Source organism: Aureimonas glaciei (genome assembly GCF_014643375.1).
Classification (GTDB): Bacteria; Pseudomonadota; Alphaproteobacteria; order Rhizobiales; family Rhizobiaceae; genus Plantimonas; species Plantimonas glaciei.
This window is the reverse complement of sequence record NZ_BMJJ01000003.1, coordinates 505139-549104: the sequence shown is the minus strand read 5'-3', so window position 1 is coordinate 549104 and position 43966 is coordinate 505139. Positions and strand designations below refer to the sequence as shown.

45 protein-coding genes (1 of these 45 only partly in view) are annotated in these 43966 nt (G+C 65.8%); 26 read left to right on the top strand and 19 right to left on the bottom strand.

The genetic code is table 11. The features are described 5' to 3' along the window. Positions 1–490: 490 nt before the first annotated feature. The 6 genes from IEX88_RS09345 to IEX88_RS09320 all read right to left on the bottom strand — a co-directional run bounded on the left by IEX88_RS09345 (position 491) and on the right by IEX88_RS09320 (position 5141). Positions 491–661 (bottom strand): hypothetical protein, encoded by a 171-nt coding sequence (locus IEX88_RS09345; protein WP_188850299.1) that lies wholly within the window; start codon positions 659–661, stop codon positions 491–493. Positions 662–672: 11 nt separating this feature from the next. Continuing rightward, entirely contained in the window at positions 673–1095 is a 423-nt protein-coding gene (locus IEX88_RS09340; protein WP_188850298.1) for a hypothetical protein, read from the bottom strand. Between the two features lie 193 nt (positions 1096–1288). Beyond that, positions 1289–1525 (bottom strand): DUF6894 family protein, encoded by a 237-nt coding sequence (locus IEX88_RS09335; protein ID WP_188850297.1) that lies wholly within the window; start codon positions 1523–1525, stop codon positions 1289–1291. Between the two features lie 146 nt (positions 1526–1671). After that, positions 1672–3339, bottom strand: a complete 1668-nt coding sequence (locus IEX88_RS09330; protein WP_188850296.1) for an ATP-binding protein — start codon at positions 3337–3339, stop codon at positions 1672–1674. 1 nt (position 3340) lies between these two features. After that, the gene (locus IEX88_RS09325; RefSeq protein WP_188850295.1) at positions 3341–4840 is read right to left on the bottom strand and encodes an ATPase domain-containing protein; all 1500 of its coding nucleotides are present in this window, start codon (positions 4838–4840) and stop codon (positions 3341–3343) included. 91 nt (positions 4841–4931) lie between these two features. Next, positions 4932–5141 carry a hypothetical protein gene (locus IEX88_RS09320; protein ID WP_188850294.1) on the bottom strand — a complete coding sequence of 70 codons (210 nt, stop codon included), beginning with the start codon at positions 5139–5141 and terminating at the stop codon, positions 4932–4934. A 366-nt stretch (positions 5142–5507) separates the two neighbouring features. On the opposite strand from IEX88_RS09320, the gene IEX88_RS09315 reads away from it, so the two are divergent. The 4 genes from IEX88_RS09315 to IEX88_RS09300 all read left to right on the top strand — a co-directional run bounded on the left by IEX88_RS09315 (position 5508) and on the right by IEX88_RS09300 (position 8383). Next, positions 5508–6005 carry a DUF2243 domain-containing protein gene (locus IEX88_RS09315; RefSeq protein WP_188850293.1) on the top strand — a complete coding sequence of 166 codons (498 nt, stop codon included), beginning with the start codon at positions 5508–5510 and terminating at the stop codon, positions 6003–6005. A 116-nt stretch (positions 6006–6121) separates the two neighbouring features. After that, positions 6122–6472 carry a DUF427 domain-containing protein gene (locus IEX88_RS09310; RefSeq protein WP_188850292.1) on the top strand — a complete coding sequence of 117 codons (351 nt, stop codon included), beginning with the start codon at positions 6122–6124 and terminating at the stop codon, positions 6470–6472. Positions 6473–6574: 102 nt separating this feature from the next. Next, the gene (locus IEX88_RS09305; RefSeq protein WP_188850291.1) at positions 6575–7474 is read left to right on the top strand and encodes an MBL fold metallo-hydrolase; all 900 of its coding nucleotides are present in this window, start codon (positions 6575–6577) and stop codon (positions 7472–7474) included. 9 nt (positions 7475–7483) lie between these two features. Next, positions 7484–8383: an alpha/beta fold hydrolase gene (locus IEX88_RS09300; protein ID WP_188850290.1), complete on the top strand. Its 900-nt coding sequence runs from the start codon at positions 7484–7486 to the stop codon at positions 8381–8383. Positions 8384–8485: 102 nt separating this feature from the next. Here IEX88_RS09300 and IEX88_RS09295 read toward each other — a convergent pair whose 3' ends face one another. From IEX88_RS09295 to IEX88_RS09285, 3 genes are all read right to left on the bottom strand, one after another. Continuing rightward, entirely contained in the window at positions 8486–9421 is a 936-nt protein-coding gene (locus IEX88_RS09295; protein WP_188850289.1) for an alpha/beta fold hydrolase, read from the bottom strand. 142 nt (positions 9422–9563) lie between these two features. Beyond that, on the bottom strand, positions 9564–11810 hold the full coding sequence (locus IEX88_RS09290; RefSeq protein WP_188850288.1) for a xanthine dehydrogenase family protein molybdopterin-binding subunit: 2247 nt from the start codon (positions 11808–11810) through the stop codon (positions 9564–9566). A 10-nt stretch (positions 11811–11820) separates the two neighbouring features. Next, positions 11821–12273, bottom strand: coding sequence for a (2Fe-2S)-binding protein (locus tag IEX88_RS09285; protein ID WP_188850287.1), 453 nt, complete (start codon positions 12271–12273; stop codon positions 11821–11823). Between the two features lie 544 nt (positions 12274–12817). Here IEX88_RS09285 and IEX88_RS09280 point away from each other — a divergent pair. Further along, positions 12818–13348 (top strand): hypothetical protein, encoded by a 531-nt coding sequence (locus IEX88_RS09280; RefSeq protein WP_188850286.1) that lies wholly within the window; start codon positions 12818–12820, stop codon positions 13346–13348. Beyond that, entirely contained in the window at positions 13348–13845 is a 498-nt protein-coding gene (locus IEX88_RS09275) for a DUF421 domain-containing protein (protein ID WP_188850285.1), read from the top strand. The genes IEX88_RS09280 and IEX88_RS09275 overlap by 1 nt, the downstream gene beginning before the upstream one ends. A gap of 310 nt (positions 13846–14155) precedes the next feature. On the opposite strand, the gene IEX88_RS09270 is transcribed toward IEX88_RS09275, so the two are convergent. Beyond that, complete coding sequence (locus IEX88_RS09270) at positions 14156–14704, bottom strand: cyclase dehydrase (RefSeq protein ID WP_188850284.1); 549 nt, start codon at positions 14702–14704, stop codon at positions 14156–14158. 11 nt (positions 14705–14715) lie between these two features. After that, positions 14716–15891 carry a zinc-dependent alcohol dehydrogenase gene (locus tag IEX88_RS09265; RefSeq protein WP_188850283.1) on the bottom strand — a complete coding sequence of 392 codons (1176 nt, stop codon included), beginning with the start codon at positions 15889–15891 and terminating at the stop codon, positions 14716–14718. Positions 15892–16081: 190 nt separating this feature from the next. On the opposite strand from IEX88_RS09265, the gene IEX88_RS09260 reads away from it, so the two are divergent. From IEX88_RS09260 to IEX88_RS09235, 6 genes are all read left to right on the top strand, one after another. Beyond that, on the top strand, positions 16082–16774 hold the full coding sequence (locus IEX88_RS09260) for a DUF4142 domain-containing protein (protein WP_188850282.1): 693 nt from the start codon (positions 16082–16084) through the stop codon (positions 16772–16774). Positions 16775–16978: 204 nt separating this feature from the next. Beyond that, the gene (locus IEX88_RS09255; RefSeq protein WP_188850281.1) at positions 16979–17368 is read left to right on the top strand and encodes a SpoIIAA family protein; all 390 of its coding nucleotides are present in this window, start codon (positions 16979–16981) and stop codon (positions 17366–17368) included. Between the two features lie 281 nt (positions 17369–17649). Beyond that, positions 17650–18723 carry a hypothetical protein gene (locus IEX88_RS09250; RefSeq protein WP_188850280.1) on the top strand — a complete coding sequence of 358 codons (1074 nt, stop codon included), beginning with the start codon at positions 17650–17652 and terminating at the stop codon, positions 18721–18723. A 41-nt stretch (positions 18724–18764) separates the two neighbouring features. Beyond that, entirely contained in the window at positions 18765–19343 is a 579-nt protein-coding gene (locus IEX88_RS09245; protein WP_188850279.1) for a hypothetical protein, read from the top strand. A gap of 12 nt (positions 19344–19355) precedes the next feature. Beyond that, positions 19356–19751, top strand: coding sequence for a phage holin family protein (locus IEX88_RS09240; RefSeq protein WP_188850278.1), 396 nt, complete (start codon positions 19356–19358; stop codon positions 19749–19751). After that, entirely contained in the window at positions 19748–20665 is a 918-nt protein-coding gene (locus IEX88_RS09235; RefSeq protein WP_188850277.1) for a hypothetical protein, read from the top strand. The genes IEX88_RS09240 and IEX88_RS09235 overlap by 4 nt, the downstream gene beginning before the upstream one ends. Before the next feature lie 364 nt (positions 20666–21029). Here IEX88_RS09235 and IEX88_RS09230 read toward each other — a convergent pair whose 3' ends face one another. Genes IEX88_RS09230 through IEX88_RS09220 form a run of 3 tightly spaced genes read right to left on the bottom strand, consistent with a single transcriptional unit; the run spans position 21030 to position 22478 of the window. Continuing rightward, the gene (locus IEX88_RS09230; RefSeq protein ID WP_188850276.1) at positions 21030–21977 is read right to left on the bottom strand and encodes an NAD(P)/FAD-dependent oxidoreductase; all 948 of its coding nucleotides are present in this window, start codon (positions 21975–21977) and stop codon (positions 21030–21032) included. 14 nt (positions 21978–21991) lie between these two features. After that, positions 21992–22249 (bottom strand): hypothetical protein, encoded by a 258-nt coding sequence (locus IEX88_RS09225; RefSeq protein WP_188850275.1) that lies wholly within the window; start codon positions 22247–22249, stop codon positions 21992–21994. Between the two features lie 13 nt (positions 22250–22262). Next, on the bottom strand, positions 22263–22478 hold the full coding sequence (locus IEX88_RS09220; protein WP_188850274.1) for a hypothetical protein: 216 nt from the start codon (positions 22476–22478) through the stop codon (positions 22263–22265). A gap of 137 nt (positions 22479–22615) precedes the next feature. Here IEX88_RS09220 and IEX88_RS09215 point away from each other — a divergent pair, with 137 nt between their 5' ends. Next, a complete protein-coding gene (locus IEX88_RS09215) occupies positions 22616–23101 on the top strand; it encodes a YciE/YciF ferroxidase family protein (protein ID WP_188850273.1) in 486 nt (161 codons plus the stop codon). A gap of 109 nt (positions 23102–23210) precedes the next feature. Here the strand turns inward: IEX88_RS09215 and IEX88_RS09210 are convergent, their stop codons facing one another. Further along, the gene (locus tag IEX88_RS09210; RefSeq protein ID WP_188850272.1) at positions 23211–23573 is read right to left on the bottom strand and encodes a DUF6894 family protein; all 363 of its coding nucleotides are present in this window, start codon (positions 23571–23573) and stop codon (positions 23211–23213) included. Positions 23574–24747: 1174 nt separating this feature from the next. Here IEX88_RS09210 and IEX88_RS09205 point away from each other — a divergent pair. The 7 genes from IEX88_RS09205 to IEX88_RS09175 all read left to right on the top strand — a co-directional run bounded on the left by IEX88_RS09205 (position 24748) and on the right by IEX88_RS09175 (position 33642). Further along, complete coding sequence (locus IEX88_RS09205; RefSeq protein ID WP_188850271.1) at positions 24748–25614, top strand: AraC family transcriptional regulator; 867 nt, start codon at positions 24748–24750, stop codon at positions 25612–25614. A gap of 83 nt (positions 25615–25697) precedes the next feature. Next, positions 25698–28664, top strand: a complete 2967-nt coding sequence (locus IEX88_RS09200; RefSeq protein ID WP_188850270.1) for a xanthine dehydrogenase family protein molybdopterin-binding subunit — start codon at positions 25698–25700, stop codon at positions 28662–28664. Continuing rightward, positions 28661–29491: an FAD binding domain-containing protein gene (locus tag IEX88_RS09195; RefSeq protein ID WP_188850269.1), complete on the top strand. Its 831-nt coding sequence runs from the start codon at positions 28661–28663 to the stop codon at positions 29489–29491. The genes IEX88_RS09200 and IEX88_RS09195 overlap by 4 nt, the downstream gene beginning before the upstream one ends. Continuing rightward, on the top strand, positions 29479–29988 hold the full coding sequence (locus tag IEX88_RS09190; protein ID WP_188850268.1) for a (2Fe-2S)-binding protein: 510 nt from the start codon (positions 29479–29481) through the stop codon (positions 29986–29988). The genes IEX88_RS09195 and IEX88_RS09190 overlap by 13 nt, the downstream gene beginning before the upstream one ends. After that, positions 29981–31504, top strand: coding sequence for an AMP-binding protein (locus IEX88_RS09185; RefSeq protein ID WP_188850267.1), 1524 nt, complete (start codon positions 29981–29983; stop codon positions 31502–31504). The genes IEX88_RS09190 and IEX88_RS09185 overlap by 8 nt, the downstream gene beginning before the upstream one ends. A gap of 48 nt (positions 31505–31552) precedes the next feature. After that, complete coding sequence (locus IEX88_RS09180; RefSeq protein ID WP_188850266.1) at positions 31553–32359, top strand: enoyl-CoA hydratase/isomerase family protein; 807 nt, start codon at positions 31553–31555, stop codon at positions 32357–32359. A 23-nt stretch (positions 32360–32382) separates the two neighbouring features. Then, positions 32383–33642, top strand: a complete 1260-nt coding sequence (locus tag IEX88_RS09175; RefSeq protein WP_188850265.1) for a benzoate/H(+) symporter BenE family transporter — start codon at positions 32383–32385, stop codon at positions 33640–33642. Between the two features lie 266 nt (positions 33643–33908). Here IEX88_RS09175 and IEX88_RS09170 read toward each other — a convergent pair whose 3' ends face one another. Genes IEX88_RS09170 through IEX88_RS27045 form a run of 4 tightly spaced genes read right to left on the bottom strand, consistent with a single transcriptional unit; the run spans position 33909 to position 36709 of the window. Beyond that, positions 33909–34910, bottom strand: a complete 1002-nt coding sequence (locus IEX88_RS09170; protein ID WP_188850264.1) for a metal ABC transporter substrate-binding protein — start codon at positions 34908–34910, stop codon at positions 33909–33911. 22 nt (positions 34911–34932) lie between these two features. Beyond that, on the bottom strand, positions 34933–35817 hold the full coding sequence (locus tag IEX88_RS09165; protein ID WP_188850263.1) for a metal ABC transporter permease: 885 nt from the start codon (positions 35815–35817) through the stop codon (positions 34933–34935). Next, positions 35814–36590, bottom strand: a complete 777-nt coding sequence (gene aztA / locus IEX88_RS09160; protein WP_188850262.1) for a zinc ABC transporter ATP-binding protein AztA — start codon at positions 36588–36590, stop codon at positions 35814–35816. Before aztA ends, IEX88_RS09165 begins: the two co-directional genes overlap by 4 nt. Continuing rightward, the gene (locus tag IEX88_RS27045; RefSeq protein WP_274604583.1) at positions 36587–36709 is read right to left on the bottom strand and encodes a hypothetical protein; all 123 of its coding nucleotides are present in this window, start codon (positions 36707–36709) and stop codon (positions 36587–36589) included. The genes aztA and IEX88_RS27045 overlap by 4 nt, the downstream gene beginning before the upstream one ends. 225 nt (positions 36710–36934) lie before the next feature. On the opposite strand from IEX88_RS27045, the gene IEX88_RS09155 reads away from it, so the two are divergent. From IEX88_RS09155 to IEX88_RS09130, 6 genes are all read left to right on the top strand, one after another. Further along, positions 36935–38137 carry a GTP-binding protein gene (locus tag IEX88_RS09155; RefSeq protein ID WP_188850261.1) on the top strand — a complete coding sequence of 401 codons (1203 nt, stop codon included), beginning with the start codon at positions 36935–36937 and terminating at the stop codon, positions 38135–38137. A gap of 1236 nt (positions 38138–39373) precedes the next feature. After that, positions 39374–40000 (top strand): metal-binding protein ZinT, encoded by a 627-nt coding sequence (locus IEX88_RS27190; protein ID WP_373289565.1) that lies wholly within the window; start codon positions 39374–39376, stop codon positions 39998–40000. A gap of 219 nt (positions 40001–40219) precedes the next feature. After that, positions 40220–40687 (top strand): Rrf2 family transcriptional regulator, encoded by a 468-nt coding sequence (locus IEX88_RS09145; protein ID WP_188850259.1) that lies wholly within the window; start codon positions 40220–40222, stop codon positions 40685–40687. Continuing rightward, positions 40677–41573: an NAD(P)/FAD-dependent oxidoreductase gene (locus IEX88_RS09140; protein WP_188850258.1), complete on the top strand. Its 897-nt coding sequence runs from the start codon at positions 40677–40679 to the stop codon at positions 41571–41573. Before IEX88_RS09145 ends, IEX88_RS09140 begins: the two co-directional genes overlap by 11 nt. A gap of 407 nt (positions 41574–41980) precedes the next feature. Beyond that, positions 41981–43636, top strand: coding sequence for a phosphoethanolamine transferase (locus tag IEX88_RS09135; protein WP_188850257.1), 1656 nt, complete (start codon positions 41981–41983; stop codon positions 43634–43636). Then, a protein-coding gene (locus tag IEX88_RS09130; RefSeq protein ID WP_188850256.1) for a diacylglycerol kinase crosses the window boundary here: on the top strand, positions 43633–43966 show its 5' portion. Its footprint extends 62 nt past the window's final position; 334 of the gene's 396 nt are visible here — the first part of the coding sequence; its start codon is at positions 43633–43635; its stop codon lies off the right edge, out of view. Before IEX88_RS09135 ends, IEX88_RS09130 begins: the two co-directional genes overlap by 4 nt.

Here is a 43966-nt window from a genome sequence, read left to right as displayed (position 1 = left end):
CTGGCGCCATCTCGGCAACCTCGTCACCACCATCGGCCCAGACGAATGCAGCAACTATTTCGCAAGCGCCGGCTATGCTTCCAGCAAAACCTGAAACGCTCTAGCCTCAGGGCGCTGAAATGAGCCCATCGTGGCACGCCAGGTGTGCCGCAGTTTGTAGAGGGCAGATGCCTTCCTGCCGAACCAGTCCTGCGCGCAGCCCGGCGCGCAGGAATTCAATTAGAAACACAGCGGGGTCAAGGGATTGACGAGGACCTCGACGGCGTCCCCGACGCCCCATGGCACCGCGCCTGCATCCAAACTTGGCGGCGTTTCTGGACCGCTTCTGTTCGCGACCGGACGTTCTCGGCCCCCTCTTGAAGCACCAGAAGGACCGCGAAGTGGAGCGGCGCGGCGGGAGTCCCTCTGGCACAAGGGAGACCGGGCGCATGCGAGGTGGACCCTCCTGCGCGGACAGGTGCGGATCCAAGGAGAGGCCAGAAAGGGCGACTCACGGCCCGCCGGCAACAGACCCGATAACCACCATCACGAGATCATCCAGATCGACCGGACCGTTGATTGTCACCAGATCGTCTGTCGTCTGTACCGTGAGCGCCCCGTTGCTGATCTCCGCCTGGCGCTTCAACTCGTCGATGATGGCTTCTCGGATGATGTTCGACATGCTCTCCGCATTCACCGCGAGGCTCCTTCAGCTTCATCGTCGGGATACTGCAGGCCACCGGCGGATGTCTCATCGACCTCGTCGTCAGACGTCTCGCTTGATGGGTCGGCCGCAACCTGTCCGGACGACTGATCGTACTGCGTCACCGACTGCTCGACCGAGTTCATACTCTTGTCGACGCGAGCCCCGTGTCTGTCTTCGCCCTCGTTTGTCGGGCCGAGCCCATCGTCGTCGGTATCGTGCGCCCCGAAGCGCGACATATCGACCAGATCGTTGTCCAAACCGCTGAATTCGGCCGAGACGATCTTGTCGTCGCGGGTCTCGTGGCCGGTGCTGTTCGCGTGCTTGTCCGGCAGAGCGTTCGTCTGGATCTGGTGCTGCCGTAGCTTTTCACCGCCGAAGCGGCCCATCCCGTCGTCAGTTTCTTCCGCCATTTCCGCCTCCTCACATCCATCAAAGGTTAAGGTGCAGCGCCTGGCATCAGTTCCGGCTGGCGTAAGCTCATTGATGTCCACTGCGAGATGAGCCCGGCTTGCCAGTCGGCTCGATGCGACAGTTCCGCCGAGCCCCATAACACCGCCGCGTGCGAACGCGTCTTGCGACCCGGCCCAGGGCTTCTGGAAGTCGTCACGCCGCCCGGAAAGTTTCCTTCAGCGCCACCACACCGACGACGTCTCCTGCCTCGTCGACGATTTCGATCTTCTGCCCATCGACGATCTCACCCAACTTGATCTTCTCGGCCAACATTTCCCGCGCCGACCTGACGGCTTCCGCATGTGCAGCCTCGACATCAGGAAACTCCTGTCCCTCGACGTCCGCGAGGAGCAATTCGCCATCCCGGATATGCAAGTAGAATATCGACAACCCGTCACCTCCCGATCGCAGTTTCCTTCGTCACACTGCAGAAAATGCCAAGCAGATGGGCGACGGCAAGGCGCACCGCCGACGATCAAGTTGGTTTCCTATGAATTCCGGCAACAACCAGCACGTGCCAATGCTTTTTCCGTCGCCTACCGCAGCAGTTTGCCGATTTCGGACGCCAGTTGAGCCTGCGTATACGGCTTCCCCAGCCGCGGCAGCGCGATCTCCGACCCCGCCGGCATTTCGGCATAACCCGTCGCCAGCAGGATAGGCAGTTTCGGTCGAAGCTCCTGGACGGCCAAGGCCAGTTGCGCGCCGTTCATCTTCGGCATCGAGAAGTCCGTGATCATGAGATCGAATTCACCGCCGCCGCTCAAAATCTCCAGCGCCTTTGCGCCCGAGTGGGCCTCCACCACCTCGTGACCGAGATCCTCGAGCATATCGACCGTGCTCATCGAGATGAGGGGATCGTCGTCCACCATCAGGATCCTGGCTTTGCCGACAGGCGAGGAAAGCCCGGGCTCCTCTTCGACGGCCGCGACGGCACTCTCACCAAAGGCGACCGGCAGCCAGAGCTCCGCCCTCGTTCCCTTGCCGACGGTGCTCGTCAGCCGCAGCGATCCGCCAAGCTGTTCGGCCAGGCCCTGGATCATGGAGAGGCCGAGGCCCGTCCCTTTTCCGACGCCCTTCGTCGAATAGAATGGCTCTGTCGCGCGCTCGAGGATTTCCGCGGACATGCCGGCCCCGGTATCGGACACCGAGAGGCGCACATAGGTGCCGGAAGGCAATGACATGCCTTCGAGCGTCCTGGGCACGTCGACCTCGATCGTCAGGCTGCCCCCGTTCGGCATCGCGTCCCGGGCATTTACGGCAAGGTTCAACAGCGCCAATTCCAGCTGATTGCCGTCGACCAAGGCGAGTGGCATGCCTTCTGGCAGGATGACGTACTGCTCGATGGTCGATCCGAGCGACCGGTCCAAGAGATCGGCCATTCCCCGGACAAGGTCCGCCAGGTCGGTCGGGACCAGCGTTAGTTCCTGACGACGGGCAAATGCCAGCAGCCGCTGCGTCAGGGCGGCGCCGCGCTGCGCACCTTTCACCGCGCCCTCCATCAGCCGTGCAGCCTTCGGATCCGACGGAATGATCCGCTGAAGCAGTTCGAGATTCCCCAGGACCGCGGCCAGCAGATTGTTGAAGTCGTGGGCGATCCCGCCGGTGAGCTGGCCGATCATTTCCATCTTTTGCGACTGCCGCAGCAGGATCTCCGCCCGCTCCCGCTGCTCGACCTCGGCTACCATCTTTGCGTGCGCCGCCTGAAGCTCTGCCGTCCGTTCGGCGACACGGACCTCCAGATTTTCGTTCGCCTGCCGAAGGCGCTCATCGCTCTCATGCAAAGCGATGATCCGGGCTCTGGCCTCGAACTGGCGCTCTCGACTGCGGGAGGCCGTCTTGGCGAGACTGATGAAGGTCGCAGGGTGAAAAGGCCGCTCCAGGAAGGTCACGTTCTGGAGGATTCCCGCCAGCTTCGCGGCCACCGGATTTCGCTGAGGGCTTGGCGAACGCCTCGTCAGCACGATGAACGGGAAGTCGGACCAGGGCTCCTGCCTCGCAAGCCGAACATGCAACGCCGCTGGATCGACGCCGCGGAGTGCTTCCTCCGTAACGACAGCGAAGCCGCTGTCCTCGCCGATCCGTGCGATCAGATCATCGCCGGTCTCGCAGACGAGCGGGCGCATGCCGCCATCCCCCAGGAGCCGGGCCGCTATGGCAGCGTCCCGACCGCCGGGCGCCAAGACCAACGCGGTCAACGTCGGCATGTCAGAGCATACCTTCCGGAACGGATCTCGAGCCACCTTCGCCGCTGCCAATGAACTGCGGCACACCCTGCAGCACGCCTTGGAACTCCTTGAGCGGTGGTCCCAGGATGAGCCCCGATGCGCCGATCTTGAACTCCCTGATCGTGTCTTCGTGTCGGCCCGTGCGCTTCTTGATGACGGAGACCGCCCGCCTGACTTTCCCAAGAGCCTCGAAATAGCGAAGCAAGATCACCGTGTCCGCAATGTAGGTCAGGTCGACCGGGCTCTTCATGCTACCGACAAGGCCGTGTTGGGCGACGGTCAGGAAGGTCGTGGCGCCCCGGCGATTCAAGAACTGTATCAACTCGTGAATGTGCAGCGTCAGCGCGCTCTCGGCTGGCATGGAGGATTGGTAGCCATTCAGGCTGTCGATGACGACCGTCTTCGCGCCGGAGCTGTCAACACGGTCACGGACGCGGTGGGCGAACTCGCCAGGTGACATCTCGGCGGCATCGACTTGTTCGATATGAAGCAGCCCGGAGTCTCTCATCGATTCGAGATCCATGCCCAGGGACCTCGTCCGGTCGAACAGCAGACCGAGCTCCTCGTCGAAGATGAACATCGCCGCTTTCTCGCCCCTCTCTATCGCGGCCACGGCGAACTGGAAGCAGAACATCGACTTTCCCGTGCCGGCCGGCCCGAGAACCAGCGTGCTGGATCCCTGCTCCAGGCCACCACCGACCAGAGCATCCAGCTCCGCAATCCCGCTCGTCCTCTGCGTGCGGGCGAACGGAACACGGTGCTCCGACGCAACGAGCCGAGGGAAGACAGAGACGCCGCCGTTCTTGATCACCATGTCATGATAGCCGCCCCTGAACGCCTGACCGCGGTATTTCATGATACGCAGCCGCCGGCGCTCCGAGCCGTATTCCGGCGCCAACTCCTCCAGTTTGATCACACCGTGGGCGATGGAGTGAACGGTCTTGTCCGTGGTGTCCGTCGTCAGATCGTCGAGCAGCAGGACAGTGACGTTTTTCGTCGCGAAGAAATGCTTCAGCGCGAGGATCTGCCGGCGATAGCGAAGCGAGCTCTGCGCCAAGAGGCGGATTTCCGAGAGGCTGTCGAGGACGACCCGGGACGGCTGGACGCGATGAAATGCATCGAAGATGGCTTTCGTCGTCTCCCCGAGCTCGAGGTCGGAGGAGTAGAGAAGGCTCTGCTCTGAATCGGGATCGAGCAAGCTCTCGGGCGGGACCAATTCGCTGACCTCGATCGCGCCGCTGAGCTCCCAGCCATGCGATCGCGCGCCGGTCCGAAGCTCCCTCTCCGTCTCCGAGAGCGTGATGTAGAGGCCCTTCTCGCCGAGCTGTGCGCCCGACATCAGAAAGCTGAGAGCGATCGTCGTCTTGCCGGTGCCAGGGCTGCCCTCCATCAGGAAGACATGACCCGGGGCAAGGCCGCCGCCGAGGACGTCATCCAGACCGGCAACACCCGTCTCGGCTTTGGCAGATACAGTGTTCACGTCGAGCTCCGTAGTAGCTGACTGTAATGTGGCGGTACTACTCGCATCGGTAGCTGTCGGGCAAGTCACTGGCAAGGAAGCGGATTAGGAATCAGGACGGCCCCAGGGCACTTTCTCCCTGCGTCGTGAGGGCCTCGAGCACGGCCTCAGGCGCCATGTCGTTCAAGGTTGGCTCGATCTTCTCATCGACCTCGGCGCCGATGCCCAGATGGTCGCGCAGGGCCGCAAGCATTTTCGTCGGCTTGGCGAGCTCGTGTTCACCAAGAAGGCCGCGGTGGTTCGCTTTGCCTTGGCTTTCCAAGCCACGGCCCTGGCGCCGTTCTCGCAATATTTCGCCCTGTGCGGTTTCTTGGGGTCGGGCCAGGCGCAGCTCGCGAACTTCGGTCGTGCTGGGCTCTTTCCAGACTGCGTCAGGCCTCCTCGCAGGGGGCATGTCGTCGATCGACGGAGTGCGACGCCGTTCCGTGCGAAGTGGAGACTTGTCCGTGGATCCGGTCTCGGCTCGGGCGAGCAAACCCCCGATCTACCCAGGTCTCGGCTAAGAGTTAAGCGGGAACAAAGGGTTGGTCTGCGCGCTTGGTAGAGCATGCAGGGCATGCCCTGGAAGGCGGGATCCGGACACAACCTCTTTACCCGGCCGAACGCCGCGGCACCGAAAGGAGCAACGATGACCCGCCTTGAGATGCCCCCCCTTGGAATGAAGCCATTTCCGGTTTCGGCGGGAATATTCCTCGGCATGGGTCTCGGGGGCTTCTTCGATGGGATCGTTCTGCACCAGGTCCTGCAGTGGCACCATATGGCGACCAGCGCCGGCTATCCCGCCGACAGCCTCGAAAACCTCCGGATCAACACTCTACTGGACGGCCTTTTCCATGCCGGAACCTACGTCCTCGTCGCCATTGGCATCGTCATTCTCTGGCGGGCCGGGCGCCGGGGAACCTCGCAGTGGCGGACACGGCACCTTGTCGGTTCTCTTCTCGCAGGCTTCGGAAGCTTCAATCTCGTCGAGGGCTTGGTCAATCATCACCTGCTGGGGATCCATCACGTCAACGAAACGGTGTCGCGCGATACCTGGATCTACTGGGACATCGGCTTTCTGATCTGGGGAGCACTGATGCTGCTGGCCGGCTGGAGCTTGATCAAGTCCGCCGGCAGGCCGGCGTGACCCTTCTTTCCAGTTGATGGCCACGACCTGCGCCAAGGTCACGAGAGCCTTACGGAACCCCGCGCCCGTTTGAGCTTTCATAAACGCCCGAAAAAATGCTTCAAAAGGAGATAACCATGTCGTTGCCGTCAGATCTAACCTTCAAGACCGAGGCACAGTCCGAACCGGTCATCATCAGGCGACATGACGCGGTAATCGCGGCCACGAAAGCCGCGGTTCTCGTTCATGCTGGCGAGGTGCCCGTCTATTACGTGCCCCGCGCGGACGTTTATGAGGAGCATCTGGTTGAGACTGAAGCAGGACCCGCGCCGATCGGAACAGGGCGGGCGCGTTTCTGGTCCGTGACCGCGTCGGGTGGCGGCGTAGAGAAGGCCGTGTGGATGCTGGAAGATCCCACAGGAGATCTGGAGTCTCTCACCGGCCATTTCGGCTTCGACCCCGACCCGTTCAACATCACCGTCGGCTGAGCCTTCGTCGGCAATCAGCTCGCTCCGAGCCGAACGGCCCAGAGTGATATTTGCAGGTTCGCGCAATTCAGTGGGCCGGCGCCATCGTCTTTTGGAGCCAGAATGAGCAAGCAACTCTCCCTTCCCGAAGAAGCCGTCGCCATCGATCCCGTGCTCGATGCAGCCAGGCACGACCACACACACGAGATTGCGAGGGATCTCGCCTATCGCCGTCTCGGCATCGTCAACGTAATGTTCGTCGGGTCGGCCGGTTGCGGCGACCGCAACTGGGTGCTCGTCGACACCGGCCTGCCGGGAACGCGGGGGCTGATCGAGGAAGCCGCTTCCGAACGTTTCGGCCTCGACGCCCGCCCCTCGGCGATCGTCATGACACACGGCCATTTCGACCACATCGGCGCGCTCGAGGAACTGGCACGGAAGTGGGAAGTGCCCGTCTACGCCCATGCGCTGGAGCGCCCGTATCTCGACGGCACCGCCGCCTACCCGCCGGGCGACCCGTCGGTGGGCGGTGGCATGATGGCGGCGATGGCGCGGTTCTATCCGCGGGGGCCGGTGGACGTGTCGGAGCGGCTCCAGACACTGCCGGAGGACGGCGGCGTTCCAGGCCTGCCGGGATGGCGGTGGATCCACTCGCCGGGTCACAGCGTCGGCCACGTGTCCCTCTGGCGCGAGGAGGATGGCGCCCTCATCGCCGGCGACGCCTTCGTCACCACAGAGCAGGAATCGGCCTATGCTGTCGCCGTCCAGGAACCGGTGATGCATGGTCCGCCCATGTACTACACAGTGGAATGGGACAAAGCGCGCCAGTCCGTCCAGCGCCTCGCCGCGCTGCGGCCGAAAATCGTCGTCACCGGACACGGCCGGGCGATGCAGGGCCCGGAGATGCAAAAGGCGCTCGATCGGCTGGCGGCGGAGTTCGACACCATCGCCGTGCCGGCGAAGGGGCAGTACCTGTCCAGCCCGGCGCGCGCGGAGGATGGAACGGCCTACCGCAAGCCATGAGGTAATTCGATGCTCGAAGACGCCAATGGGCTGATCCCGTCCGGCGATGCGCTTTCCGCGCCGGCGGTCGAGCATCGCTTCGTCGATACGGGCCTCGTGAAACTTCACGTCGCCTGCGTCGGCCCACCTGACGGCCAGCCGATCATCCTCCTGCACGGCTTTCCCGACCATTGGATCGGCTGGAAGCACCAGATCCCGGCGTTGGCAGCGGCCGGCTACCGGCTGATCATTCCGGACCAACGCGGCTACAACACGAGCGACAAGCCGGCGGGCGTGCGCGCCTATGCCCTCGGCCGGCTGGTCGAGGACATCTCTCTCCTCGCCAGGGCTATGGAAATCGAGCGTTTTCACCTGATCGGGCACGACTGGGGTGGCATCGTCGCCTGGGCCCTCGCGGCAGAGCGACCCGCGCAGGTCAAGAAGCTCGTCATCCTGAATGCTCCGCATCCCGATGCCCTTTTCGGCTACGCGCTGCGCTCGCCGACGCAGTTCCTGCGCAGCGCCTATGTCGGCTTCTTCCAGTTTCCCTGGCTTCCCGAGGCGCTGCTGGCCGCCAGAGGATCGAAGGTCCTGGAAAGGGCGGTTGTCGGCATGGCGCGACCGGGCGCTTTTTCCGCCGAGGATCTGGCGCTCTACCGCCAGGCATGGCGGCAGCCCCGTGCCTTGACCTCGATGCTGAACTGGTATCGCGCCCTGCGGTACCGCCCGTCCTATCCCGAAATGATCAAGACGCCGACGCTGGTGCTCTGGGGCAGGAAGGATACGGCGCTGGAGCCGGGGCTGGCGGACGCCTCGGCGCGCCGCTGCACGGATGCGCGCGTGGTGTTTCTTCCCGAGGCCACCCACTGGCTTCACCGCGAAATGCCGGGAGTGGTGAACGCAGAGATCCTCGATTTCCTCGGCGGCTGAACCAAATCGCGCCGAGTTTCGGATCCACGCACAGCGATCCCAACAGCTGTTCAGGCGGTAGCGAGATCGGCATCACCTGTGCCCGCCCGCCTCCGCCTACCGTCACGTTCCAGATCGGGTGAAGGCCACAATGGCTGCGGCCGTCTTCGCGAGCTCCGTATGGTGGAAAAGGTGTCCTGCGCCCTCGATGACGACAAGCTGGCTTCCCGGAAGGCGTTCGTGGAGGCGCCGGGACTGCTGCGCGGGATCGACAATACGGTCGCCCTCCCCTGCCATGATCAGAAGCCGTGCCCTCAGCCCGGCATATCGGCCTTGCAATGCCTGCGCCGCCGGAATCATCAGCGCCGACTCCTCCGCAGAAGCCCCGAGAGCCCGCGGCGCCAGCATCAGCGCCCGCGGCACCTCGTGGAAGCGCGGCGGCGTCGCCGCTGGGCCGAAGAGATCTCGCAGCAATTTTGGCCATACCAGCCGGGCGAGCAGAGGCACGATTGTGTGGCGCATCAGATCGCCGATGATCGGCACGGCGGGGATCGAGGCGAGAGCCACGTCAGGGCGAAACGTCGGGAAGAAATAGCCCGAGAGCGCGCTGACGCTGACCACGCTCGCGGGATGCCGCAGGGCCCATTCCATCGCCACCAGCGTCCCCCAGGAGTGGCCGAGCAGGTGCACCTCGTCCACGCCAAGCTGCCGCACCGCCTGCCGGAAGAGATTGGCCTGCGCCGCCGGCGACCAGGCTCGCCCGCGTGGCCTCTGGCTGAACCCGTAGCCCGGACGGTCGAAGAGGATGACGCGGTGATCCCGGGCCAACCGGTCGACAAGACCGCTGGCCAGGAATTCCTGGATCAGGCTGCCGTTTCCATGCAGCAATACGATCGGTTCGCCCGATCCGAACTCGGTATAATGAAGCCGGACGCCGTCGACCGCGAGGAAGCGACCGATCGGCCCGATCTGCCGCCTCGCTTGTGCTGTTCGGAGGATAACCGCTCCTGCGGTCAAGGCGGTGAGACCGACGCCGAGGGCGACGAGGTTCCTGCGCATGTCGGATCCTCACGATCTCCCGGCCCTGAGCGTCTCCACGGCCATCAACTTCTTATCGTCGCGGACCGACCCGCCTCTAGGCTGGCGGCTTCCCTCGGAAGGAAGCCGCCCGCGCTTTCGTCGCCGCCGGCTCTCGCTCGCGTCAGCTGCCCGAAGTCAGGGCAGGCACGAACGGAAGGCTGCGCAGACGCTTGCCGGTCGCCGCGAAGATGGCGTTGCCGAGGACCGGCGCGGCCGAGACCGTCGCCGTCTCGCCCATCCCACCAGGGTCTTCGGTGCTCGGAACGATATGCACCTCGACCGGAATGCTCTCGTTCATCCGCAGCTGTCCGTAGTCGTCGAACGTCGTTTGCTGCACGCGCCCGGCATCGATCGTGATGCCGTTGTAGAGGGCGGCTGATAGGCCGAACAGCAAGCCGCCCTCGACCTGCGCGGTGACGATGCCGGGATTGACGACATGGCCGCAATCCACCGCTGCGACGGCCCGCTTCAGGACGATGGCGCCGTCCGTGCCCACCGAGATGTCCAGAACGACGGCGATGTAGCTGCCGAACGACATATGCAGGGCGATGCCGCGACCCTCGCCGGGAGCGGCCGTGGTGGTTCCCCATCCGGCCTTGTCCGCCGCGAGCTTCAGCACGCCCGCAGCCCGCGGGTTGTTGCCGAGCAGGGACATGCGGTAGGCGACGGGATCCTGTCCCGCCGCCGTGGCGAGCTCGTCCATGAAACTCTCGACCACGAAGATGTTGTGGGTCGGACCGACGCCCCGCCACCAGCTGACCGGTACCGGCGGGTCCTTGCGGACCCAGTCGACGAGAAGATTGGGAAAGGCGTAGGGCGGCTCTGCCGCGCCTTCGACGGCGTCGGAATCGAGGGTGCCGTCGGGAAGACCGGTTGGAAGATAGCTGCCGAGGACCGAGCCGCCGGTGACGTGGTCGATCCAGGCGACAGGCTTGCCGTCTTCGCCAAGGCCAGCGGCAACGCGGTCGTAATAGGCCGGCCGGTAGAGGTCGTGCTGAAAATCCTCCTCGCGCGACCAGATAACCTTGACCGGATAGGATAGGTTCTTCGCGATCTCAACGGCCTGGCCGACATAGTCCGCCTCGAGGCGACGCCCAAAACCACCGCCGATGACCTGGTTGTGGAGGGTCACCTTGTCGATAGGGAGGTTGAGGATCTTCGCCGCCAGCGCCTGCGCCGCGGTCGGAACCTGCGTGCCGCACCAGATCTCGCACTCGCCCTCGCGAACGTGGACGAGGCAGTTGACGGGCTCCATGGTCGCATGGGCGAGGAAGGGTAGCTGGTACACCGCCTCCACCTTCTTCGCGGCCGAGGCAAAGGCGCCCGCGGGATCGCCCTCGGTTCGCGCCAGAACGGGCTTGCCCGTCTCCGAAGCCTTTTTCAGGTCCTGGAAGATGAGATCGGTCGTCAGTCCTGCGTTCTGGCCCTCGCCCCATTTAATGTCGAGCGCGTCGACGCCCTGCCGGGCAGCCCAGTAGTGGTCGCCGGTGACCGCAACCGCCCTTTCCAGCTTGACGACGTCGCGAACGCCGGGAACCGCCCGGGCGGCCGTCTCGTCCACCGCGCCCAGCGTGCCGCCGAAGATCGGACAGGCGACGACGGTCGCGATCTTCATGCCCTCGACCTTCACGTCGATGCCGAAGACAGCCGTCCCGTCGGTCTTCGAGGGCCCCTCGACGCGCGCGGCCGCGGTGCCGACGAGCGTGAACTTCGACGGATCCTTCAGGACGACATCGGTCGGCAGGGGAAGCTTTGCAGCATCCTCGACGAGCTCGGCATAGGTGGCCGAATGGTTTCCGCCGGCATGGGTCACGACGCCGCGCGCCGCGATGCACCCGGCAGCATCGACGTTCCAACGAGCGGCAGCGGCACCGATCAGAAGGGTGCGGGCCATGGCGCCCGCCTGGCGCAGGGGCGTCCAGGTGGCGCGGATGGAGGTGGAGCCGCCGGTGGTCTGGGACTGGAGCAGCGGCTGCTTGTAGAGCTCCTCGTTCGGCGGGGCCGGCAGGACTTCGACCTGGTCGAGCCCGACCTCCAGCTCCTCGGCGATCAGCATCGCTTCGGCGGTGTGGATGCCCTGCCCCATTTCGATGTTGGGGATCAGCAGCGTGATGCGCCCATCCGGGGCGATCCGCACGAAGCCGCCAGGGGCAAACCCCTGGAAGGCGTCACCGGTATCACCGCCCTCCACCTGGCCCTCGATCGCGCGCAGGCTCGGCTGTTCGCCGCCCTGCGCCCAGACCTTGCGTCCGAGCGGCGAGAGGCCGAAGGCAATCGTCAGGCCTCCGCCCAGCATGGCGCGCCGGGTGACGCTAAGGCCGGCGGACTTCGGGGGCTTGCGGAAGGCAGCAGCGAGAGATGCACCCATGGATTTCTCCTCAAGCCTCGGCGGCGGTTTTGATGGCCTGCCGGATGCGCGGATAGGTCCCGCAGCGACAGATATTGCCGGACATGGCGTCGTCGATCGCGGCGTCGTCCGGGCTCGGATTCGCAGCCAGAAGGGCCGTCGCCGACATGATCTGGCCGCTCTGACAGTAGCCGCACTGGACGACCTGATGCTCGAGCCAGGCTTCCTGAATCTTGCGGCCTGCGTCCGTCCCGCCAACTGCCTCGATCGTCGTGACGTCGGAACCGCCGACGGCCGAGACGGGGGTCACACAGGAGCGGACGGCCTCTCCGTCCACATGCACGGTGCAGGCGCCGCACTGGGCGACACCGCAGCCGAACTTCGTCCCGGTCATCCCGAGGATGTCGCGCAGGACCCAGAGAAGCGGCATGTCGTCCGGCGCGTCGACACTTTGGCGCTGCCCGTTGATGGAAAGCTCTATCATCTCACCCTCGCTGCCAACCTGCTGAAACTGATTGGAATCATTCTGATAAACATGGCGCCCGCGTGAGGAAGACAAGGGGCCAGCGGCTCGCACTCGCGAGGCACCTAAGCAGCTAGCTGTGCTGCAGGCGTCCTTTGCCGAGCGCCTTTGACCCCGCAGGGCCGCGAGCAGCAATGGCGCCAATTGTCTCCGCGAGCCAGCGAACCTCCGGATTTGCTGAGTTGCCCCCGGAGGGACGGCACGTATCCAAGAGACATCGGAGCGCAGCGCAGACGAGCAGATCTCACGACAGCGTCGGTCTCGTCTCGACGGCGGACTGCGGCTGGCTGCGACGACAAAGATAGATCCCGCACGCCGAACTTGCCTCGACGCCGAAGCCCGCCCTTCGCCATTCCACCGGTCGCCAACGCCTGCGGCGGCCCCTCCGGTAAAGCAGTCGGCTAATGACATTTCCATAGCCGCCGGGACGAAATGCGCCCAACCCGTTCGAACGATGGTCGTAAGCCCGGCTTGCTGGAACGGGCCAGAGCACGAGGAGTGCGCGGTGAGCAGCGTCACAAGCTTTCCCGATGGTATCGATCCCGGTCATGTCACCAGCCCTCCGGCTGTGCGCCGCCATGCCAGCCCCCTCTCTCTGCTGCTGCTCGGCGGCCTTCTGGCGGTGGCGATGACCGGCCTCCTCGGCGGCGGCGGCGTTTCGGTTCTGAGGGCCGGCAGCCCTGGAGCCTTGCTCGAGGTCGAGGCGCCCACCATCCTGCGCAACGGCGAGTTCTTCGAGATGACCGTTCGCGTGACGGCCCGCCGCGCCATCGATGATCTCGTCCTCTCCATCGAGCCCGGCCTTCTGGAGAGGCTGACCCAGAATTCGATGCTTCCCGCCGCATCGGACGAGACCTTCGACGGCCAGTCGTTCCGGTTTTCCTACGGGCCGAAACAGGCGGGCGAGACGATGCTGGTGAAGCAGGATTTCCAGATCAATCCCGATCTCGTCGGCGGCGTGCGAGGGCGGATCGCCGTCATGGATGGCGAGACCGAGATGGCGGGCATGCCCGTGGCGATCCAGGTTCGTCCCTGATGGATATCGTCTTTCGTGCCTCGGCGATGTTTGCGGCGCTCTATCTGCTTCTTCGCCTCCTGGGCAAGCGCGAACTCAGCCAGATGACGCCGTTCGAGCTGGTGGTTCTGGTGGTGATGGGCGACCTCGTGCAGCAGGGCGTCACCCACAACGACTTCAGCGTGACCGGAGCCGTGCTCGCCATCGTCACCTTCGCCTTCTGGGCCCTCGTCATGTCCTGGTCGAGCTACCTGTCGCCGCGGGCCGAGCGGCTGCTGGAAGGCGAGCCGCGCGTCATCATCCGCAATGGCGAGCTCATCGAAGCCAATCTGCGCCGTGATCGGATCACCCGCGCGGAAGTGGAGTCGGAAATGCGCCTGGCCGGCATTGGCCGGATGCGCGACGTCGCCTGGGCCATTCTCGAGCCGCAGGGACGGATCAGTTTCATCAAGGCCGAAAACGGAGGTCCTGAGGCGACGCCGCAATCGGCGGCAGAGGGCGGCGGACCGGCAGAGTAGTCCCCGGCGCCGACGACTGCACCCGAGGCTTAGCGGTTCTTGACGCTGTCGCCGAGATTCCTCAGCCACGAGTCTGCCCGGCCGTCCGACGGCGCGCGCCAGTCGCAGCGTGGAGCAAGGACTTCCACCAGCGGATGCCTTCGAACCGTTCGGCATCAACGTCCGCAAAGCGCAAATCGAAGTCTATCGCAAGCGCTTCGGGGGAAGGTCGAAACGCCAACGGCAGAGGGGCTCATCCGGGCTTGGACCAGATGAGCCCCTCCCTGGCCGCGGCGGCTCTACGAGGTCAATTCCGTCAGACGGCAGGGGATCAGATCCATGGACGCATCGCCGCGGGTCCTCGGAACTCTTCGGACGCGCGGAAGTCGCTGGCCGCCCCCCGCATCTCCTCCGGCGATCGCGGCATTCCGCGCCGCTGGCGATAGGAGGCCAACCTCCGGCGCGCGCCTGACCCGGACTTCTGCTTCTGCTCCGAAAGGGCTTGGGCGGTCAGAAGATCCACCGCGGTGATGCCGCCGACCATGGCCAGTGCGCCGACGACGTTGGCCTGCTTCGGATTGTTCTCAGACACGCCCTTGAGGAGGCTAAGGATATCAAGGCCGTCGCCCGCGACCCGCCCCAAAATCCAGGGCTCCTGGTCCTTCGCCGTCAAGATACCGATGCCCGTGACGATCTCGCGGACGCCATAGGCCATCAAGACCGGCTCGCTGCCCTTCATGCCGAGGAACCGGGCGATCGCCCGCGGCGCCAGAACCTCCGCCAGTCCGAGGCCAATGCTGAACCAGCCAAGGCCGTTAGCGACTTTTCGCGTCCGTTCGGGCGCCAGTCCCTCGCGGTCCATGATTTCCTGCACGGTCATGGCTGTGTTCCTCATGGCTTCAAAACCACTTTGATGCACCCGTCCTCCTTGTCGCGGAAGGTCTTGTAGAGTCCGGGACCTTCCTCGAGCGAGGCCGTGTGGGTGATGACGAAGGACGGGTCGATCTGGCCCTCCTCGATCCGCCTGAGCAGATCGTCGGTCCAGCGCTTCACATGCGTCTGACCGGTGCGGATGGTGAGGCCCTTGTTCATGATCATGCCGATCGGAAACTTGTCGATCAGGCCGCCATAGACACCCGGCACCGACAGCGTCCCCGCCGCCTGGCAGAGATAGGCCATCTCGCGAAGCACATGCGGGCGATCACTTTCCAGCATCACGGCCTGCTTCGCCCGGTCGTAGAGCGCGTCGATGGTGCCGGTGGCGTGGGCCTCCATGCCGACGCTGTCGATACACTTCTCCGGACCGCGGCCGGCGGTTAGTTCGTCGAGCCGCTCGATCACGCTCTCCTTCTCGAAGTTGATCGGAATGGCGCCGCCGGCCTCCGCCATGGCCAGGCGTTCGGGAACCCTGTCGATGCAGATGACCTGCCGGGCGCCGAGCAGCACGGCGCTTCGGATTGCCATCTGGCCTACTGGACCCGCGCCCCAGATCGCCACCGTATCGGTTGGCTGGATGTCGCACTGCACGGCAGCCTGCCAGCCGGTCGGAAAAATGTCGCCGAGGAAGAGCACCTGCTCGTCCGTCAGCGAACCCTTCGGGATCTTGATCTGGGTCTTGTCGGCGAAGGGGACCCGGACGTATTCCGCCTGCCCGCCCGGATATCCGCCCGTCAGATGCGTGTAGCCGAAGAGGCCTGCGGTGGTGCGGCCGAAAGCCTTGGATGCCAGGTCGGCATTGCGGTTGGAGCGCTCGCAGACGGAGAAATTGCCGCGCAGGCACTGGATGCACTCGCCGCAGTTGATGGTGAAGGGCACGACGATGCGGTCGCCGACCTTCAGGTCGGCCCGCGCACCGGCACCGACTTCCATGACCTCGCCCATGAACTCGTGGCCCATGATGTCGCCGCTCTTCATGCCGGGCATGAAACCGTCGAGGAGATGCAGGTCCGAGCCGCAGATCGCGCAGGCCGTTACCTTGACGATGGCGTCCCGGCTGTCTTCGATCTTGGGATCGGGGACCTGTTCACAGCGAATGTCATTGGGCTTGTGCCATACCAGTGCTTTCATCGGGTCGCCTCGCATCTGAAAGGATACACACAGCAGGGCCTGAAAGGTCGCTGCGTCCTTCTTCCAAATGACGCTGCAGCATCCCCGTTCCGGCGCCTTTACTTGGCCGCCAAAGCATTGACCCAGGCATTTCTGGCGCGCAGATCAGCCGCCGCTCCGATCGCAGGGTGCTTAGCCAGCACCCATACAAGTGTGGGAACTGCTTGAATCTCCATCAGTTATTCCGCCACAGCCGCAAACGCGGTTCAACCGGGAGAATACGATGAGAAGTTTCCTTATTGCTGCAAGTCTTTCGCTGATGGCCAGTTCTGCCATGGCCCAGACCGCGCCTCAGGAGTTTGTCGACAAGGCTGCGTCAAGCGGCATGTACGAGATCCAGTCGAGCGAGATCGTTCTGACCGACGCCAATGCCGATGCAAACGTTCAGGCCTTCGCGCAGAAGATGATTGAAGACCACACCAAAGCGGCCGGCGACCTGAAGGCGGCGGCGACCAAGTCCGGGCTGAGCGTTCCGGCGGCACCCGATGCCAAGCATGCTGCGATGGTCAGCGATCTCAGCACAGCCAGCGACAAGGTGTCGGTCTACAAGAAGCAGCAGCTCGATGCTCATGAGGAGGCGGTCGCGCTTCATCAGAGCTATGGCTCGGCGGGAACCGATCCCAATCTGAAAGCCTATGCGGACGCGACCACGCCGGTGCTGAAGATGCATCTCGAACACATCAAGATGCTGAACGAGAAGAGCGCGAGCGCCGTGACGGGTGCGGGGACTTCGGTCTCGTCCGGCCAGAGCGGCATGAACGACAACGCCGCCGGCGTCGACTCCAGCGCCTCGGGCGGCCAGGGCACGGGATCTGGAACGTCCACCGCGGCCCCCGCGAACTGAGCCAGACACATCACAGCAAAGGCCGTCCGTAAGGACGGCCTTCGTGTTCCGGAGCCTTGGCGGCGCAATCAAGGCCCAAGGACCCCGAGGGTCGGCTCTGGCGTCGGACACGGCGAGCTTCAGCACCGGACGGTCGTCGGCGCTCACGGCGGCAAAGGAAATCCATAGCGCAGAGCCCCCTTATCCAACGCTCTTGGAGGACACATGAACGCTGCACCTCATGGGACGATCACGCGAGTGCCGAGTCCTCGTGCCGATCTCTTGGCATTCGACATCTTCGGGAAGATCTCGGCCGAAGATCTCGACTGGATGGCAACGGAGGTCGATCGCGCCTTCGAGCACTTTGACGAGATCGACATGCTTCTCGTGATGCGTCGGTTCGATGGTGCCGAAGTCGGCGCCGCGATGGACGCAAAGGTCCTCAAGGTCCAGTTCCGTTCCCTGGCAAAGGTCCGCAAGTATGCCGTGGTAGGCGCGCCAACCTGGGTGAACGCCATGATCAACGCGTTCGATGTCGTGGTTCCCGTCGACGCCCGGACATTCGATCTGGCAGACGAGGCCGCCGCACGCAGATGGATCGACGAAGCCGGCTGAGGCAGGCCAACAAAATGCGCCTCGAAGACGCGTCCTATGTCCGGCAACTCTGACGAACGACAGTTCGTCACAATCGTCGCAACGTCGCTGCTTGCCTACTGCAATAATACAGTGAGCGTTTGGCTCTCCCTGAACCCGGGCCGGCCGGCGCTGATCGAAAGTCAAACATCGACGGATCGCTAGCAACGAACAGATTTCAGTCGGAACAAATCCATTTCTCATCCTCTTCGGCATTGTGAAAGTCGCGTCTTATAAACGCTGGCCGTTTTTTGGAGAAGAAGATGAGTTCAACCGACAGGACCGAAAGCGCCGACCCCAGCTTGGACGCATTGGAGGCTCGCTCAGAGCACCTGCGGTCCGGGCTGGCCGATACCGTCGGGGAGCTTCGAAGCCGTCTCTCCCCCGAGACCATCAAGGCGGATGTGAAGGACAGCATCGTCCAGTCGGGTCAGGACATGCTCGCCAAGCTCGAGCGTTCCGCACGGGAAAACCCGTTGCAGACAGCGGCGATCGGCGCGGGCCTGGCCTATCCGGTGATCGGCATCCTTCGCAGCATCCCCGCCCCTATCCTTTTGATGGGCGCCGGCGTGGCGCTGTCCGGCCGCAACAACATCTTTTCGGGATTGCTCTCGAGCGACAAGGTGGCGGGCGCGGTTACCGCCGGAAGCGACAAGGCGTCGGGTCTTGCCGGAAAGGCATCCGATACCGCGTCTGCCGCTGCGGCCTCGGTCACGTCCCGCGCCCAGTCCGTTACCGACGACGTCACCGATGCGGTCTCCGCCGCCTCGGCCTCGGTGACCGGCACCGTGAGCGACGCGACCCAGGGCATTTCGGATGCCGCCGGAGCGGCTGCGCAACAAGCTCGCATGGCCTACCACGACGCCACCCATGCGGTCGGCGACGCCACCGAGCGGGCTGCCGCCCTGGGTCGCCAGGGACGGGACACGCTGGTCGATACGGTCCAGCGCAACCCCCTCCTGGTCGGCGCCCTGACCGCGCTCGCCGGTGCGGCACTCGCGACCCTGATCCCCCACAGCCGCACCGAGTCCCGCCTCTTGGGAGACTCCAGCGCACGCGTGCGTGAACGTGCCAAGTCGGCCGCGCAGGAAGGTCTCCATGCGGCGATGGACGCAGGCGAGCGCGTCGTGGCCTCCACGGTCGAGGCTGCCCGCGACGAGGGCCTCGAACCCGAAGCCGGCAAGGAGGCCATCCGCGATCTTGGAGAGCGGGCCACTGCCGTCGTCGAGGCCGGCATGAAAGCCATCGTGCCCGATGACGGGCCGAGCGACGAAAGTGAAGGGCCGACCGGCGAAGGCCGGCGAAATCCCGTTCCTCACCGTCCGCTGGGCAACTGACCGGCTCGACCGCTTGCCGACAAATTCAAACAGACCGATCGATGGAGACCACGATGAGCAATACGACCTTTAACCAGAACCAGACCGCCCAGCCGGGTGTCGCCGACCGGGCGAAGTCGGCCGCCGATACCGTCGGTGCCGAAGCAGGGTCGCTCGCGACCGAGGCGAAGTCTGCCGTGAACGATTTGGGCGACCGGGCCAAGCAGGGCGTTCTGGACGCCGCCGAGCATGTTCGCGGGCTCGCCGAGGAGCAGAAGGCTGCGGGAGCGGAACGATTCAAGGGCTATGCGGGGTCCATCAACCGTGCGGCCGACAGCCTCGACGAGGAACTGCCTGTCGTGGCGAACTTCGCCCGCAGGGCTGCGGGCGAGATTGAGCATCTCGCCGACAGCGTCAAGGATCGCGACCTGGGTGACCTCGTCGGCGTCGTTCACGACTATGCCCGCCGCCAGCCCGTCATTTTCCTCGGCGCCACGGCATTGGCCGGATTCGTCGTCGCGCGTTTCCTGTCGACCTCGGCTCAGAAGCGGACCCGCGAAGCGAGCAGCAGTGATTGGAAGAGCGACAGCGAACATGCCGGCGTGCCCCGTCCGCTTCCCGTCCGCACGACGCAGGGCTGAGGGGGAAGTCACATGACCACCCCTCCCGACGACAGAAGTTTTTCGGAACTGATTTCGAACGGCCTCGAGCAGGTCACGGCCCTCTTTCGCAGCGAGATTCAGCTGGCGAAGGCGGAGATGGCCAAGAAGGCGAGCAAGGCTGGGCTGGCCATCGGTCTAATGGTCTGCGGCCTCGCCTTTGCCATCGCCACGCTGGTGATGCTGCTGACCACCATCGCCACCTTCCTCATCCAGGCGGGGCTCGGCGGGGGTGTCGCCTTCCTGCTGGCGACAGTCGTCGGCGGTGCGATTGCGGCTATCCTGGCGTGGACGGGCATCCAGAAGTTGAAGTCCGAGACGATGGTGCCCGAACGCACGGTGCATCAGGTCCAGATGGACGCCCAAGCGGCGAAAGGAAATCAGTCATGAGCCAGACAACCGTACGCCAGTACTCTTCGCATACCGTCGAGGTCGGAGCAGACACAGCCCCGGCCCGCCCGGAAGTGAAACAGGATTTCGGCACAAGCCTCACCAATGCCGTACGTGACAATCCGGCTTCCGCCGCCCTGATCGGCATGGGCGCCGCCTGGCTGTTTTTCGGCGGCAGCAAGATCTCCCTGTTCGGCCATAAGAAGCACGGCGATCGCGTGCATCACGACCGCCAGATTCGGGAAAGGGACGATTACGAGATGCGGTTCGAGGCGCCGCGCTCCGCGGGACGAGGAGTTGATCGCTTCGGGGCCGTCCCAGGTCGGTTCGAAAACGCCGTGGACGACACGACCGGCGCAGTCGGCTCGGGCGCTAGGCAGGCCGCATCCGGCATTGCCGGGGGAGCGTCCGCCGTGGCCGATGCCGCATCGCAGGGTTACGGCGCGGCGGTTTCCTATTCCGACGACGCCGCGTCCTACGTCGGATCCAGGGCCAGCGACGCCAGTCGCGCCGGATCGCGGGCTATTCGGAGCCAAGCCGGCAACGTACAGCAGACGGTGGGCGAGTTTTTCGAGGATCAGCCGCTCGCGCTGGGCGTGCTTGGACTCGTCCTCGGCGCTGGCGTCGCGTCGCTCCTCCCCATGACGGACGTCGAGCGCGAGTATTTGGGCGAGACGAGCGACGAGTTGAAGGCGCAGGCGCGATCGGTAGTCGGCGAAAAGCTCGGCGAAGCAAAAGATCTGGCGTCGACGGCGCTGGACGAGGTCGCCCGCGAAGCCGAGGCGCAGGGACTGACGAAAGCCGATGCCACCCGCGCCGCGGCCGACTTCAAGGATCGGGTCGGCAATGTCGCCGGCGCCGCCAAGGATAGCCTCGCCGGGACACCCACCGACGAGGTCCCCTTCAGAGGGTAGGATGCCCGGGTCGAGTACCCAGAGGTAAAAAAACTAGGAATGGGAGGGCTTGCCCCTCCCATTTTCGTTCGAGGACTCGAGCGTGGGAGCCTTTCAATGCTGCTGGACTGACAAGGCGGATTCACGGCGTATCGATGGCAGAGGACTTGACCAGCGGCACCGGGATGTTCGTCGCTTCCCGCTAACGTTCCATGGGCAGCGTGTCAGTGAGCGCCTGCACAGCGTGCTTCAATGCCACATAGCGCGCATCGGGCAACCACGGCTGGAAGCGCGTAGCTCTCGGAGAAACACGAGTCTCCCGACTCGTGTCAGACATAACCTGTCACGCCACTGGTTCTTCCATGATGGGGACGGGAACGACCGCTCAGCCCCCAGGATCCACAACAGCCGCCTTTTGGTCGAGCTCGCGGAGTCGGTTGTGGATGTCGGTGGCGGCGACCGCCGCCTGGCCCCAGGCGACGGCGACCTGATTGAGGGTGCTGACGACATCGCCCGCGGCCCACATGCCGGGCACGGAGGTGCGCTGATGGTCATCGACGATGATCGCGTTGCAGCTCTTCTCGTGATCGGCTCCGAGCGACAGGGCGATGTCGGAGCGGGCGTCGGCGCCGAGCGCCGAATAGAGCGTGTCGAAATGGTGTTCTGTTCCGCTTCCCGTTGTCAGCGCGGCGATGCGGTCGCCCTCGATCGAGACGGTGGTGATCGGCTCCTCGACGAGGAGGATATCGTGATATGCGATCCGCTGCCGGTCCTCGTCGCTCAACGCATCGACGCCAGAGAGAAGCAGCAGGGTTACCCGCCGGCTGTAGGTGCGCATGAAGACGGCCTCGCCGATTGCCCCTGCTCCCTGCCCCAGCACGGCAATATTCTGGCCGGTAACCTCGAAGGCGTCGCAGACCGGGCAGTGACGGACGAGGCCGCGCATGATGGCGTTTTCCACGTCGGGCAGAGCCGGTTCGCGATCGCGGACCCCGGTCGCGACGAGGACAGTGCGCGCTTCGATGCGAAGGTCGTCACCCGAACCGTCTGCGACGGTCGCGAGGAAGCCTCCGCCGATCAGGGGCACCATGGAACGAACCGTTCCCCTGCGAGGCGTCACGCCATAGACGGCCGCCTGTTCTCGGTGGCGATCGAGCAAATCACGACCGCCCAGCCCCTCCGCCATTCCCGGAATGTTGTGGCTGAGCGGGATGCGCCCGGCGCGGCTCTCGCCGGCGTCGAGGACGATGACGGAGCGGTGGAACCGGGCGAGATAGACGGCAGCGGTCAACCCCGCGGGGCCAGCACCAACGATCAGACAGTCGCTCTGCATCTCTGGCCGGCGCGTCAGGGTTTTTGGGAGGGATGGAGAGACTTCTCGCCGCGGGCATACACCTGCCGGGCAGTCTCGTGCTTGTCATGCAGAGTTGCGTAGCGGACTTGGTCGGCACCTGCGAGTCCGCCGCTATCGTTCGCCCGGGAAAGGATCAAGTACTCGACACTCTCGTCTTCCGTGAGGCCGACATAGCGTTCGATGCCGTCCTCATCTACCTTGATGGCGCGGTTGGCCGTCAGGAACTCGCGCTCGTCATTCTGGAAATCCATGCCGCCCCCCCCTTCAGATCGGCACGAAGGCGACGATAAGGCCGCCGATCAGCAAAAAGGCACCGATAAACACGAAAAACTTGAGGCGTCCCCAAATGATGGAGCCGCCGAAGATATTACGCCAGACGGTAAGGCCCCCGGGTGCTGTATCGATGTCGTGCTCGGGTTTCATCGGATCGCCCTCCTTTTCAGCCTCCAAGTCTTGGGCAGGCGCATCGTTCCAGGACAATTGCTTTGCCGTACATGTCCTTATGACTGCCCGGCCACTTGTTGTTTTGCCGGGCACTTCAACGGAACGGATTTGCTGGCCCCCGACTTCTGGCAGTTTGACGACCGCAGATCGCGGCCATTACCAGGAGCATCACCATGGCCAAGGAAAAGACGCTCGAAGACGCCTTCTACGAAACCCTCAAGGACGTCTACTACGCCGAAAAAGCGTCCGTGAAGGCGCTCAAGAAATCGGCCAAAGCAGCAAAGGCGCCGGAGCTCAGGGATGCGTTCGGCCTGCATGCCGAGGAGTCGGCGAACCAGGTGGAACGGCTGACGCAGGTGTTCGAGATCATCGGCAAGCCAGCCCGGGGCAAGACCTGCGAAGCCATGGTCGGCCTGACCTCTGAAATGGAAGAAGACCTCGAGGACTTCGGTGATACCGCGGCTGCCGACGACGCCCTCATCGGCTGCGCACAGGCCATCGAGCACTACGAGATCGCTCGTTACGGCCTGTTGAAGTCGTGGGCTACCAAGCTCGGCTATGACGAGGCCGTCACGCTACTCGACGAGACCCTTCAGGAGGAGAAGCGGACGGACGAGATCCTGACGCGGATCGGCGAGGTCATGCCCACCTCGAAGTAGAAGGCACCAGCTTTTCGAGGGTGCTTCCTGTACCGGCTGTCGTGACCATGGAGCTTGCTTCGTTCGATGCGAAGGGAATGGAGCGCGGCGCGCCGCGTTTTTGCTCATTTCAGCGAGGTTCCTTTTTCGGAGGCGAGACGGGACCATTGGTGCGGTAATTGCAGTAGACGCCGCCTCCACCATCCTGACGATCCATCTTGCCGGTGGTGAAGGTCCGCATCGGATTTCCCTGTGCGATCCTCGGAAGCCCTTCGGCCACGGACAAACGCCTCAGGACCGCGCCTGACGGGTCGCAGATTTCGAACACCCCGTCGTAAACGTAATCCATCCCCTGCTGGCGTCGCAGCTTGATCAACTTCGCTGCCTGCCGCAGCGCCTCTTCCACCGCGTCGTCCATCGTGTAGAACTCGGCCCTGTCGACATCGGGCTGGTCGTTCATCATATCGCGAAATCGAATGTAGAAGATCGCCATCCCGTCACTCACCCCTTCTCTCGGATGCGGGCCGCGGCAGTCCTTGGCAGCCCAGCCGCGCTGCCTTCGTCTGGCCTCGGAGCTGCGCCCACGCCTGGCAGGTCGTTCGCGTCCGCCGATACGGTAACGGGGGGTGAGCAGCGAGCGGCAAGCGAGGCGGCAAGCGTGACTTCAGCAACCTGTTCGTCGAACAGCTGCTTCAATCTCTCAGCGTGATCCCTGCTCGAAACCGATGTGAGCGCCTTCGATGCTGCTTCCAGTTCCAACCAGAAACTCTCGTCGCCATTATCCTCCGACATCGCGGTCCCCGGTGGCGTAGCTCCCTCAGCCACATGAGACGAGCGCCGGGAGCCTCGCTGACCTGCGTCCTGATCCCAGTCTCGGACGGTCTGACATCCAACGCATGAGCAAGCGCCGAAACCGGCATCTCTTCGTCGGCCAACAGGCCCATCAGCCGTTGGTCCTGTCCGTTGTGAAAACCCGCCTCCGCCAACGTCAGTCCGAACAGCGCCCGTATCGGCTTCGCCAGCGTGGGCATTGTCGTCGCCATCTCCGCGAACTCCGCTTCACCGGCAACATCTGCGGGAAGACCAACAGAGCGTCTGTCGTTTGGACATGGCTGCCGTCATTCACGTAGTTGAGCATCTCGACCCCGCTAAGCTTATGATTTCACAATCACACTCTCCAGTTGCGCTGATTGCAAGAGACGATACCGTACAGTCGGGAGACTTTCTGCTTCCCAGTGGATCGGCACCTGCGGAGCCGCGAGCATCGGCGAGTTCCGCAAAGGTTCAGCGGAAGAAGGCGTCGTTCCCGCCACGGTGACAACATCGCCCTTCTGCTCGGTGAGGGATCTGACGACGTGGGTGCCGGAGCTTCGATCGTATCCGCCTCGACCAGAAGGCAGTCGACTTGCGGCAAACGCGGCAGCATCTTTATCGCGTGGTCGACGGTCTCCGCATGAAAGACGACGGCGCCGGCAGCAATCGCGCCACGAGCTCACAGGCGTTGGCGCCGCCTGCGTCGGACTGGGGCCGAAAGATGAATGGTCCAGACGGCGCCTCCGGTTTCGCCCAGTCCTCAAATCAGACGCTGATGGTAGAACGAACCGGGCCTGACTCGCGAGCCGACTGCCTGGCTTGGAAAGCCCCCCTTTCCCGCCTACTATATGTCGATGTCCAACGCCCTGAGGGTCGCAAAGGGAGCGTTCGGCCGTGTCGCCCTTCTCGACATGGATCGGCCGCTCGTGCGCCACGCCCATCCCCATTGTCACGTCCTCCTGAAGGTGGAGGGAGCGGATACGCAGTTTTCGGTGCGGGACCGGATCGTCCCGCTGCGCGACGACAGCGCCGTCCTGATCAATGCCTGGGAGCCGCACGCTTACGCACACCACCCCGGTCAGCCGGCGACCATCATCCTGGCGCTCTACATCGAGCCGAAATGGCTCCAGGCGTTCCGTCCCAACTGGCGGGGCAGCGGGGCGCCCGACTTCTTCACCGATAGCGTCGGCGGCACCACCCACCATATCGTCAGGCTGACACACGAACTCGCGGAAGCGATGGTGCAGGAGCCGGGCAATGCCGCCGCGCACGAACTCCTGCTGGCCGAGCTGATGATCGCGGTCATCGAGCGGTTCACGCCGTGGCAGGACATCGTGCCGTCGCTTCGCCTTCGCGCCGCCGCCTCCGGGGTCGATCCACGCATCCGGCGGGCCGTGGACCTGATCCGTTCGGCGCCGGGCGAGGTGACCGACATGGACAGCCTCGCGCGGGACGCGGGGCTGTCGCGCGCCCACTTCTTTCGTCTGTTCGAGACGACGCTCAACGTCAGTCCGCGCGTGTATCTCAACGTCGTGCGCCTGGAACAGGCCGTCCATTCCGTCGTCGACGGCAAGGAGCCCTTTCTCCGGATCGCCGACAGGCTTGGCTTTTCGACCCCCGCCCATTTCTCCCGGTTCTTTCACGACCACGCCGGATCGTCGCCCACCGCCTTCCGTGCGGTCTCCGGACTCACAAGCCGCGATTTTGAGACTCCTCGGTAAGTCGCCGGACCGCACGGTGTCGCTACGGGTTCCCCTGCGCCGCTAGGCTTTCCTCAAGTGCCGCAACGGCACAGGGAGGAAGCATGACACTGAATCCGCCGGCTGACCGCTGGGTCGGACGATCGGTGCCGCGCGTCGAGGACGCGGCCCTTTTGACCGGGCGAGGTCGATACATCGACGATCTGGCGACGCGCATCGGCACGCTGCATGCGGCCATTGTCAGATCGCCGCATGCGCACGCGACGATTGGCGCCATTGAGATCGACGAGGCCCGTGCTGCCCGCGGTGTCGTTGCGGTGCTGACGGGTGAGGACATCGCCGCGCACTCCCGCAGCATGACGGTCGGCGTGAAGGCCGATGTCGAATGCTGGCCGATCGCACGGGACCGCGTGCGCTATGTCGGCGAACCCGTTGCCCTCGTCATCGCCGAAGACCGCTATCTCGCCGAGGACGCCGCCGACCTCGTCGCGGTGTCCTATGACATCCTTCCGGCCGTCGTCGACCCGATCGCCGCGCTCGCCGATGACGCGCCGATCCTGCATCCCTCGCTCGGCGGCAACCTCATCAACGAGCGTCGCTTCTCCTATGGCAATCCGGAAGCGGCCTTTGCCGGGACGGCGCGGACCATCGGCATCGACGTCGCCTATCCCCGCAATTCCTGCACGCCGATCGAGACCTACGGCGTCATCGCCGACTATGATCCCGGCGAGGATTCCTACGACGTCACGGCGAATTTTCAGGGCCCGTTCTCGATCCATGCGGTGATCGCGCGCGCGCTCGGCGTGCCCGGCAACCGCATGCGGCTGCGCACGCCGCCCGATTCCGGCGGCAGTTTTGGCATCAAGCAGGGCGTCTTCCCCTACATCATCCTGATGGCGGTCGCCGCCCGCATCGCCGGTCGGCCGGTCAAATGGATCGAGGACCGACTGGAGCACCTCGCGGCCTCGGTCTCAGCCACCAACCGCGCCACCCGGATCGAGGCGGCGGTCGAGCCCGATGGCAAGATCACGGCGCTCCGCTGGGACCAGCTCGAGGATTGCGGCGCGCATCTGCGGGCCCCCGAGCCGGCCACGCTCTACCGCATGCATGGCAACATGACCGGCGCCTATGCGATCGCCAATGTCGCCATCCGCAATCGCATCGTCCTGACCAACAAGACGCCGACGGGCCTCAACCGCGGCTTCGGCGGACCCCAGGTCTATTTCGCGCTCGAGCGGCTGATGCAGCGGATTGCCTTCGAACTCGGCCTTGATCCGCTCGACGTCATCCGGCGAAACCTGGTGCCGAGCGGTGCCTTTCCCTACCGGACCGCGACGGGCGCCCTCCTGGATTCCGGCGATTATCCGGCGGCGCTCGCCCGCGCCGTCGAGGATGGCGGTTTCGCCGACCTCCTGCGCCGGCGCGACACCATGCGCGCCGAAGGGCGGCTCTACGGCATCGGGCTCGCCTGTGTGGTCGAGCCGAGTGTCTCCAACATGGGCTACATCACCGCCGTCCTGTCCCCCGGCGAACGGCGCAAGGCGGGACCCAAGAACGGCGCTCAGGCAACCGCAACCATCGCCATCGACCCGCTGGGCGCGGTGACGGTCAAGGTCGCCTCCGTTCCACAGGGCCAAGGGCACCGCACGGTGCTCGCTCAGGTCGTCGCCGACGAACTCGGGCTCGACCTGGCGGCGGTGCAGGTGCTCGCCGATGTCGATACGGCGCGCGATGCCTGGTCGATCGCGTCCGGCAACTATGCCAGCCGCTTCGCTCCCGCCGTGGCCGGCGCCACCCAGATCGCCGCGCGCCGGATCCGGGACAAGCTGACGGCGGTCGCCGCCGCACAGTTGAACGTGTCCGCGGACGAGGTGGTCTTTGCCGGAGGGCGCGTCGCATCCCGGTCGAACCCGGACAATTTCGTCTCCTTCGCCCGCGTCGCGGCCGCGACGCATTGGGCGCCTGGCACCCTCCCCGACGGCGTCGACCAGACGATCCGCGAAACCGTCTTCTGGACGCCGGACCAACTGACCGCCCCGGACGACGCCGACGCGGTCAATTCCTCGCTGTGCCACGGCTTCATCTTCGATTTCTGCGGCGTCGAGATCGATCGCGATACCGGCACGACGCGGATCGACCGCTACGTCACCATGCACGATTGCGGCCGGATCCTGCATCCGGCCATGGTCGAGGGCCAGGTGCGCGGCGGCTTCGCGCAGGCCGTGGGCGCCGCTCTCTACGAGGAATATGCCTATGCCCCTGACGGCAGTTTCCTGTCGGGCACGCTCGCCGACTATCTGATCCCGACCGTCATGGAGGTCCCGGAGCCGGTCATCCTCCATTACGAGAGCCCGTCGCCCTTCACCCCGCTGGGCGCCAAGGGCGTCGGCGAGGGCAACTGCATGTCCACCCCGGTCTGCATCGCCAACGCCGTCGCGGACGCGACCGGCCTTGCCGATCTCGTCCTTCCCCTCACCCCGTCCCGCCTGGCCGATCGCCTGCAGGGCGACGAAACCCCGTCGAAAGCGCCCGCGAAACCCGCGGCCGCCGTCCCTGTCGGCGGGCAGCGGCGGCTCACCGGCGAAGGCCGTGCCGAAGTAGCGGCAAGCCGGGAAACCATCTGGGCGATGCTGCTCGACCCGAAGACGCTCGAAGCGGTCATCCCTGGCGCGCACGGGGTCGAGAAGGTCTCCGACACGCATTTCCGAGCCGACGTCACGCTGGGCGTCGGGCCGGTCAAGGGCCGCTACCGCGCCGAGATCCGCCTTTCCGACCTCGACGCGCCGAACGCCGTGACGCTCTCCGGTCGAACCGAAGGTGCGCTCGGCTTCGGCGAAGGCAGCGGCCGGATCACGCTGACCGAGGCCGGGCCGGGCCGCACCGTCGTCGCCTACAGCTACGAGGCGGGGATCGGCGGCAAGGTCGCGTCCGTCGGCGGGCGTCTGCTCGACGGGGCGGCACGTGTGGTCATCGGCCAATTCTTTCGCTCGCTCGCCGCCCATGCCGGCGGCGGCGCAGAGGCCGGCGGTCTCCTGTCCAGGCTTCGCTCGCTGATCGGGAGGCGCACATGAAGCCCGCTCCATTCGATTTCGTCAGACCCGAAACCCTGGAAGAGGCGCTGTCTGCGCTGGCCGAAGCCGGCGACGAGGGGCGGGTCATCGCCGGCGGCCAGTCGCTGGTACCGATGCTGAACATGCGGCTCGCCCGGCCGAAGGTGCTGGTCGACATCATGGGTCTCGCCGACCTCGACCACATCCGGGAAGCCAAGGGCCGGATCGAGATCGGCGCCGGCGTCCGCCAGGTGACGCTCGGGCGCTGGCCGCAACTCCAGGAGAAACTGCCGCTCGTCGCGGCGGCACTGCCCTGGGTCGGCCATGCCCAGACGCGCAGTCGCGGCACGGTCTGCGGGTCGCTGGCCCATGCCGACCCCAGCGCGGAGCTGCCTTTGTCACTGCTCGTGCTCGGCGGCGAGGTTCGCCTGCGCAGCCGCAAGAAGAAGCGCACGGTCGCGGCACGCGATTTCTTCCTCGGCATGATGGCGACCGCCGTCGAGCCCGACGAGATGATCGAGGCCGTCTCGCTGCCAGTCCATGCGTCCGGCACCGGCACTGCCTTCAACGAGGTGGCACGACGGCATGGCGACTTCGCGATCGTCGCCTGCGCCGCCCTCGCCAGCCCGGACGGCAGGTATCGTCTGGCCGTCGGCGGCGTCGCGGACGTGCCGCAACTGGTCGACTTGCCCGATCCGGTATCGCCCGATTTCGACGATGCCATCAACGAGTTCGCCTGGAGCCTGAACGCTCGGGAGGATCTCCACGCCACCGCCCGCTACCGGCGCGAGCTGGTGCGGCGGATCGGCCGCACCACCATCGAGGAGGCCATACGATGCCGAGGCTGAACGCCAGCAGTCTTCACCCCGTCAGCTTCCGGCTGAACGGCCGCGATGTCACCGCGCAGGCCGAGAGCCGCATGCTGCTCTCCGATCTCCTGCGGCACGTCCTCGGCGCCACCGGAACCCATGTCGGCTGCGAGCACGGCGTCTGCGGCGCCTGCACGGTGCAGATCGACGGCGAGCCGGTTCGCGCCTGTCTGACGCTCGCCGGCCAGATCGAGGGGGCGGACGTCCGCACCGTCGAGGCGCTGGCCCCGTCTCCGGGCCGCCTGTCGGTGCTTCAGGAAGCCTTCCGCACGCACTTCGCCCTGCAGTGCGGTTTCTGCACGGCGGGGATCCTGATGTCGCTGGACGCCCTGTTCGCGCGTGAGCTCGACGCCGACGAAGACGCCATCCGCGACCAGCTCTCGGGGCACCTGTGCCGGTGTACCGGCTACGCCCCCATCGTGAAGGCAGCGCTCGCGGCAAGAACGAGCCTCAAGGAGAACCTTAGCCATGCTTGATCTGGGAACCAGCCTCATCGCCAGCGTCGAGCGCGACCCTCGCGCCTGGGCGATCGTCGATGGGCCAACGCGCTTCACCTATCGCGAATGGTACACGCGGATCTCCAGCCTCGTCGCCGGGCTCGACGCGATGGGGCTGCAGCGCGGCGACCGCGTCCTGACCCTGATGCAGAACCGCTGGGAGAACGCCACGCTTCATTGGGCCTGCCAGATGGCGGGCCTCGTGGTCACGCCGCTCAACTGGCGCGCCAAGGCGGACGAAGTCGCTCATGCGGTGACCGACAGCGAGGCACGTGCCGTGTTCTACGAAGCGGTGGCGGCGCCGGCCGTCATGGCCGCACCGGAGGCAGTGGCACTCCCCCGCATCATGGCGGGCGAGGCGACCGAGGGCGCGGCCTCGCTGTCGGCGATGCTGGAGACGAGGGCTGAGGATGCGCGTCCCCGCGCTTCGCCCGAAGACTGGTCGCTGATGCTCTATACCTCCGGCACCACGTCGCGGCCGAAGGGCGTGCCGCGCCGACACCGGGCCGAGCGGGCTGCCGCCGTCGCCCATGTCGCGCAGAACCTCTACCACCACGGCGAGCGCACGCTCGGGGTCATGCCGCTCTATCACACCATGGGCGTGCGCTCGCTGCTGGCCACGTCGCTGATCGGCGGGACCTTCGTCTGCCTGCCGCGCTTCGATGTCGCCGGGGCGCTCGACGCCATCGAGGCCGAGGGCGTGACGAACCTCTATCTCGTCCCGACACTCTACCACGACATCGTCCACCATGAATCCTTTGCCGCCGACCGGGTGAAGAGCGTGACCAAGCTCGGCTTTGCCGGCGCCTCGATGACCGACGGGCTGATGAAGAAGCTCGACGAGGCCTTCCGGCCGGCGCTGTTCGTCAACCACTACGGCTCGTCCGAAGTCTACACCTTCACCATCGACCAGAAGGCCCCGCTGAAGCCGGGATCCGCCGGCCGCGCCGGCATCAACCAGATGATCCGCGTCGTTCCGCTCGGTGCCGCCAGCACCGAGACGGTCGCCGAGCCGGGCGTCGAGGGCGAGATCATCGCGCTCCTGAAGGGCGACGAGAGCTTCGAGGGCTACTGGAAGCGGCCGGAAGCCACCGAGAAGGCCCTTCGGGACGGCTGGTACTTCACCGGCGACACCGGCTTCTTCGACGCCGACGGCGATCTGTTCGTCACCGGACGCGTCGACGACATGATCATCACCGGCGGCGAGAACGTCTCCCCGGTGGAGGTCGAGAGCTGCCTGTCGCTGCACGACAAGGTCCTGGAAGTCGCCGTCGTCGGCCTGCCCGACGAGCGCTGGGGCAAGGTGGTCACCGCCTTCGTCAAGCGCGCCGGCGCGATCACCGCGAAGGACCTCGACGACCATTGCCGCACCTCGGGCCTGGCGAATTTCCGCCGCCCGCGCGGCTACGTCTTCGTCGACAGCATCCCGAAATCCCCCGTCGGAAAGCTCCTGCGCCGCAAGCTCGTGGCCGGCGAATACGACGGCGAGACGTAGCGCCGGCTGCCCGGCGCGCCTTCAACCCCATCTGACATCGAGGACATCATGAACCAGACCGCCAGTTTTTCCGATCCCCGTCTCGCCGATCTCGACGGCTTCACCGTCACGGTCGACGCCGCCGCCGAGCGCGCCGACATCGTGCTCGACCGCCCGCCCTACAATGTCATCTCGATGGGCGCCCGCGACCAGTTGCGGCTGGTCTTCGAGGCGCTCGACGAGGATCCGCGCGTCCGGGTGATCGTCCTGTCCGGCGCGGGGAAGCATTTTTCCTCGGGCGGCAACATCAAGGGATTCATGGAGGCGAGCCCCGAGCACGTTTCCAAGCTCGCCTGGAACATCGCCGCGCCCGCCCGCTGCTCCAAGCCGGTGATCGCCGCCAACCGCGGCTACACGTTCGGTGTCGGCTTCGAGATCTCGCTCGCCTGCGACTTCCGCATCGCCTCGCAGACCTGCGAGTACGCCTTGCCGGAGCAGAAGCTTGGCCAGATTCCGGGCTCCGGCGGTTCGGCGCGGCTGCAGAAGATCGTCGGCATCACCCGCACCAAGCAGATCGTCATGCGCTCCCAGCGGATCTCGGGGCAGACCGCGGCCGACTGGGGCATTGCGACGGAATGCGTCGCCGACGCCGAGCTCGAGACCGTCGTCAGTGCCCTCGTCGAGGAACTGCGCGGCTTCTCGCCGCTCGCCCAGCGCACGGCTAAGAAGCTCCTCAACGATACCGACGACGCGCTGCTGACCACCGCCATCGAGCTGGAGGGGCTGAACTACAGCCGCCTGCGGCAATCGGAAGACTTCAAGGAAGGTGTGGAGGCCTTCCACGAAAAGCGCAAACCGGCATTCGCCGGACGCTGACATCGACTCTGGGAGGAACAACAATGGAAAAGACGGAAAGACACTGGATCGAGCCTGGGCCCGGCATCGCCGCCGGTCTGCGCGACCTGCCGAAAAGTATCAACGTCAAGACGGCGAGCGCTGGCCTCGTTGCGGCGATCTTCGGCTGCTCCGGCCCGGCCCTGATCGTGATCGGCGCGGCGGGCGCGGGCAACCTCACCAACGGCCAGACCGTGGCATGGCTGCTGGCCATCTACGGCTTCGGCGGGCTGATCAGCCTGGTCATGGCCCTTCACTACAAGATGCCCGTCACCGGCGCCTATTCGATCCCGGGGGCCGCGCTGGTCGCCGGTTCTCTCACGGTGTTCAGCTTCGACCAGGCGGTCGGCGCCTTCATCATGGCTGGCGTCATCGTCTTCGTGCTGGGCATCACAGGGCTGATCGGCCGGGTGATGCGATGGCTGCCGATGCCGATCGTCATGGCCATGATCGCCGGGGCGCTGATCCGCTTCGGCACCGGCGCCGTCACGGCGATCGGCACCTTGCCGATCGTGGTGGGAGCCACCGTGCTGGCCTTCTTCCTGTCGATGCGCCTGACCCGGGTCGTGCCACCGGTGCTCTCGGCACTGATCGTCGGGTTGATCGCGGTTTGGGCGACAGGCTCCTTCGGCACGGCAGAGGCCGGCATCAGCTTCGTCATGCCGGAATTCACCGCTCCCCGGTTTACGCTCGACGCCTTCCTCGCCATCGCCTTGCCCCTGGCGATCCTCGTGGTCGGTGCCGAAAACGCGCAGGCCATAGGCGTGTTGCAGGCCGAGAGCTACCGGCCGCCGATCAATGCGATGACGGTCATCTCCGGCGTCGGCGGCGTTCTTGCGGGCCTTCTCGGGGGGCATAACGCCAATATCGCAGGTCCCATGACGGCCATCTGCTCGTCCGACCAGGCGGGCGAGGACAAGCAGGGCCGCTACGCGGCGACGGTGGTCAACGGCCTGCTGTTCGCGGCCTTCGGCATCTTCGCCGGCCTGCTGGTCCCGCTGATCCTGATGCTGCCAGCGCCCCTCATCGGCGCCGTCGCCGGTCTGGCAATGATCAACGTCCTCTTGATGGCCTTCCAGTCAGCCTTCACGAGGAATGCCGGCTACCAGATCGGCGCCTTCGTGGCCCTGGTCGTCGCGATGTCGAACATCTCGATCCTCGGCATCAGCGCCCCGTTCTGGGCGCTTGTCGCCGGTGCCGTCGTTTCGATGCTGGTGGAGCGCCCGTCTGTCGTCCGCGAGCAGGCGACTCCCCAGACCGCCTGAAACAGCGTCGTCCGCGTTGAAATCCGAAGGCCCGCTTCCCCGATGGAGGCGGGCCTTCATCGGCGGTGCATGGTCATCCCGTGGATCGTCTCGCTCACGCACGGCGCCAGCGGCGGCTCGTCGGCGTCGCCATCGCCCCCTTCCGGACGCAACGGCGACCGGTTCGGGAGGTCCTGGAGTCACGACGCCCCTGCATGATGATCGTCCCTGCCTCCTGCCTGGGTGGCGTCGCGGAGCGGCTTTGAGCCGCCCCGTGACGGGATGGGTCAGCTCGTCTTCAGCGCCTTGACGATCTGCTCGATGTTGTTCTGGAACATGCCGAGATAGGTCGCGGCCGGGCCGTCCGGTCCCGACAGGGCGTCGGAGTAGAGGGTGCCGCCGATCCTGGCGTCGGTCTCGGCGACGATCCGCTCCACCAGGCGCGGGTCGCTGATGTTCTCGACGAAGACGGCGGTGATCTTCTCCGCCTTGATCTGGTCGATGATCTTGGCGACGTCGGCCGCCGACGCCTCGCTCTCCGTCGACACGCCTTCGGGCGCGATGAAGTCGACGTGATAGGCCCTGGCGAAGTAGCCGAAGGCGTCGTGCGAGGTGACGACCTTGCGGTGATCCTCGGGAACGGCGGCGAGTTCCGACTTCACGCGCGCGTCCATCGCCTTGATCTCCGCGATGTAGGCGTCGCCCTTGGCCTTGTAGTCGGCGGCGTTCTCGGGATCGGCCTCGGACAGGCCCTTCACGATGTTCTGGGCATAGACGACGCCGTTGGAGAGGTTCTGCCAGGCATGCGGGTCGTTGACGCCGTGGTCGTGACCCTCGTGCCCGACCTCGGCCGCCTCGTGCTGATGCTCCTCGGCGGACGCCTCGTGCGCGTGGCCTTCGTGGCTCTCGCCGGCGGCATGGTCGTGACCCTCTTCGGCGAAGGGGATCGGCTCCAGCCCGGTGGTGGCGACCACCTCCGTGCCCTTGAAGCCGGCGGTGTCGACGAGACGCGGCAGCCAGCCCTCGAACTGGAAACCGTTGACGACGAGGAGCTTTGCGTCGCCCACGGCGCGCGCGTCGGAGGGCGTCGGCTCATAGACATGGGCGTCGCCGTCCGGGCCGACGAGCGTCGTCAGGGCCACGTGGTCGCCGCCGATCTCCTTGACCATGTCGGCGAGGATCGAGAACGAGGCGACCACCTTGATCGGCTCCTCGGCCTGCGCCGGCGACAGGCTGGCGAGCATCGAGCTGGAGAGCGCGAGGGCCAGAAACGTCTTCGAGATACGCATCGGTTATTCCTTTCATGGGGTGTCAGTGGTGGAAGTGCGGACGGCGCACGGTGCGCGCCGCGACGCTGTCGAAGCGGCCGAACAGGACCGAGACGGCATAGGCGGCGCTGGCCGAGAGGATGATCGCGGGCGAAGCCGGCAGGTCCTGGTGGTAGGAGACGAGCAGTCCAGCGATCGAGGCGCCGAGCCCGATGGTGGCGGACACTAGCATCTGCCCGGGAACCGTCTCGGCCCAGAAGCGCGAGGAGGTCGCGGGCAGCATCATGATGCCGACGACCATCAGCGTTCCCAAGGCCTGGAAGCCGCCGACGAGATTGAGCACGACCAGCGTCACGAACAGCATGTGGATCACGCCCCCGCCGCCGCCGACCGAGCGAAGGAAGCCGGGATCGAGGCATTCGGCGATCAGCGGCCGGTAAAGGACCGCCAATGCGACGAGGGTGATGGTGGAGATCGACGCCATCAGCAGCACGGCCGGATCGTTCAGCGCGAGCACGGTGCCGAAGAGGACGTGGAGGAGGTCGATGTTCGAGCCGTGCACCGAGACGAGGAGGACGCCGAGCCCGAGCGAGGACAGGTAGAAGGCGGCAAAGCTCGCATCCTCGCGCAGCGGCGTGAAGCGCGAGACGAGGCCGGCCAGCACGGCGACGGCAAGGCCCGTCGCCATGCCGCCGACGGTCATGGCGAAGAGCGAGAAACCCGCCATCAGGAAGCCGACCGCCGCGCCCGGCAGGATCGCATGGCTCATCGCGTCGCCGACGAGGCTCATCCGGCGCAGCACCAGGAGAACGCCGAGCGGACAGGCGCCGAAGGCGAGCGACAGGCACCCGGCCAGCGCCCGGCGCATGAAGCCATAGGACACGAAGGGCGAGACGGTGAGGTCGTAGATGGAGTGGAGAAGCGTCATGCGGCGCTCCGCTCGAACGCACGGCCGCGCGGCGCCGCGAAGCGCGGATCCTCGGCCCAGGCCTCGCTGAGATTGCGGGCCTCGCGCAGCCGCTCGGGCGAGAGCACCTCTCCCGTCTCTCCCCAGCCAACGAGTTCGCGCGCGATCAGCAGCGTCTCGGGAAAATGCTCGCGCACCAGATCCATGTCGTGCAGGACCGCGATGACGGTGCGCCCCTCCCCGTGCCAGCGGCGGACGACGGCGAGAAGGTCCATCACCGTACGGGTGTCGATGGCGGTGAAAGGCTCGTCGAGGAGAAGCAGCCGCGAATCCTGGACCAGGACGCGGGCGAAGAGCGCGCGCTGGAGCTGACCGCCCGACAGCGTGCCGATGGTGCGGCTCTCGAAGCCGCCGAGCCCGACGCTCTCGATCGCCTCGAAGACGCGCGCCAGCGCCCGGCCTCCGATGCGGCCGAAAGCCCCCGCCTCGCGCCAGGCGCCGAGCGAGACGAGATCGGCGACGGTCACCGGAAAGGTCCGGTCGAGTTCGCTCGCCTGGGGGAGATAGGCGATGTCGCGGCGCCGGATGCCGTCCAGATGGATCCGGCCTTCCGCCGCCGGCAGAAGTCCCATGATCGCCTTCAGGAGCGTCGACTTGCCCGCGCCGTTGGGTCCGACGATCGCCGTCAGCGAATTCGGGGCGAAAGCGCCCGAGACGTGGTGGACGGCCGGATGGCGCCGATAGGCCACCGTCAGATCCTCCAGCCGGACAGCGGGCGTCGCGGACAGCGTCACGCGAAGACGTCCAGCGCGAAGGCGACGAAGAGCCAGAGCACGGCGATGGGGGCGGCGACGAAGCCCAGGCGCTGGAGAGCCGATCCCCGAAGCGCCGATGGCCGAAGCTGGTGTGACATCAAGATGGTATCCCGGTTCCGATCGCTGGCGGGGTCGTGAGACAGGGCGCGGATCGGGCCGCCTCACGACGCCTTGCTTTCCGCCGTGCAGCGATCCACGGCATGGCGTATGTTATAAAATAACAAAACCCGAAAGCAAGCCCCTCGACTCGAAAGATCGGGGCTTGTGCTTGTTATAGAATAACATTACGAAACTCAGGACTTTGTCGAGCCCCGGAGACCCCCATGCGCAAGCTGCCCGTCACCGTCCTGTCCGGCTTCCTCGGAGCCGGGAAGACCACCCTTCTCAACCACGTCTTGACCAACCGCGACGGCCTGCGCGTCGCCGTCATCGTCAACGACATGAGCGAGGTGAACATCGACGCCACGCTCGTGCGGGACGGCGGCGCGGACCTGTCGCGCACCGACGAGCGGCTGGTCGAAATGACCAATGGCTGCATCTGCTGCACCCTGCGCGACGATCTCCTCGCCGAGGTCCGGCGCCTCGCCGAGGAGGACCGCTTCGACCACCTCCTGATCGAGTCCACCGGAATCTCCGAGCCGCTGCCGGTGGCGGCGACCTTCGAATTCCGGGACGAAGCGGGCGAGAGCCTGTCGGACGTCGCCCGGCTGGACACCATGGTGACGGTGGTCGACGCCGCCCATCTCCTCAAGGACTATGCGTCCGCCGACTTCCTGCGCGACCGCGGCGAGACGGCGGGCGACGGGGACACGCGCAGGCAGGTCGATCTCCTGGTCGAGCAGATCGAGTTCGCCGACGTCGTCGTCCTCAACAAGGTCTCCTCGGCCAGCCCCGGCCAAAGGGACGCGGCGCGAAAGATCATCCGCGCCCTCAACCTCGACGCCCGCATCGTGGAAGTCGACTTCGGCGCCGTGCCGCTCGGCGACATCCTCGGCACCGGCCTCTTCGACTTCGAGCGCGCGCACGAGCACCCGCTCTGGGTCCGCGAGCTGAACGGCTTTGCCGATCACGTGCCGGAAGCCGAGGAATACGGCATCCGCTCCTTCGTCTACCGGGCGCGGGCGCCTTTCGATCCCGCGCGCTTCCAGGCCTTCGTCACCCAGTCCTGGCCCGGCGTCATCCGCGCCAAGGGCTTCTTCTGGCTGGCGACGCGGCCGGACCATGTCGGCGAGATCGCGCAGGCCGGAGCGCTGGTGAAGACGAAGAAGCGCGGCCTCTGGTGGGCCTCGGTTCCCTCAGCGCAATGGCCGGACACGCCGGACTGGCAGCGGCTGATGGCGCCTGTCCTCGACCCCGTCTGGGGCGACCGGCGCCAGGAGATCGTCTTCATCGGCACCGACCCGATGGACGAGGCTGCGATGCGCGCCCGCCTCGACGCCTGCCTCGTCGATGCCGACGCCTTCACGCCGAGTGCCTGGCGCGCACTCCCCGATCCCTTCCCGACCTGGTCCCGCCAGGCCGCCTGATCTTCCCACCGGCGCCGAGCGTCCGAGCTCCCGCCCCTTCACCAGCCACTCATGGAGAAAACAATGCGGCGAACACTGGCCTGTGCGACAGGCATCTCACTCATCCTGGCGGCCACCGCCATGGCACAGGAGGCCGACCGCGACGACGCCACGCTTTACCGCGTGTTCGTCGGCGATCACGCCGATCCCAAGATCACCGCGTTCGACCTCAGCGCGCCGGACAAGCGTTGGACGTTCGAGACGACAGGGCAAAGCAAGCTCTACGGCGTCGATGACGGTGCCGCCGTCGTGGCCGTGCAGTCCGACAATGATGTGGTGCACTTCTTCCGGAGCGGCATCGTCCTCGATTCCCATGGCGACCATTCCGACATCGCCATCGCCGATCCGGTGGCGCTGGAAAACCCGCTGACGGGACCGCGCCCCTTCCACGTGATCGATCACGCCGGCAAGGTGGTGATCAACTTCGACCGGGGCGGCTACGCCGAGATCGTCGACGCGCACGACCTCGCAGCGGGCAAGGTCGAGGCCGAACGCCTTCCCCAGGCGCGGGCCCATCACGGCTACGCTGCCCCGATCGGCAAAGCCTGGGTGACGAGCGTCGCCTCCAACGCGCCTGTCGACGGCGATGCAGCACCCCAGCGTCTCGGCCTGCAACAGGTGAAGGCGGACGGCACGCCCGTTGGCGCGGTCGCGACCTGCACCGGCATCCACGGCGAGGCGTTCTCCGGCGCTTACCTCGCGACCGGCTGCGAGGAGGGCATCCTCACCGTCGCCGCAGGCGCCGACGGCCCGTCGTTCAAGATGCTGCCCTACCCGGCGGACCTGCCGGCGGGAGAGACCACGGGAACCCTCCTCGGCTCCAAGAGCCTGCAGGTATTTCTCGGCAACTACGGCGACAAGGGCCTGGTCGTCGTCGATCCCGCCGACGAACCCCACTTCCAACACATCGAGCTGCCCTTCCGCCGCATCGACTTCGTCCTCGATCCGGCCAATGCCCGCTTCGGCTACGTGCTGACCGAGGACGGCACGCTTCACCAGATCGACGTCCTCCACGGCAAGGTCGCCCAGAGCGCCCGGGTGACCGAGCCCTACTCCATGGACGGCCACTGGAACGACCCACGGCCGCGGCTGGCCATGGCCGGGAACGAGGTGGTCATGAGCGATCCGAAGGCAGGAATGGTCCGCCGCATCGCCAAGGACACGCTGGAGGGAGCCGGGACGATCCCCGTCGAGGGCATGCCCTACAACATTGCCGTCGCCGGGGGCAGCGGCGTCGTTCATGAGGGCGACGGCCACGATCATGCGGCTCACGCTCACAGCCACGGCGACCCGAAGATCTATGCGGGCTATTTCGAGGACAGCCAGATCCAGGACCGCCCGCTGTCGGACTACGCCGGCGACTGGCAGTCGCTGTATCCCTATCTCCAGGACGGCACGCTGGATCCGGTCTGGGCGCACAAGGCCGAGAGCGGCACGATGAGTGCCGACGGGGTCAAGGCGGAGTATGAGACCGGCTATCGCACCGATGTCGAGCGCATCACGATCGAGGGTGACGTCGTGACCTTCTACCGGGACGGCAAGCCGGTGAAGGGGACCTATGCCGACGACGGCCGCGAGACCCTGACCTACAAGAAGGGCAATCGCGGCGTCCGCTTCATCTTCAAGAAGACGGACGGCGACGCCGAGGCACCGCAGTTCATCCAGTTCAGCGATCACGGGATCGCGCCGGCCAAGGCCGACCACTACCACCTCTATTGGGGCGACGACCGTGCCGCTCTCCTGGAGGAGGTCACGAACTGGCCGACTTACTACCCGTCGTCGCTGAACGCGAAAGAGATTGTCAGCGAGATGCTGGCGCACTGATTTAGCATCGCCTGAATCGAGCGCCCGGCCTCTGAGGTCGGGCGTTCTTCGTTGGGGGCGCCCGCGAAGAAGGCCGGTGAATTGATGCCGACGGACAGGGACCTCAGCGCCGAAACTCCAGGGGTCGTCAGGTTCCGGCGGCTCCTGAGCCGACATCAATGAGACGACAAATCATGTCGCGCCTTGACTCGGCCCCCTTCATGCAACATATGAAGTTTCATGAAAAGAGACAGCCGATTGTCGGGCGTTCTGCACGTCCTCCTGCACATGGCCGAGGTGGAGGGCCCCCTCACCTCCGAGCAGCTCGCCGCGGCGATGCAGACCAACCCGGTGGTCATCCGCCGGATCCTGGCGGGCCTTCGCGACGACGGACTCGTCCGTTCGGAAAAGGGGCACGGCGGCGGCTGGACGATCGCGCGCGATCTCTCGACCGTGACGCTGCGCGACGTCTACGCGGCGATCGGCTCGCCCGGCATTTTCGCCATGGGCAACCGCACGGAGGCGCCGGGCTGTCTCGTCGAGGAAGCGGTGAACGCGGCCATGGACGATGCCTTCGCCGAAGCGGAAAGCCTGCTTCTGCGGCGTCTCGGGGCGGTAACGCTCGCCGCGCTCAGTGCCGACTTTCATGCGCGCCTGGCCCAGCGCACCAGCCATTGCGACTTCAAGGACGAAACCCATGCAGTATGACGCGATCGTCGTCGGCGGCAGCTTTGCGGGCCTCTCCGCCGCCACCTACATCGCCCGCGGCCGAAGAGCCGTCGCGGTGATCGATGCGGGCGCGCCGCGCAACCGTTTCGCCGCCCATTCCCACGGATTTCTGGCGCAGGACGGGTCCGAGCCGCGCGCCATCCTGTCCGCCGCCCGCGCGCAGCTCGGCGCCTATGCCGAAGTCTCGTTCCTCGACGCGACGGCGATCGACGCTCGCGCGGTCGAGGGCGGCTTCGCCGTCGTCCTCGCCGATGGCGAAACCCTGGAGGCGCGAAAGCTCGTGCTCGCTTTCGGCCTTTCCGACGTCCTGCCGGAGATTCCCGGCCTGCGCGAGCGCTGGGGCCGCAGCGTGCTGCACTGCCCCTACTGCCACGGCTATGAATTTTCCGGGCAGCGCTTGGGCGTGCTGCACACCGCGCCGCATTCCGCGCACCAGGCGATGCTGATCGCCGAATGGGGACCGACGACCCTGTTCCTGAACAGCAAGGAATCTCCGGACGAGGCGACGCGGGAGGAACTGCTGCGACGGGGCGTCTCGATCGAGCCGGCCCCCGTGCTCGCTCTGGAGGGCGATGACGGCGCGCCCGTCCGCCTCACCCTCGGGGACGGTCGGCACCAGGCTCTCGACGCCCTATACATCGCCGCGCCGACGCGGCTGAACAGCGCTCTGGCGGAAAAACTCGGCTGCGCCATCGACGACGGGCCGCTCGGGCCGATCATCCGGACCGACGCCGACAAGATGACGACGGTGCCCGGTGTCTACGCCGCCGGCGACATCGCCCGCGCCCCGCACAGCGCGACCTGGGCCGCCAGCGACGGCATCACCGCCGGCGTGGCACTCCACCGCTCGCTGGTGTTCGGCTGAGGCCGGCAACGGCGAATTCACGCGCCGCCTCCTGCACGATGCGGACATCGGATACGACATGCGGATCCTCAGAGTCGGATGCGGCCACATAGAACATGGCCCTCATCGCGCCCGACGCGGGCGGGTCCGGGTCGCGGGGTTGGACCTCTTTGCCGCCAGTGCTCACGAGAGGTTCTCTGTCCGGGCTCCGGCATCTGCGGAAGCGGTTCCCGCGGTGATCGATCCAGTTTGGCCTTGTTCCCGCCGAGACGCCTGCCAGCGATCTTCCCGCGATCTGCGCCTATACCGATCCGTATAGAGACGGCCACGTCGATGACCGGCGGCCCTGCTAGGCAAGGCGAACCAAGGTTGGCTGACCTTCCCGCACGGTGCTGGGAAGTGGCGACGCGCGTTCGGATCATCTCCTCATGCCTTTTCGCAGACCCGCCATCGGCAGTGTGACACTCGCGATCGTCACATCGGCCTTCCTGCTTCTCACCACCAACGCGGCATTCTGGCGAAAGGGCATGGCCTACTTCGCCGGTCACGAGACGCAATTGGTGGCGCTCGGGTTCGCCATCTTCCTTTTGTCCGTCGCGATACTGACCGCGATCTCCGTCAAATACCTGATCAAGCCGGCCTTCATCCTTCTCGTGCTGATCTCTGCCGTGGCCTCCTACTTCACCGATACCTTCGGCATCACGATCGATCGCGACATGATCCGGAATGCGGTCGTGACGACGAGCAACGAGGCGAGACAGCTCCTGACGCCTGATCTTGCCCTGCATCTCCTGCTGTTCGGCCTGATTCCGTCGGCCGCCATCGGCTTCGTCAGGGTCGTCCATCGGCCATTCGGCCAGAAGTTTTGGCGCAATTGCGCAGTCATCATGCCTAGTCTCATCGCCGTGGTCGCCATCCTCGCCTGGAACTACGCCACCTTCTCCTCGACCTTTCGGGAGCGCGGGGACTTGATGGCGAGCCTCAATCCCGCAGCGCCCATCGTCGGGGCGGTGAAGTACGCGGGAAGCCTGATCGAGGAGCGCGACGTGGTGGTCCAGCCCTATGGCGTGGATGCCCGGCAAGGCGGCCGCTTCGCCGCCTCGCGGCCCGCCTTGACGGTGATCGTCGTCGGCGAAACGGCCCGGGCCCAGAACTACAGCCTGAACGGCTACGCCCGCGAGACCAACCCGGCGATGAAGGCACAGGAAGCCCTGAACTTCCGTCAGGTCTCGAGCTGCGGAACGGCCACTGCGGTCTCGCTTCCCTGCATGTTCTCCGGCTATCGCAGAACCGACTATTCCAACGCGAAGGGACTGTCCCGGGAGAACCTTCTCGACGTCCTGACCCATGCCGGCCTCCGGGTCGACTGGTTCGACAACAATACGGGCAGCAAGGGCGTCGCGGACCGGGTCGCCCACGAAGCCCTTCAAGCCAGGCCGGACCCCGTCAACTGCCGCGAGGGCGACTGCTGGGACCAGGTCGTCGTCGAACGGCTGAAGTCGTATCTGTCGAGCGCACCCGTCGGCAATGCCGTCGTCGTGCTGCATCTGGAAGGCAGTCACGGACCGGCCTACTACCAGCGCATTCCCCCGGCCTTCGCCCGCTTCCAGCCGGCTTGCGCCACGGCGCAGTTCGGCGACTGCAGTCAGGCGGAGATCGTCGCGGCCTACGACAACACGATCCTGTACACCGACCACATCCTGTCCGAGATCGTCGACCTCCTGAAAGCAAAGGGCCCCGCCCTCTCGACGGCGATGGTCTACATGTCCGACCACGGCGAGTCGCTCGGCGAGAACGGTCTCTACCTGCATGCCGCGCCCTATTTCATCGCGCCCGACACCCAGACGCATGTGCCCTTCCTGGCGTGGCTCTCCGATGGCTATCTGAAGGCCAACGACCTCGACTCTGCCTGCCTCCGGGGCGAGGCGGACCGCCCGCTCTCGCACGACAATCTTTTCCACACCGTGCTCGGAATGACCGACGTGAAGACGGCAGCCTACGACGCAGAGCTCGACGCATTCCAAGCGTGCCGGCACGATCCCGGTGCGGTCGCGGCCGCGCCGGCCGGCGAGGTGCGGTCATGACGGACGAGCCTCTGGCTTCGGCCAGCAAGCCACCGCGGACCCGTGGATGGGTTCATGCGGTCTCGGCGACCGCCTATTCTCTGGCCGGCTTCCGTCGGCTGCTCGGTGAGGCGGCCTTCCGTCAGGAAATGGCGCTCGCGGCCGCCGTCTTCGGCCTGTTCGCCGTCGTCGGCGCGCCGCTGGCGAGTTTTGGGATCCAGGCGATCCTGTTCCTCGTGCTGATGGCGGTGGAGGCGCTGAACACCGCGATCGAGGTGCTGGTCGACAGGATCTCGCCCGGTTTTGCGCGCTTCGCGCAGGAGGCCAAGGATCTCGGCTCGCTGGCCGTCT

What these genes read in the sequence shown, in the direction of transcription:
- IEX88_RS09345 (WP_188850299.1), bottom strand. Translation starts at nt 661, where the DNA reads ATGTCGAACATCATCCGAGAAGCCATCATCGACGAGTTGAAGCGCCAG.
- IEX88_RS09340 (WP_188850298.1), bottom strand. Translation starts at nt 1,095, where the DNA reads ATGGCGGAAGAAACTGACGACGGGATGGGCCGCTTCGGCGGTGAAAAG.
- IEX88_RS09330 (WP_188850296.1), bottom strand. Translation starts at nt 3,339, where the DNA reads ATGCCGACGTTGACCGCGTTGGTCTTGGCGCCCGGCGGTCGGGACGCT.
- IEX88_RS09315 (WP_188850293.1), top strand. Translation starts at nt 5,508, where the DNA reads ATGACCCGCCTTGAGATGCCCCCCCTTGGAATGAAGCCATTTCCGGTT.
- IEX88_RS09310 (WP_188850292.1), top strand. Translation starts at nt 6,122, where the DNA reads ATGTCGTTGCCGTCAGATCTAACCTTCAAGACCGAGGCACAGTCCGAA.
- IEX88_RS09305 (WP_188850291.1), top strand. Translation starts at nt 6,575, where the DNA reads ATGAGCAAGCAACTCTCCCTTCCCGAAGAAGCCGTCGCCATCGATCCC.
- IEX88_RS09300 (WP_188850290.1), top strand. Translation starts at nt 7,484, where the DNA reads ATGCTCGAAGACGCCAATGGGCTGATCCCGTCCGGCGATGCGCTTTCC.
- IEX88_RS09295 (WP_188850289.1), bottom strand. Translation starts at nt 9,421, where the DNA reads ATGCGCAGGAACCTCGTCGCCCTCGGCGTCGGTCTCACCGCCTTGACC.
- IEX88_RS09290 (WP_188850288.1), bottom strand. Translation starts at nt 11,810, where the DNA reads ATGGGTGCATCTCTCGCTGCTGCCTTCCGCAAGCCCCCGAAGTCCGCC.
- IEX88_RS09285 (WP_188850287.1), bottom strand. Translation starts at nt 12,273, where the DNA reads ATGATAGAGCTTTCCATCAACGGGCAGCGCCAAAGTGTCGACGCGCCG.
- IEX88_RS09275 (WP_188850285.1), top strand. Translation starts at nt 13,348, where the DNA reads ATGGATATCGTCTTTCGTGCCTCGGCGATGTTTGCGGCGCTCTATCTG.
- IEX88_RS09270 (WP_188850284.1), bottom strand. Translation starts at nt 14,704, where the DNA reads ATGACCGTGCAGGAAATCATGGACCGCGAGGGACTGGCGCCCGAACGG.
- IEX88_RS09265 (WP_188850283.1), bottom strand. Translation starts at nt 15,891, where the DNA reads ATGAAAGCACTGGTATGGCACAAGCCCAATGACATTCGCTGTGAACAG.
- IEX88_RS09255 (WP_188850281.1), top strand. Translation starts at nt 16,979, where the DNA reads ATGAACGCTGCACCTCATGGGACGATCACGCGAGTGCCGAGTCCTCGT.
- IEX88_RS09250 (WP_188850280.1), top strand. Translation starts at nt 17,650, where the DNA reads ATGAGTTCAACCGACAGGACCGAAAGCGCCGACCCCAGCTTGGACGCA.
- IEX88_RS09245 (WP_188850279.1), top strand. Translation starts at nt 18,765, where the DNA reads ATGGAGACCACGATGAGCAATACGACCTTTAACCAGAACCAGACCGCC.
- IEX88_RS09240 (WP_188850278.1), top strand. Translation starts at nt 19,356, where the DNA reads ATGACCACCCCTCCCGACGACAGAAGTTTTTCGGAACTGATTTCGAAC.
- IEX88_RS09235 (WP_188850277.1), top strand. Translation starts at nt 19,748, where the DNA reads ATGAGCCAGACAACCGTACGCCAGTACTCTTCGCATACCGTCGAGGTC.
- IEX88_RS09230 (WP_188850276.1), bottom strand. Translation starts at nt 21,977, where the DNA reads ATGCAGAGCGACTGTCTGATCGTTGGTGCTGGCCCCGCGGGGTTGACC.
- IEX88_RS09225 (WP_188850275.1), bottom strand. Translation starts at nt 22,249, where the DNA reads ATGGATTTCCAGAATGACGAGCGCGAGTTCCTGACGGCCAACCGCGCC.
- IEX88_RS09215 (WP_188850273.1), top strand. Translation starts at nt 22,616, where the DNA reads ATGGCCAAGGAAAAGACGCTCGAAGACGCCTTCTACGAAACCCTCAAG.
- IEX88_RS09210 (WP_188850272.1), bottom strand. Translation starts at nt 23,573, where the DNA reads ATGGCGATCTTCTACATTCGATTTCGCGATATGATGAACGACCAGCCC.
- IEX88_RS09205 (WP_188850271.1), top strand. Translation starts at nt 24,748, where the DNA reads ATGTCCAACGCCCTGAGGGTCGCAAAGGGAGCGTTCGGCCGTGTCGCC.
- IEX88_RS09200 (WP_188850270.1), top strand. Translation starts at nt 25,698, where the DNA reads ATGACACTGAATCCGCCGGCTGACCGCTGGGTCGGACGATCGGTGCCG.
- IEX88_RS09195 (WP_188850269.1), top strand. Translation starts at nt 28,661, where the DNA reads ATGAAGCCCGCTCCATTCGATTTCGTCAGACCCGAAACCCTGGAAGAG.
- IEX88_RS09190 (WP_188850268.1), top strand. Translation starts at nt 29,479, where the DNA reads ATGCCGAGGCTGAACGCCAGCAGTCTTCACCCCGTCAGCTTCCGGCTG.
- IEX88_RS09185 (WP_188850267.1), top strand. Translation starts at nt 29,981, where the DNA reads ATGCTTGATCTGGGAACCAGCCTCATCGCCAGCGTCGAGCGCGACCCT.
- IEX88_RS09180 (WP_188850266.1), top strand. Translation starts at nt 31,553, where the DNA reads ATGAACCAGACCGCCAGTTTTTCCGATCCCCGTCTCGCCGATCTCGAC.
- IEX88_RS09175 (WP_188850265.1), top strand. Translation starts at nt 32,383, where the DNA reads ATGGAAAAGACGGAAAGACACTGGATCGAGCCTGGGCCCGGCATCGCC.
- IEX88_RS09170 (WP_188850264.1), bottom strand. Translation starts at nt 34,910, where the DNA reads ATGCGTATCTCGAAGACGTTTCTGGCCCTCGCGCTCTCCAGCTCGATG.
- IEX88_RS09165 (WP_188850263.1), bottom strand. Translation starts at nt 35,817, where the DNA reads ATGACGCTTCTCCACTCCATCTACGACCTCACCGTCTCGCCCTTCGTG.
- IEX88_RS27045 (WP_274604583.1), bottom strand. Translation starts at nt 36,709, where the DNA reads ATGTCACACCAGCTTCGGCCATCGGCGCTTCGGGGATCGGCTCTCCAG.
- IEX88_RS09155 (WP_188850261.1), top strand. Translation starts at nt 36,935, where the DNA reads ATGCGCAAGCTGCCCGTCACCGTCCTGTCCGGCTTCCTCGGAGCCGGG.
- IEX88_RS27190 (WP_373289565.1), top strand. Translation starts at nt 39,374, where the DNA reads ATGCCCTACAACATTGCCGTCGCCGGGGGCAGCGGCGTCGTTCATGAG.
- IEX88_RS09145 (WP_188850259.1), top strand. Translation starts at nt 40,220, where the DNA reads ATGAAAAGAGACAGCCGATTGTCGGGCGTTCTGCACGTCCTCCTGCAC.
- IEX88_RS09140 (WP_188850258.1), top strand. Translation starts at nt 40,677, where the DNA reads ATGCAGTATGACGCGATCGTCGTCGGCGGCAGCTTTGCGGGCCTCTCC.
- IEX88_RS09135 (WP_188850257.1), top strand. Translation starts at nt 41,981, where the DNA reads ATGCCTTTTCGCAGACCCGCCATCGGCAGTGTGACACTCGCGATCGTC.